Annotated in this window: 49 protein-coding genes (2 of these 49 only partly in view); 30 read left to right on the top strand and 19 right to left on the bottom strand. The window is 62.9% G+C overall.

The features are described 5' to 3' along the window. The 10 genes from M5G17_RS20500 to M5G17_RS20455 form a co-directional block, all read left to right on the top strand. Positions 1-9: the 3' portion of a metallophosphoesterase gene (locus M5G17_RS20500; RefSeq protein WP_273894727.1), read on the top strand. 966 nt of this gene lie to the left of the window's left edge; only the last 9 of its 975 coding nucleotides appear in the window; its start codon lies off the left edge, out of view; it ends in the stop codon at positions 7-9. Continuing rightward, positions 6-878: a rhomboid family intramembrane serine protease gene (locus M5G17_RS20495; RefSeq protein WP_273894726.1), complete on the top strand. Its 873-nt coding sequence runs from the start codon at positions 6-8 to the stop codon at positions 876-878. Before M5G17_RS20500 ends, M5G17_RS20495 begins: the two co-directional genes overlap by 4 nt. Before the next feature lie 14 nt (positions 879-892). Further along, on the top strand, positions 893-1,153 hold the full coding sequence (locus M5G17_RS20490) for a YeaC family protein (protein WP_273894725.1): 261 nt from the start codon (positions 893-895) through the stop codon (positions 1,151-1,153). Further along, positions 1,150-1,980, top strand: a complete 831-nt coding sequence (locus tag M5G17_RS20485) for a DUF2797 domain-containing protein (protein ID WP_273894724.1) — start codon at positions 1,150-1,152, stop codon at positions 1,978-1,980. Before M5G17_RS20490 ends, M5G17_RS20485 begins: the two co-directional genes overlap by 4 nt. Before the next feature lie 14 nt (positions 1,981-1,994). Further along, positions 1,995-4,652, top strand: a complete 2,658-nt coding sequence (gene pepN, locus M5G17_RS20480) for an aminopeptidase N (RefSeq protein ID WP_273894723.1) — start codon at positions 1,995-1,997, stop codon at positions 4,650-4,652. A gap of 247 nt (positions 4,653-4,899) precedes the next feature. Next, positions 4,900-5,946 (top strand): WD40/YVTN/BNR-like repeat-containing protein, encoded by a 1,047-nt coding sequence (locus M5G17_RS20475; protein ID WP_273894722.1) that lies wholly within the window; start codon positions 4,900-4,902, stop codon positions 5,944-5,946. A 20-nt stretch (positions 5,947-5,966) separates the two neighbouring features. After that, positions 5,967-8,348 carry an efflux RND transporter permease subunit gene (locus tag M5G17_RS20470; RefSeq protein WP_273894738.1) on the top strand — a complete coding sequence of 794 codons (2,382 nt, stop codon included), beginning with the start codon at positions 5,967-5,969 and terminating at the stop codon, positions 8,346-8,348. A 118-nt stretch (positions 8,349-8,466) separates the two neighbouring features. Further along, entirely contained in the window at positions 8,467-8,760 is a 294-nt protein-coding gene (locus M5G17_RS20465; RefSeq protein WP_273894721.1) for a DUF5629 family protein, read from the top strand. After that, positions 8,723-9,853 (top strand): lactonase family protein, encoded by a 1,131-nt coding sequence (locus M5G17_RS20460; RefSeq protein WP_273894720.1) that lies wholly within the window; start codon positions 8,723-8,725, stop codon positions 9,851-9,853. The genes M5G17_RS20465 and M5G17_RS20460 overlap by 38 nt, the downstream gene beginning before the upstream one ends. Before the next feature lie 121 nt (positions 9,854-9,974). Then, complete coding sequence (locus M5G17_RS20455; protein WP_130265599.1) at positions 9,975-10,154, top strand: hypothetical protein; 180 nt, start codon at positions 9,975-9,977, stop codon at positions 10,152-10,154. A gap of 229 nt (positions 10,155-10,383) precedes the next feature. Here the strand turns inward: M5G17_RS20455 and M5G17_RS20450 are convergent, their stop codons facing one another. The 13 genes from M5G17_RS20450 to M5G17_RS20390 all read right to left on the bottom strand — a co-directional run bounded on the left by M5G17_RS20450 (position 10,384) and on the right by M5G17_RS20390 (position 26,694). Further along, positions 10,384-10,977, bottom strand: a complete 594-nt coding sequence (locus tag M5G17_RS20450) for a glutathione S-transferase (protein ID WP_273894719.1) — start codon at positions 10,975-10,977, stop codon at positions 10,384-10,386. Beyond that, positions 10,974-14,621, bottom strand: coding sequence for an AAA family ATPase (locus tag M5G17_RS20445; protein ID WP_273894718.1), 3,648 nt, complete (start codon positions 14,619-14,621; stop codon positions 10,974-10,976). The genes M5G17_RS20450 and M5G17_RS20445 overlap by 4 nt, the downstream gene beginning before the upstream one ends. After that, a complete protein-coding gene (locus M5G17_RS20440) occupies positions 14,618-15,859 on the bottom strand; it encodes an exonuclease SbcCD subunit D C-terminal domain-containing protein (protein ID WP_273894717.1) in 1,242 nt (413 codons plus the stop codon). Before M5G17_RS20440 ends, M5G17_RS20445 begins: the two co-directional genes overlap by 4 nt. Positions 15,860-15,910: 51 nt before the next feature. Continuing rightward, positions 15,911-17,536 carry a BatD family protein gene (locus M5G17_RS20435; protein WP_273894716.1) on the bottom strand — a complete coding sequence of 542 codons (1,626 nt, stop codon included), beginning with the start codon at positions 17,534-17,536 and terminating at the stop codon, positions 15,911-15,913. Continuing rightward, positions 17,533-19,254 (bottom strand): VWA domain-containing protein, encoded by a 1,722-nt coding sequence (locus tag M5G17_RS20430; RefSeq protein ID WP_273894715.1) that lies wholly within the window; start codon positions 19,252-19,254, stop codon positions 17,533-17,535. Before M5G17_RS20430 ends, M5G17_RS20435 begins: the two co-directional genes overlap by 4 nt. Next, positions 19,251-20,327, bottom strand: coding sequence for a vWA domain-containing protein (locus tag M5G17_RS20425; RefSeq protein WP_273894714.1), 1,077 nt, complete (start codon positions 20,325-20,327; stop codon positions 19,251-19,253). Before M5G17_RS20425 ends, M5G17_RS20430 begins: the two co-directional genes overlap by 4 nt. Further along, positions 20,320-20,814, bottom strand: coding sequence for a DUF4381 domain-containing protein (locus M5G17_RS20420; RefSeq protein WP_273894713.1), 495 nt, complete (start codon positions 20,812-20,814; stop codon positions 20,320-20,322). Before M5G17_RS20420 ends, M5G17_RS20425 begins: the two co-directional genes overlap by 8 nt. Continuing rightward, positions 20,811-21,755: a DUF58 domain-containing protein gene (locus tag M5G17_RS20415; RefSeq protein ID WP_273894712.1), complete on the bottom strand. Its 945-nt coding sequence runs from the start codon at positions 21,753-21,755 to the stop codon at positions 20,811-20,813. The genes M5G17_RS20420 and M5G17_RS20415 overlap by 4 nt, the downstream gene beginning before the upstream one ends. Before the next feature lie 4 nt (positions 21,756-21,759). Next, a complete protein-coding gene (locus M5G17_RS20410; protein ID WP_130265590.1) occupies positions 21,760-22,719 on the bottom strand; it encodes an AAA family ATPase in 960 nt (319 codons plus the stop codon). 158 nt (positions 22,720-22,877) lie between these two features. Next, positions 22,878-24,206, bottom strand: coding sequence for an MFS transporter (locus tag M5G17_RS20405; RefSeq protein ID WP_273894711.1), 1,329 nt, complete (start codon positions 24,204-24,206; stop codon positions 22,878-22,880). Between the two features lie 46 nt (positions 24,207-24,252). Continuing rightward, positions 24,253-25,446, bottom strand: a complete 1,194-nt coding sequence (gene lhgO / locus M5G17_RS20400) for an L-2-hydroxyglutarate oxidase (RefSeq protein WP_273894710.1) — start codon at positions 25,444-25,446, stop codon at positions 24,253-24,255. Between the two features lie 109 nt (positions 25,447-25,555). After that, positions 25,556-26,266: a FadR/GntR family transcriptional regulator gene (locus M5G17_RS20395; protein ID WP_273894709.1), complete on the bottom strand. Its 711-nt coding sequence runs from the start codon at positions 26,264-26,266 to the stop codon at positions 25,556-25,558. Positions 26,267-26,340: 74 nt separating this feature from the next. Next, positions 26,341-26,694 carry a hypothetical protein gene (locus M5G17_RS20390; RefSeq protein WP_273894708.1) on the bottom strand — a complete coding sequence of 118 codons (354 nt, stop codon included), beginning with the start codon at positions 26,692-26,694 and terminating at the stop codon, positions 26,341-26,343. 346 nt (positions 26,695-27,040) lie between these two features. Here M5G17_RS20390 and M5G17_RS20385 point away from each other — a divergent pair, with 346 nt between their 5' ends. Further along, positions 27,041-31,906 (top strand): NAD-glutamate dehydrogenase, encoded by a 4,866-nt coding sequence (locus tag M5G17_RS20385; protein ID WP_273894707.1) that lies wholly within the window; start codon positions 27,041-27,043, stop codon positions 31,904-31,906. A gap of 129 nt (positions 31,907-32,035) precedes the next feature. Here M5G17_RS20385 and ppsR read toward each other — a convergent pair whose 3' ends face one another. Continuing rightward, on the bottom strand, positions 32,036-32,854 hold the full coding sequence (gene ppsR, locus M5G17_RS20380) for a posphoenolpyruvate synthetase regulatory kinase/phosphorylase PpsR (protein ID WP_130265584.1): 819 nt from the start codon (positions 32,852-32,854) through the stop codon (positions 32,036-32,038). Between the two features lie 176 nt (positions 32,855-33,030). Between ppsR and ppsA the strand changes: the two genes are divergently transcribed. The 8 genes from ppsA (at position 33,031) to M5G17_RS20340 (ending at position 41,109) form a co-directional block, all read left to right on the top strand. Continuing rightward, positions 33,031-35,406 carry a phosphoenolpyruvate synthase gene (ppsA, locus tag M5G17_RS20375; protein ID WP_273894706.1) on the top strand — a complete coding sequence of 792 codons (2,376 nt, stop codon included), beginning with the start codon at positions 33,031-33,033 and terminating at the stop codon, positions 35,404-35,406. 107 nt (positions 35,407-35,513) lie between these two features. Further along, a complete protein-coding gene (locus tag M5G17_RS20370; RefSeq protein WP_273894705.1) occupies positions 35,514-36,530 on the top strand; it encodes an alpha/beta fold hydrolase in 1,017 nt (338 codons plus the stop codon). Between the two features lie 68 nt (positions 36,531-36,598). Continuing rightward, positions 36,599-37,087, top strand: coding sequence for a ribonuclease E activity regulator RraA (gene rraA, locus M5G17_RS20365; RefSeq protein ID WP_130265581.1), 489 nt, complete (start codon positions 36,599-36,601; stop codon positions 37,085-37,087). Positions 37,088-37,115: 28 nt separating this feature from the next. Next, positions 37,116-38,111, top strand: a complete 996-nt coding sequence (locus M5G17_RS20360; RefSeq protein WP_273894704.1) for a zinc transporter ZntB — start codon at positions 37,116-37,118, stop codon at positions 38,109-38,111. Between the two features lie 93 nt (positions 38,112-38,204). Next, on the top strand, positions 38,205-38,459 hold the full coding sequence (locus M5G17_RS20355; RefSeq protein ID WP_371128640.1) for a CrfX protein: 255 nt from the start codon (positions 38,205-38,207) through the stop codon (positions 38,457-38,459). 2 nt (positions 38,460-38,461) lie between these two features. Next, a complete protein-coding gene (locus M5G17_RS20350; RefSeq protein WP_038994250.1) occupies positions 38,462-39,286 on the top strand; it encodes a mechanosensitive ion channel family protein in 825 nt (274 codons plus the stop codon). Positions 39,287-39,400: 114 nt separating this feature from the next. Continuing rightward, positions 39,401-39,967 (top strand): RNA polymerase sigma factor SigX, encoded by a 567-nt coding sequence (gene sigX, locus M5G17_RS20345; RefSeq protein ID WP_420793375.1) that lies wholly within the window; start codon positions 39,401-39,403, stop codon positions 39,965-39,967. Between the two features lie 110 nt (positions 39,968-40,077). Continuing rightward, on the top strand, positions 40,078-41,109 hold the full coding sequence (locus tag M5G17_RS20340; RefSeq protein WP_273894702.1) for an OmpA family protein: 1,032 nt from the start codon (positions 40,078-40,080) through the stop codon (positions 41,107-41,109). A gap of 57 nt (positions 41,110-41,166) precedes the next feature. On the opposite strand, the gene cobA is transcribed toward M5G17_RS20340, so the two are convergent. The 5 genes from cobA to M5G17_RS20315 all read right to left on the bottom strand — a co-directional run bounded on the left by cobA (position 41,167) and on the right by M5G17_RS20315 (position 46,771). Next, complete coding sequence (cobA, locus tag M5G17_RS20335; protein ID WP_273894701.1) at positions 41,167-41,904, bottom strand: uroporphyrinogen-III C-methyltransferase; 738 nt, start codon at positions 41,902-41,904, stop codon at positions 41,167-41,169. Positions 41,905-41,932: 28 nt separating this feature from the next. Beyond that, complete coding sequence (locus M5G17_RS20330) at positions 41,933-43,603, bottom strand: bifunctional protein-serine/threonine kinase/phosphatase (RefSeq protein ID WP_273894700.1); 1,671 nt, start codon at positions 43,601-43,603, stop codon at positions 41,933-41,935. Between the two features lie 10 nt (positions 43,604-43,613). After that, positions 43,614-44,825, bottom strand: coding sequence for a nitrate/nitrite transporter (locus M5G17_RS20325; protein ID WP_273894699.1), 1,212 nt, complete (start codon positions 44,823-44,825; stop codon positions 43,614-43,616). Positions 44,826-44,975: 150 nt separating this feature from the next. Then, a complete protein-coding gene (locus M5G17_RS20320; protein ID WP_130265573.1) occupies positions 44,976-45,551 on the bottom strand; it encodes an ANTAR domain-containing response regulator in 576 nt (191 codons plus the stop codon). A gap of 14 nt (positions 45,552-45,565) precedes the next feature. Further along, positions 45,566-46,771, bottom strand: a complete 1,206-nt coding sequence (locus M5G17_RS20315) for a CmpA/NrtA family ABC transporter substrate-binding protein (protein ID WP_273894698.1) — start codon at positions 46,769-46,771, stop codon at positions 45,566-45,568. Positions 46,772-46,921: 150 nt separating this feature from the next. Here M5G17_RS20315 and M5G17_RS20310 point away from each other — a divergent pair, with 150 nt between their 5' ends. The 11 genes in view from M5G17_RS20310 to sctT are tightly spaced (at most 14 nt apart) and all read left to right on the top strand, a layout consistent with a single transcriptional unit that may run on beyond the window. Further along, complete coding sequence (locus M5G17_RS20310) at positions 46,922-47,638, top strand: helix-turn-helix domain-containing protein (RefSeq protein WP_273894697.1); 717 nt, start codon at positions 46,922-46,924, stop codon at positions 47,636-47,638. Further along, positions 47,638-49,269 carry a type III secretion system outer membrane ring subunit SctC gene (sctC, locus tag M5G17_RS20305; protein ID WP_273894696.1) on the top strand — a complete coding sequence of 544 codons (1,632 nt, stop codon included), beginning with the start codon at positions 47,638-47,640 and terminating at the stop codon, positions 49,267-49,269. Before M5G17_RS20310 ends, sctC begins: the two co-directional genes overlap by 1 nt. Then, positions 49,266-50,366 (top strand): type III secretion system gatekeeper subunit SctW, encoded by a 1,101-nt coding sequence (gene sctW / locus M5G17_RS20300; RefSeq protein ID WP_273894695.1) that lies wholly within the window; start codon positions 49,266-49,268, stop codon positions 50,364-50,366. Before sctC ends, sctW begins: the two co-directional genes overlap by 4 nt. Positions 50,367-50,370: 4 nt before the next feature. Next, positions 50,371-52,428, top strand: coding sequence for an EscV/YscV/HrcV family type III secretion system export apparatus protein (locus M5G17_RS20295; protein ID WP_420793376.1), 2,058 nt, complete (start codon positions 50,371-50,373; stop codon positions 52,426-52,428). A 14-nt stretch (positions 52,429-52,442) separates the two neighbouring features. Further along, complete coding sequence (sctN, locus tag M5G17_RS20290; protein WP_273894694.1) at positions 52,443-53,732, top strand: type III secretion system ATPase SctN; 1,290 nt, start codon at positions 52,443-52,445, stop codon at positions 53,730-53,732. Then, positions 53,716-54,177, top strand: coding sequence for a hypothetical protein (locus M5G17_RS20285; protein WP_273894693.1), 462 nt, complete (start codon positions 53,716-53,718; stop codon positions 54,175-54,177). The genes sctN and M5G17_RS20285 overlap by 17 nt, the downstream gene beginning before the upstream one ends. After that, on the top strand, positions 54,165-54,962 hold the full coding sequence (locus M5G17_RS20280) for a hypothetical protein (RefSeq protein WP_273894692.1): 798 nt from the start codon (positions 54,165-54,167) through the stop codon (positions 54,960-54,962). Before M5G17_RS20285 ends, M5G17_RS20280 begins: the two co-directional genes overlap by 13 nt. Then, a complete protein-coding gene (locus M5G17_RS20275) occupies positions 54,950-55,840 on the top strand; it encodes a hypothetical protein (protein WP_273894691.1) in 891 nt (296 codons plus the stop codon). The genes M5G17_RS20280 and M5G17_RS20275 overlap by 13 nt, the downstream gene beginning before the upstream one ends. Continuing rightward, on the top strand, positions 55,833-56,489 hold the full coding sequence (locus M5G17_RS20270; RefSeq protein ID WP_273894690.1) for an EscR/YscR/HrcR family type III secretion system export apparatus protein: 657 nt from the start codon (positions 55,833-55,835) through the stop codon (positions 56,487-56,489). Before M5G17_RS20275 ends, M5G17_RS20270 begins: the two co-directional genes overlap by 8 nt. A 6-nt stretch (positions 56,490-56,495) precedes the next feature. After that, positions 56,496-56,750, top strand: a complete 255-nt coding sequence (locus M5G17_RS20265; RefSeq protein WP_130265563.1) for an EscS/YscS/HrcS family type III secretion system export apparatus protein — start codon at positions 56,496-56,498, stop codon at positions 56,748-56,750. Further along, a protein-coding gene (gene sctT, locus M5G17_RS20260; RefSeq protein ID WP_273894689.1) for a type III secretion system export apparatus subunit SctT crosses the window boundary here: on the top strand, positions 56,750-57,443 show its 5' portion. Its footprint extends 80 nt past the window's final position; the window shows 694 of its 774 coding nt (coding positions 1-694); it begins with the start codon at positions 56,750-56,752; the stop codon falls past the right edge of the window. The genes M5G17_RS20265 and sctT overlap by 1 nt, the downstream gene beginning before the upstream one ends.

Here is a 57,443-nt window from a genome sequence, read left to right as displayed (position 1 = left end):
AGCCAATGAGTGCAGTGGTGGTATTACGCATGCCGTTGAGTACGGACCTGAGCGGCTTTGTCGGCCTGTTGCGGCGCCTGCAGGTACCGCACCGGGTCAGCGAGGAGGGCGGCGACCAGGTGTTGTGGGTGGCCGAGAACCTTGCCGAAGACGTGCGCCAGCTGTACCAGCGCTTTCCCGAAGGCAATGCCGAGTTCGAACTGCCGGCCGACACCGCTCTGGCCGCACCGGCGCGGCCGAGCATCGGCGAACAGGTGCGCGCCAGCAAGGCCACTGCGGCGATCCTGCTGCTGTGCCTGATTGTCGCCGGGCTCACGGGCCTGGGCGACAACTTCGCCACCCTGAGCTGGCTGACCTTCCTCGATTTTCGCGTGCAGGGCGACTACCTGTACTTCACCCCGCTGGCCGCAAGCCTTGCCGATGGCCAGTGGTGGCGCCTGTTCACGCCGATGCTGGTGCATTTCGGCATCCTCCACCTGGCCATGAACGGCCTCTGGTACTGGGAACTGGGCCGGCGCATCGAGCTGCGCCAGGGGCCGTGGAACCTGCTCGGCCTGACCCTGTTGTTCAGCCTGGTGTCCAACGCCGCCCAGTACCTGTTTGGCGGCCCGAGCCTGTTCGGCGGCCTGTCGGGCGTGCTCTACGGTTTGCTCGGGCATGTCTGGCTGTACCAGTGGCTGGCGCCCAACCCGGTATATCGCATGCCCCGTGGCGTGCTGGTAATGATGCTGGTCTGGCTGCTGCTGTGCCTGTCCGGTTTGATCAGCCTGCTCGGCTTCGGCCAGATTGCCAACGCCGCCCATGTCGGCGGGCTGTTGGTCGGTTGCCTTAGCGGGCTCTTGGGCGGGGCGTTGGCCCGGCGTAAACTGACTGCTTGATTTTGGGAGACGCTATGTCCACTTTTGCGCAAATGATTGAAAACATCACCCCGGAGATCTACGAGAGCCTGAAACTGGCCGTAGAACTGGGCAAATGGGCAGACGGGCGCAAGCTCACCACCGAGCAGAAAGAGCTGTCGCTGCAGGCGGTGATCGCCTGGGAGCTGCAGAACCTGCCCGAGGACCAGCGTACCGGCTACATGGGCCCGCAAGAATGCGCCTCGAAGTCGGAACCGGTGCCGAACCTGCTGTTCAAGTCGGACGCGATCCATTGATCGAACTTGGCCGCGGCTCCATCAGTAAAATGTCGGCGCGTCTCGATGCGCCGGTGGTGCAGTACGCTTTTCGTTTGGGCGAGCAGGAAGTACCGGTCAATCCCTTGATCGGCAAGACCCTGCGCCTGGAATACCTGGGTGCCATCCATTGCAGCCATTGCGGGCGCAAGACCAAGACCAGCTTCAGCCAGGGGTATTGCTACCCGTGCATGACCAAGCTTGCACAGTGCGACGTGTGCATCATGGCCCCGGAAAAATGCCACTACGATCAGGGCACCTGCCGCGACCCCTCGTGGGGCGAGCAGTTCTGCATGACCGATCATGTGGTGTACCTGGCCAACTCCTCGGGCATCAAGGTCGGCATCACCCGCGCCAGCCAGTTGCCGACCCGCTGGCTCGACCAGGGCGCCAGCCAAGCGCTGCCGATCGTGCGGGTTGCCACCCGCCAGCAATCGGGCCTGGTCGAAGACCTGTTCCGCAGCCAGGTGGCGGACCGCACCAACTGGCGCGCCTTGCTCAAGGGCGATGCCGAGGCGGTTGACCTGCTTGCCGTGCGCGAGCAACTGTTCGACAGCTGCGCCGAAGGTTTCAGTGCCTTGCAGGCGCGCTTCGGCCTGCAGGCGATCCAGTTGCTCAGCGATGCCCAGGTGCTGGAGATCCGTTACCCGGTCGAGGCCTACCCGAGCAAGATCGTCAGCTTCAACCTGGACAAGAATCCCGTGGCTGAAGGCACGCTGCTGGGCATCAAGGGCCAGTACCTGATCTTTGACACCGGCGTGATCAACATTCGTAAATACACGGCGTACCAGCTCGCCGTGCATCAGTAAAAAAGGACCGCCACATGCGTACCGAACAGCCGCAAGTGATCTACCTCAAGGACTATCAGGCCCCCGAGTACCTGATTGACGAGACCCACCTGACCTTCGAACTGTTCGAGGACCACAGCCTGGTCCACGCGCAACTGGTCATGCGCCGCAACCCGGCCCGTGGTGCCGGCCTGCCTCCGCTGGTGCTCGACGGTCAGCAACTGGAGCTGATCAGCGTGGCCCTGAACGACCAGGTTCTGGGCGCTGGCGACTACCAGCAGGACGACAGTCACCTGACCGTACAGCCGACAGCTGCGACCTTCACCCTCGACACCAGCGTGAAGATCCACCCCGAGAGCAACACCGCCCTCGAAGGCCTGTACAAGTCCGGCAGCATGTTCTGCACCCAGTGCGAGGCCGAAGGTTTTCGCAAGATCACCTACTACCTTGACCGCCCGGATGTGATGAGTACGTTCACCACCACGGTGATCGCCGAGCAGCATCGCTATCCGGTGCTGCTGTCCAACGGCAACCCGATCGGCAGCGGCCCGCAAGATGACGGCCGGCACTGGGCGACCTGGGAAGACCCGTTCATGAAGCCGGCCTACCTGTTTGCGCTGGTTGCCGGTGACCTGTGGTGCGTCGAAGATAAATTCACCCGTCAGTCCGGCCGTGACGTGACCCTGCGCATTTATGTCGAGCCGGAAAACATCGACAAGTGCCAGCACGCCATGAGCAGCCTGAAGAAGTCCATGCGCTGGGACGAGGAAGTCTATGGCCGTGAGTACGACCTGGACATCTTCATGATTGTCGCGGTCAACGACTTCAACATGGGCGCCATGGAAAACAAGGGCCTGAACATCTTCAACTCCAGCTGTGTGCTGGCCCGCGCCGAAACCGCCACCGACGCTGCTCACCAGCGGGTCGAGGCAGTGGTCGCCCATGAGTACTTCCACAACTGGTCGGGCAACCGCGTGACCTGCCGCGACTGGTTCCAGTTGTCGCTCAAGGAAGGCTTCACGGTGTTCCGTGATTCGGAGTTCAGCGCCGACATGAACTCGCGCACGGTCAAGCGCATCGAGGACGTCGCCTACCTGCGCACCCACCAGTTCGCCGAAGACGCCGGGCCCATGGCCCACGCCGTACGCCCTGACAGCTTCATCGAGATCTCCAACTTCTACACCCTGACCGTGTATGAGAAAGGCTCGGAAGTGGTGCGCATGGTCCGTACCCTGCTGGGCGCCGAGGGTTTCCGCAAAGGCAGCGACCTGTACTTTGAACGCCATGATGGCCAGGCCGTGACCTGCGACGATTTCATCAAGGCCATGGAAGATGCCAACGGTGTCGACCTGACCCAGTTCAAGCGCTGGTACAGCCAGGCGGGTACACCACGCCTGGCGGTCAGCGAGCACTACGACAGTGCTGCCCAGACCTACAGCCTGACCTTGCGCCAGAGCTGCCCGGCCACCCCGGACAAGGTCGAGAAAAAGCCCTTCGTGATCCCGGTGGAACTTGGCCTGCTCGATGCCCAGGGCAACGACATCGCCCTGCGCCTGCAAGGCGAAACGGCTGCCGCCGGCACCTCGCGGGTGCTGTCGGTGACCGAAGCCGAGCAGACTTTTACCTTCGTCGATGTCGCCGCCAAGCCGCTACCCTCGTTGCTGCGTGGTTTCAGCGCGCCGGTCAAGCTGAGCTTCCCCTATGACCGCGACCAGTTGATGTTCCTCATGCAGCACGACAGCGATGGCTTCAACCGCTGGGAAGCGGGCCAGCAACTGTCGGTGCAGGTGCTGCAGGAACTGATCGGCCAGCATCAGCGTGGCGAGGCGCTGGTGCTCGACCAGCGCCTGATCACCGCCCTGGGCACCGTGCTGGGCAACGAGGCGCTGGACCCGGCCATGGTTGCCGAGATGCTCTCGCTGCCGGGCGAGGCCTACCTCACCGAAATCAGCGAAGTGGCCGATGTCGATGCCATCCATGCTGCCCGCGAGTTCGCCCGTCAGCAGATCGCCGATCAGCTGTTCGACGCGCTGCTGGCCCGTTACACGGCCAACCGCGAGGCATCGCGCACCACCGCCTACGTGGCCGAAGCCGAGCACTTCGCCCGCCGCAGCCTGCAGAACATTGCCTTGTCGTACCTGATGCAAAGCGGCAAGCAGCAGGTGCTCGACGCGACCCTGGAACAGTTCGACGCCTGCGATAACATGACCGAGCGTCTCACCGCCCTGGCAGTGCTGGTCAACTCGCCGTTCGAGGCCGAGCGGGCCACGGCCCTGGAGAGCTTTGCCGAGCACTTCAAGGACAACCCGCTGGTCATGGACCAGTGGTTCAGCGTGCAGGCTGCCAGCACCCTGCCGGGCGGTCTGGCACGGGTCAAGGCGTTGATGCAGCACCCGGCGTTCACAATGAAGAACCCGAACAAGGTACGCGCCCTGATCGGTGCTTTTGCCGGGCAGAACCTGGTCAACTTCCACGCCGCCGATGGTTCGGGCTATCGCTTCCTGGCGGACCTGGTGATCGAGCTCAACGCGCTCAACCCGCAGATCGCCTCGCGCCAACTGGCGCCGCTGACCCGCTGGCGTAAATACGACAGCGCCCGTCAGGCGTTGATGAAGGGCGAGCTGGAGCGGATTCTGGCGTCGGGTTCGCTGTCCAGTGATGTCTATGAAGTCGTAAGCAAAAGTCTGGCTTGATGGCCCCATCGCCGGCAAGGCCGGCTCCCACAGGGAACTGCATGCACTGACCCTGTGGGAGCTGGCTTGCCAGCGATTGCTTCCCCGAAAATTCCTCTGCTTAACAAAACATAACGTCGCGTTCGTTGTCAGCCGTTTGCAATCCCCGATAGGATGGCCTTAGCTATTGCGGGGCTCTGGAACACGGTTTTTGGCAGTACCTGCATATAGATTGACCCAAATAACAAGATAAACGGGGGACAGATCTATGACCGAGCCTTACGTGGCAGGTAGTGGCGGCGCAGCGCGCGCGCGCCCATGGGCATTGGCCGCCAGCGGATTGCTGGTGCTGGCGATGGGGTTGTGGGCTGGCACGGTCGAGGCCGCAGCAACTGAAGCCGAGGTCTACTCCAGCGAATCGTCCAAGGCAGAAAAAAGCCTGCTGCTGGACGTCACCAAGGCGGGTGCACGCCTGGTCATCGTCGGTGATCGCGGCCATATCCTGTTTTCCGATGACCAGGGCAAGACCTGGACCCAGGCCAAGGTACCGACCCGGCAACTGCTCACGGCCGTTTACTTCGTCGATGACAAGCACGGCTGGGCCGTCGGTCACGACGCGCAGATCCTCGCAAGCAGCGACGGTGGCGCCACCTGGAGCAAGCAGTTCGAAGACCTTTCGCGCGAAGCGCCGTTGCTCGATGTCTGGTTCAAGGACAACCAGCATGGCTTCGCTGTGGGCGCTTATGGCGCATTGTTGGAAACCACCGATGGTGGCCAGCGTTGGAAGGATGTCGGCGAGCGGCTGGACAATGAAGATCAACTGCACCTCAACGGTATCGCCGCAGTGAAAGACGCTGGCCTGTTCATCGTTGGCGAGCAGGGCAGCATGTTCCGCTCAAGCGATGACGGCCAGAGCTGGGAAAAGCTCGAAGGCCCTTATGAAGGCTCGCTGTTCGGTGTCACCGGCACCGCTCAGCCACGCACCTTGCTGGCCTACGGCTTGCGCGGCAACCTCTACCGCTCGACCGATTTTGGCGATAGCTGGCAACAGATCGAATTGAAAGCTGCGCGCGGCGCCCTCGAATTTGGTCTGGCAAGCGCTACGCTTCTCGATGATGGCAACCTGGTACTCGTGGGCAATGGTGGTAGCGTGCTGCGCAGCAGCGATGACGGCCAGACCTTCAGCGTGTACAACCGCGCTGACCGCATCGCCTTGGCGGGTGTCAGCGGTCGTAACGGTGAAGGCCTGATCCTGGTCGGCCAGGGTGGCGTGCACCTGGCTTCGGCCCAGGGCGCCGAAGGAGTGCAGCCATGACCCGTCAGGAGCAGTTCAACATGAATCAGCAGCAACACCATCAGGATAAGGCGACCTTGCTTGAACGCCTGATCTTCAACAACCGCCCGGTGGTGATACTTATCTGCCTGCTGGTCAGTGTGTTCCTGTTCTGGCAGGCCACGCAGATTCGCCCGTCCACCAGCTTTGAAAAGATGATCCCGCTTGATCACCCCTTCATCGAGAAGATGCTCGAGCATCGCAATGACCTGGCCAACCTTGGCAACACCGTGCGCATTTCGGTGGAGGCCACCGATGGCGACATCTTCAGCAAGGAGTACATGGAAACCCTGCGTCAGGTGCATGACGAGGTGTTCTATATTCCCGGCGTCGACCGTTCCGGCTTGAAATCGCTGTGGAGCCCCAGCGTGCGCTGGACCGAAGTGACCGAGGAGGGCTTTGCCGGGGGTGAAGTCATCCCGCAGACCTACGACGGTTCGGCCGACAGCCTCGACCAGTTGCGCAACAACGTGCTCAAGTCCGGGCAGGTCGGGCGCCTGGTGGCCAACAACTTCAAGTCGAGCATCATCGACATCCCGCTGCTGGAGTCCTACCCGGACCCGCAGGACCAGGGCAAGCAGATCAAGCTCGACTACCAGCAGTTCTCCCATCAGCTGGAAGAGAAGATCCGCGACAAGTTCCAGGCTCAGAACCCCAACGTGAAGGTGCACATCGTCGGCTTCGCCAAGAAGGTCGGCGACCTGATCGATGGCCTGATGATGGTGGCAATGTTCTTCGGGATCGCCCTGGTGATCACCTGGGTGCTGCTGTACTGGTTCACCTGGTGCATCCGCAGCACTATCGCCGTGCTGATCACCACCCTGGTGGCGGTGGTCTGGCAGTTGGGGCTGATGCACGCGGTAGGTTTTGGCCTTGACCCGTACTCGATGCTGGTGCCGTTCTTGATTTTCGCCATCGGCATCTCCCACGGGGTGCAGAAGATCAACGGTATCGCCTTGCAGTCCAGTGATGCCGACAACGCCCTGACCGCTGCGCGGCGAACCTTCCGGCAATTGTTCCTGCCGGGGATGATCGCCATCCTGGCCGACGCCGTAGGCTTCATCACCCTGTTGATCATCGACATCGGCGTGATCCGCGAACTGGCCATTGGCGCGTCGATCGGTGTGGCCGTGATCGTCTTTACCAACCTGATCCTGCTGCCGGTGGCGATTTCCTATGTCGGCATCAGCAAGAAGGCTATCGAGCGCAGCAAGAAGGACGCGACCCGCGAGCATCCGTTCTGGCGCCTGCTGTCCAATTTTGCCAGCGCCAAGGTGGCGCCAGTGTCCATCGTCCTGGCCTTGCTGGCCTTTGGTGGCGGCCTCTGGTACAGCCAGAACCTGAAGATCGGCGACCTCGACCAGGGCGCGCCGGAGCTGCGTCCGGACTCGCGCTACAACCAGGACAACGCCTTCATCATCAACAACTACTCGACCAGCTCCGACGTACTGGTGGTCATGGTCAAGACCCCGACCGAAGGCTGCTCGGTGTATTCGACCATGGCGCCGATCGACGAACTGATGTGGAAGATGGAAAACACCCCGGGGGTGCAGTCGGCGATTTCCCTGGTGACCGTGTCCAAGCAGATGATCAAGGGCATGAACGAAGGCAACCTGAAATGGGAAAGCCTGTCGCGCAACCCGGACGTGCTCAACAGCTCGATCTCCCGTGCAGACGGCCTGTACAACGCCGACTGCTCGCTGGCGCCGGTGCTGATCTTCCTCAACGACCACAAGGCCGAGACCCTCGATCGTGCGGTCAAGGCGGTGCAGGAGTTTGCCGACACCCACAACAAGGAAGGCCTGGAGTTCCTGCTCGCGGCTGGTAACGCCGGTATCGAGGCAGCCACCAACGAAGTGATCAAGTCGGCCGAGCTGACCATTCTGATCCTGGTGTACATCTGCGTGGCGGTGATGTGCATGATCACCTTCCGCTCCTTTGCCGCGACCCTGTGCATTGTCCTGCCGCTGGTGCTGACCTCGGTGCTGGGCAACGCCCTGATGGCCTTCATGGGCATTGGCGTCAAGGTCGCGACCCTGCCGGTGGTGGCGTTGGGCGTGGGCATAGGCGTGGACTACGGCATCTATATCTACAGCCGCCTGGAGAGCTTCCTGCGCGCCGGGCTGCCGCTGCAGGAAGCCTACTACCAGACCCTCAAGTCCACCGGCAAGGCCGTGCTGTTCACTGGCCTGTGCCTGGCCATTGGCGTGTGCACCTGGATCTTCTCGGCGATCAAGTTCCAGGCCGACATGGGCCTGATGCTGACCTTCATGCTGCTGTGGAACATGTTCGGCGCGCTGTGGCTGCTGCCGGCGCTGGCGCGGTTCCTGATCAAGCCAGAGAAAATGGCAGGCAAGGAGGGTGGTTCGATTTTCGCGCATTAAGTTTGCCTTGCTGCAATCGCGGGGCAAGCCCGCTCCCACAATGTAGGCCTGTGGGAGCGGGCTTGCCCCGCGATGCTTTCAGGTATCATGGGGTTTTTCCGCCAGTGATACTCCTGCAATGACAACCCTCTCCCAAGCCCTCGCATCCTGCGACATGCTCCTGATCGACGGCCTGCACGCCTTTGACTTCACGTTCGACGAAACCGGCCTGCACATCGAGTTGATGGACGGCCGCGCCTTTAAAAAATGGTTTTTCACCCCTGAGCAGATCGGCGCTGCCAAGCTGGACGGTGCCGACTGGCTGATCGCGGCCGACACTGGCGAGCATCGGCTAGTCTGTATGAGTGCCTTTAGTGCCAGCGAAGAGGAAGACCATGACGCGCTTGCTGAAGAGCCTGCTGATCGCCAGTAGCATGAGCCTGACTCTCTGCGCCCAGGCCCACGACCTGCTGGTCGGCAGCTACACCGCAGGTAGCAGCGAAGGGATCTACCGCTATCGCTTCAACAGCGACAGCGGCCAGATCGAGCCCACGCCGCTGCAGGTACTCAAGAGCGAAAATCCTTCCTGGCTGACCCTGTCGGTGGACAGGCGCCTGCTGTTCGCGGTCAATGAGAACGGTGGCGGCAATGGCCAGGTCAGCAGCTTTGCCATCGCCAAGGATGGCAGCCTCAAGGCGCTGAACCAGGTGCCAAGCCAGGGCGATGAGCCGACCCACTCCAGCCTCAGTCATGACCAGCGCTACTTGTTTGTCGCCAACTATGGCGCGCAGCCCGCGCCGGGTGGCAGCCTGAGTGTATTGCCGGTGGACCGGCAAGGGCGTCTGCAGGCCTCGGTGCAGCAGTACCGGCACGCGCCCAGCGGCGTCGATCCGCAGCGCCAGACCGGGCCTCACGTGCATTCGGTGGTGTCATCCGACAATGGCAAGTATGTGTTTGCCAGCGACCTGGGCGCCGACAAGGTATTTGTCTACCGCTATGACGGCGCCAGCCCCAGCCAACCACTGACTGCGGTCGAACCGGTGAGCCTGCCGCCGGGCAGCGGGCCGCGCCATCTGCTATTTGACCGTGACGGCAAGCATGCCTACCTGACCCTGGAAATGAGCGCGCAGGTGGTGGCTTTCGATTATCGCAATGGCACGCTGCTGGAGCTGCAGCGCCTGCCACTGACCGAGCAGACCGACGCTTCGGCCAAAGCTGCGGGTGCCTTGCACCTGTCGGCTGACGGACGCTTTCTGTATGTCAGCAACCGCGGTACGGCCAATGAGTTGTTGGTGTTTGCCGTTGATGACAAATCCGGCAAGCTGATGCAGGTGCAGCGGCGTAGCGTCGAGGGTGATCATCCACGGGAGTTTACCCTCGACCCCACCGGCAGGTTTCTGCTGGTGGCCAATCAGAAGAGCAACCAGATCGTGGTATTGCGTCGCGATCCACGCACCGGCCTGTTGGGCGATACCGTGCAGAAGTTGGCCCAGGATGCGCCGTCGGACCTGAAGTTCGTCAACTGACTATCAATGGCCTTGATGTTGGCTACTGCTGCAATGAATTTCTGTGCGCCGCGTCAGCGGCGTAAGTTTGAACCACGGCCCCAAGCGGCCATTTCAAACCACAGACTTCGAGGTCAGCGCCATGAACTTCAATCTTTTTTCGGTCATCGCCGCTTCCGCCATTTCCGCTTCGGTGGTGCTGCCGGCCAGCGCTCATGTCGAGCTCAGCGAACGTAAATCGTCGACCCAGAGCTATACCCAGAAATACCTGCAACAAAGTGCCAACTTCTACGCCGCGCTGGACCATAAGTCTGCGCACTGAGCCTGTAGATTTTTCTGGCAATAGCATATAGCCATGTGTTTGAATTTTACGCTAATTTATTGACGTCAGTGGATGCACACATGAAATGGCGAATTCTGGCGGTATTGCTGTTCCTCTATTCTTCGCCGATTCTGGCGCTGTAACGTCTGGCCTCATCGCTGGCAAGCCAGCTCCCACAAAGGCCCTGCATGCATAGGCCCCTGTGGGAGCTGGCTTGCCAGCGATTGGTTCAACGCATCATGATCGCCTTGAACAGCGCCGACTCCAGCCAGCCCTGCAACCATGCCCGCAAGTGCGGGTAGGGCGCTTGGGCGAACCACTGTGGCTCCACCCCGGCAAACTGGCGCATCAACGGCAACAATGCCGCGTCAGCCATGCTGGCATGATCAGCGAATAGGTACGCCTGCTGCGCCAGACGCTCATCCAGCTCTGCCAGCCAGGTTTCAGCTTGTTCCCGGTACTCTTCTCGTGAGTGCTGCGGGTAGCGCTCAGCATATTTGTACAGATTGACCTGCGCCTTGAACTCGCGATCATTGCGCTCGATCAGCGCATCGGCAGCCTGCGCCGCCTGCGGGTCGGCCACCAGTTGCCAGTCCTGCGGGTCATGCCGGGCCAGGGCCCAGCGCATGATCTCCAGGCTCTCCTCCAGCACCTGCTCACCAGCACTCAACACCGGCACTGTGCCTTTGGGCGACAGGGCCAGCAGTTCGGCCGGCTTGGCCTTGAGGCTGACTTCGCGGATCTCCACCGGACATTCGGCATAGCGCAGCGCCAGCCGCGCGCGCATGGCCCAGGGGCAGCGGCGGAACGAGTAGAGGATCATCCGCTGACCTCCACGGTGCTCAGGCCATTGCCCTGGCGGCGAACCTGGATCTGCACCGGGATGCGCTCGTGCATCTCCTGCACGTGGGAGATCACCGCGACCTTGCGGCCCTGGGCTTGCAGGCCGTCGAGGGCGTCCATGGCCAGTTGCAGCGATTCCGGATCAAGGCTGCCGAAGCCTTCGTCGATAAACAGCGATTCGATGCGCAGGGTGCTCGAAGCCATCGACGCCAGGCCCAGAGCCAAGGCCAGGGACACCAGGAAGGTTTCACCGCCCGACAGCGAGTGCACCGAGCGCAGCTCGTCGCCCATTTCGGTGTCCAGCACCAGCAGGCCGAGCAGGCTGCCACCGCGCTTGAGCCGGTAGCGCCGGGCCAGCTGGCGCAACTGGGCGTTGGCATGGTGCACCAGCAGGTCGAGGTTGTAGCCCTGGGCAATCTTGCGGAAGGTGTCGCCGGTGGCCGAGCCGATCAGGGCATTGAGCCGTGCCCAGCGCTGCCATTCGTTGTAGGCGCTGGCGATTTGCTCGGCCAGGGCCTGGTGCGCCAGTTGCCGGCGCTGGTCTTCGGCCTGGGCGGCGCGCAGTTCGGCGCAGGTCTGTTCGCTGGCCGCCAGTTGCAGTTGCAGGCTGTCGACGGCCTGTTCCAGTGCGTCGCGGGTGAGTTCGGCATTGCCCTGGACCTGGTGCTGGTCCAGGCGCTGCTGGCGCTCCTTGTGCAGGGTGCGGGCTTGTTCGATGGCCTTTTCGCTGTCCTGCAGCCCTTGGCGCAAATGCGCTACGGCGTCGTCGTCGAAGGCCAGCAGTTGCTCCAGGCCGCTGTCGTCCAGCTCCGGGTGGCCCTGGCGCCACTGTTCGATCTGGGTGCGAACCTCGTTGTGTTCATGCTCCAGGGCGTTCAGCCGTTCCTCCTTGGCCTTGAGCTCGGCGGCCAGTTCGATCAACTGCGCTTGGGTCTCTTGCAGCTGTTGAAGTGCTTGTGCTTCAGTCTGGCGCGCGTGCTCCACGGCCTGTTCCAGATGCTCCTGCCAGTGTTCGGCGCTGGCCTGGACGCCGAGCAGGGCGGCAAGGCTGTCGTGGCTGAGCTGATGCTGACGCTCCAGCTCGCTGAACTGCTGGTGCGATTCTTCGTGCTTGTGCACCCGGGCCTGTTGCTGCAGTTGGGCTTTGTCCAGGGTCTGCTGGCGCTCGGTGTGCTCCTGTTGTTCGTCCTTTTGCCGTTGCAGCAGGTCCTGGCGCAAGGTCATTTGCTGGTCCAGGCGCATAAAGGTGGCGGCCGGCTCCTGGCGCAGGTCGTTGAGGATATCGCCAGGCAGCAGGGCGGCGAAACTGGCCAGTTCCTGGTCCAGGCGCTCTTGGTCGCTGGCCAGCGCGGTGTGCTGCTGGCTCAGGTGCTGGTTGGCCTGCTGGCCGGCTTCCTGGGCTGCCTGCACCTGTTGTTGCAGGCGACTGGCGTCGGTTTGCAGGGTCAGCAGGGCATTCTGGCGCTGTTCGTCACGACTGATATCGTGGTTCAGGTTGCGCGCCTGCAATTCCAACCAGGGGCTGCGCTGGCTGCTGTCCTGGTCGGCCAGCGCGGGGTACAGCGGATGCGCTTCGAGATTCGGCAGCAGCGCTTGCTGCTGGTTGCCCAGTTGCTCCTGCTGGTGCAGGTATTCCTTGATCTGGCCATTGACGCCACCCAGTTGGGTACGCAGTTCATCGAGCTGTTTCTTCAGCGCGTCGACCACCTGCTGGGCGTTGGCCTCTTCATCCTGGTCATGGCGTCCGAGGCTTTGCAGCAGGGCTTCGGGCTGATGGTATGGGTGGTCCTGGCTACCGCAGACTGGGCAGGGCTGATCGTCCTGCAATTGCGCGCGCAGCTCTTCGACGCTCTGGCTTCGGGCCAGGCGCTGGCGTTCGAGCAACTGGCGGGTGACGTTCAGCGCCTGTTCGGCGGCGCTCAGCTGGTTCTTGCCATTGAGCCCTTCGCTGATCAGCTGTTCGCGCTGCTGCAAGGCTGCTTGCTGGCGATCGCGCAGGGCTTGCAGACGCTGTTCGAGGTCTTGCTGGTTGCTCCACAGCCGGCTTAGCTCTTCGACCTGGCGCTGCTGCTGGCGGTTTTTCTGCAGCAGCTCGCCCAGCAGGCCGATCTGTTCGGCCAGGGCCTGCGGTTCTGCCTCGGCTTCACGGTAGAGCAGGGCCAGGGCGGTGCGCTGTTCTTCAAGTTGGGCACTGGCCTGGCTGGCACGTTGCTCAAGGCCTGGCAGCTCGGCGCGGCCCTGGTTGAGGCGGTTGCCCAATTGCATCAGTTGCTGCAGACGGTCGCGATAGGCACTCCAGGCTTCACTTAATCCTGCCAGCGACGCGCTTTGTGCGAGCTGGTCGCTGATCTGCTGCAATCGTTGTTCGCTCAGGCCTTGTTGTTCAGTGAGGCTGAGCAGCTGTTGCTGGCCTTCGGCACTGGCCTGTTCGGTCTGTTGCTTGAGCGTCCCGCTGTTGGCCAGTTCCTGTTGCAGGCGGGCCAGGGTGTTCTGTTCGGCAAAGGCCTGGCGCACCGCTGGCGCGCTGTCGCTTTGTTGTGCCAGGGCCTGGGCGAGGGCTGCGCGGGCCTTGCCCAGTTCGTCCTGCAACTGCAACTGACGGCTGTGCAACTGATCATGTTGCTGGCGCTGGGCCTTGATACTCTCGGTCAGCGGGCTGAGCTGGGCATTGAGCGTCTGTTGGCGGGCGAACTGGTGACGTTGCGGTGCCAGCTGTTCCAGGCGCGCCAGTTTCAGCCGCTCGCCGTCGAGGCTGTCGTTATGCTGCTGGGCGCTGTGCAGTTGTGCGCTGCTGGCTTGCACCTGCTCTTGCAGTTGCAGCAGCTCGACTAGCCAGCTGCGCTGCTGCTCGAGCTGGCGCAGTTGCGCCTGTTCGGCCTTGAAGCGATCGAGCGCCCCGCCGTAGCGCAGGTCGAGTTCGGCGCGCTCATCCAAGGCCTTGGGCAGGACGCCGCTGGCCTGATCCTGCAGGGCTTTGTGCGCCTCTTCGGCTTCTTTGCTCTTGCTGTAGGCGCGGCGGCCCAGCTGGCTGTAGATGGCGGTGTTGGTGAGCTTTTCCAGCAGCTCGCTGCGCTCTTTGTCATCAGCCTTGAGGAAGGCGCTGAACTCGCTCTGGGCCAGCATCACCGCGCGGGTGAACTGTTCGAAGTTCAGGCCCAGGCGCGATTCGATCAGTTGCTTGTATTCGGCCTTGCTCTGGTTGCTCAGCAGTTGCTCGCTGTCCAGGTCATGCAGGCTTTGGCGGCTGCCTTGCAGCTTGCCGTTGGCCTTGTCGCGGGCGCGGTTGGTCTCCCAGCGGGCGCGGTAGCGGCGGCCGTCGATGCCGACGAAATCCACCTCGGCAAAACCGCTGCCCGAACCCCGGCGCAGCAGGGTACGCGGATCGCTGGTGAGGATGTCGCTGTCGATTTCCGGCAGTTTGGTCTCGCGGCCAATGTTGTTCAACCGTGGGACGGCACCGAACAACGCCAGGCACAGGGCATCAAGCAGGGTGCTCTTGCCGGCGCCGGTGGGCCCGGTGATGGCGAACAGGCCGGCGCTGGCCAGCGGCTCGGCGGTGAAGTCGATTTCGATCGGGCCTTCCAGGGAGGCGAGGTTCTTCAGGCGGATGGCGAGAATCTTCATGGCTGTTCCTGCTCCTGCTGGACGTCCTGCAGCAACAGCGCAAAGTCGGCCTGGGTCTGTTCGTCGACGGCGTTGCCATAAGCCTGTTCCCAGGCTCGGCTGAACAGCTCGTGCGGAGTCAATTGGCCGAGTTCCAGCAGGTTGGCGCTGCTGTCGTCTTCGCTGCGACCGTTGCCGGCATACTCGGCAGCGATGCGCACCAGACGCACCGCTTTGCCCTGCAGAGCGCCTTCAAGTTGTGCGCGCAGGTCGGGCAGGGGTTCGTCCAGACGTACGCGAATCTCCAGCCAGGGTTGGCGCTGCGGGTCGTCGAGCAGGTCGACCACCGGCAGTTCAGCCAGTTGTTCGAGCACTTCAGCCAGTGGCGCCGGGCCCAAGCGTTGCAGGTGCACGGCGCGCGGCACCAGGCGCGACTCGACACTGGCCAGTTGGGCGCCGTCCAGTTCGATTTCAAGGATCTGGTGCTGATAGCCGATTTCCGAGAACGACAGCGGAATGGGCGAGCCGCTGTAACGGATGCGCTCTTCGCGGTTGACCTTTTGCGGCTTGTGCAGGTGGCCGAGGGCGACATAGCTGATTTCTGGGGCAAACAGGCGCGCTGGCAGGGCTTCGGCGTTGCCGATGATCAGGCTGCGCTCGGAGTCTTCCGAGATCGAACCACCGGCCATGTGCGCATGGCTCACGGCAATCAGCGCCTGGCCGGTCTTGCGTTGCTGCAGGGCGGCGGCGATGAGTTTTTCGTGGACTTGGGCAATGCCGCGCAGGTAGTCGTCGCCCAGGTGCGCGCCGGTTACCTCGGCCGGGCGCAGGAAGGGCAGTGCCAGGCACCAGGCGGCAACCTTGCCCTTGGCGTTGGTCAGTGGAATCAGCAGGCGCTCGCTGTCCAGTTCACCCTCATCCAGCCACTGCACCCGGCCTATGGCGTGGGTGCGTAGGCGGCGCATCAGCGGCGCCGGCAGTTCAATGCGCGAGCCGGAATCGTGGTTGCCGGCGATCATCACGATGTTCAGCTTGGGCTGCTGTTCGTGGGCCTGGACGATGAAGTCGTAGAGCCGTTCCTGGGCTTTGACCGGCGGGTTGACGGTGTCGAAGATGTCGCCGGCAATCAGCAGGGCATCGGGCTGGCGCAGCTTGAGCTGGCCGAGCAGCCAGTCGAGAAAGCAGGCGTGTTCAAAATCGCGTTCCTGGCCGTGCAGGGTCTGACCCAGGTGCCAGTCGGAGGTGTGAAACAGACGCATGAAGGGTTCCGCAGTGTGCCGGCGTGGCGCCTGGGGCGCCATGCCTTGGGGTTATTTGGGGTACAGCGGCGGCAAACTGCCGTTCTCGCTCTGTGCCGGCTGGACCTGCTCGGCGGCCGGGATGGTGCCGATGGCCCGCCACAATTCTTCACCTTGCCAATACTGCCCGCTTTCGCTGTACAGCGCGCCGTTGAGGCCATCAAGGGCATCGGACAGCGGCACGAAGCGCGCGGCCATCTCGGCCAGGGTTTCCGGTTGCTGACGGGCCCAGGCATCCAGGGCCTGGCGCGTCGCCTGCGGGTCGTTGGCCTGGCATGCGCGCTTGAGGTCATCGAGCAGGGTGCGCGGGCTTGGCCCGGTTTGTGCGGCGCGCAGCACCGCTGGTTGCGAGCGCGCCCGCCACCACAGGGCAAAGCCCAGCAGGGTGGTCAGGGCCAGCACCAGGGTGCTCAGTTGCCAGGGCCAGAGCAGGTAGGATTGCACTGTGACCGGGTCGACGCTGGCTGGCTTGTCGGCGCTCAACGCCGGGTTGTCCTCGATCTGCAGGCTGCGCGCCGGCAAATTGCTGCGCTCCAGATGATCTTCACGGGTGTTCCACCAGACCACTTCCTGGCTCGGCAGTTCCAGCTTGCCGGCGTGGGTGGGTACCAGCGCCTCGCGCTCTTCACGCACGCCGAGCAGGCCGCGGTCGTTGACCTGGTTGCGCAGTTGCGGCTGGTCCGGGTAGCGGCGCAGTCCGGTGACCTCGGTGCCGGGCAGCGGTGGCAACTGGGCGCTGGACAAGCCTTCGGCCTGAAGGATCAGGGTGCGGGTCAGCGAGTCGCCGATCTGCGTCTGCTGCTGCGCCGGGTCCGGGCTCCAGTGTTCTTCCAGGGTCAGGCTGTTGGCCGGCAGCCACGCCGCATTGGCCGGGTAGTCGGCCGGGATCGGGTCGACGGTCAACACCAGCGGCGTGGAGCTGACCTGCACCTGCTTGCCGGCGCGCGGGGTGTTGAGTTCCTGCTCGGCGTCGTTCTGCGCGGCGGTGGCGCTGAAGGTCAGGGTGGGGATTTTCAGGTCGCCGCTTTGCTGGGGGTAGATCGCATAGCGCATCTCGATCACGCCATGGCGCACGCCGTCGATGAGTTTCTCGAAGGTGCGGGTCTCGCCCAGCGGTTCGACCTTGGCGTTGTCCAGTTGCAGCGGGCTGAGGCTGCTGTCGTCGTACAGCGGCACCGAATGATAGATGCTCACGGTCAGCACCGCCTGGGCCTGGACGTAGATCTCCGGCTGGTCGAGGCTGGCGTCGATGAATACCGGGCCGTGGTTTTCGCTGCTGACCTGGTTGGCCTGGATCTGCAGGCTGATGGGCTGGCTGCGCACCTCACCCAATTGCAGGGCGGGGATCTCTATGCTGCCGCTCTGGCGCGGCAGCAGGGTGACAATCCAGCGGGTGTTGGCGTTTTTTTCGTCAAGGCTGTTGAGGCTGTTGACCTGGCGCGTGCCGCGTACCTCGAAGTTGGCCTCCAGCGGCGACAGGTCGGGTTTGCCGAACTGGGTCACGTCCTGGGTCTCAAGGGTCAGCTCAAGGGTTTCGCCTGCATTCAGGCGTGTACGGTCGACGCTGGCGAGCAGCGCCGCCGCCTGCACCTGCAGGGCGAGAAAGAGGCTGAAGACCAGGGCGCAAGCGCGACTCATTGATGGGGTTCCTGATGTTGTTGCTGTTCATACCAGAATTTACGCCGCAACAGCTCGGAAGGGTTGTCCGGAATCTGCCGCAGCCATTGTTCCAGCGCCTGGCGCTGCTCGGCATCGAGGCTGCCCTCGGTCGGGCGCTGGGGCGGCCGGGTGGTGTCTTCGTCGTCAGCGCCGCTTTCGCTGTTCTGCGCCTGGTCATCGCTGCTGTCCTCAGGCTTGGCCGCGTCGTGCGGATCCTGTACAGGTTTTGCCGCGGCCTGGTCCTGGGCGTTCTGCGCGCTGCTGGCGTTGTCGCTGTTGCTGTTGGGGTCGCTCTGTTGATTATCTTCTGGCGGCTGCTCGGGCACTTGTTCGGCCTGGCGTTGTTGCAGCAACTGTTCGACCAAGGCCTTGTTGGCCAGTGCCGGTTGCAGTTCCGGCTGGCGCTCCAGGGCCTGTTCATAGGCGTCCAGCGCAGCCTCCAGCTCACCGCTGCGGGCCAGCGCATTGCCGCGATTGTAATGGTCGGCGGCGCTGTTGCCCCGGGCGAACTGGCGCGCGGCACCGTTGAAGTCTCCGGCTTCATACAGCGCCAGGCCTTTCCACTGCGGGTCTTCGAAGCGCCGCGCGGCGTCGGCCGGACGCTGCTGTTCGAGCAGGTGCTGGCCCTGCTGGTCGGGGCGTAGCCACAGGTCGTTGAACTCGAAGGCGTAGCTTGGCTGCGGCAGTGCCAGCAGCAGGGGCAGGCAGAACAGCCAGCCGCGGCGCCCGGCGCAGGCGGCCAGCAACAACAAGGGCAGCAGCAGCCAGTAACCCTGGTCGGCCCAACTGTCGAGCTGCACGGTCTGACCATCGTCGTGCAGGCTGCGTGGGTTGTCGAACAGGCGCAGGCCGCGCAGGTCGAGGTCGTCGATGCGGGCGCTGCGGTAGCGCCCGCCCGTGCTGTTGATAAAAGCCTTGAGGCTACTGCTGTCCAGGCGCGGCAAGAGAATCCCGCCCTGATCGTCCTTGATGAACTCGCCGTTGGCCTGTTTGACCGGCGCACCTTCAGCGCTGCCGACACCCAGCATCAGCAAGCTTGGGCCCTGGCGGCCGAGGGCCTGGACGATGCCCTGGCGTTCCTCGGTATCGAGCGAGGAGCCGATCAGCAGCAGCCGGCCCTGGCCAAGCCCGGCCTGGGCGAGCAGGGCCAGGCCCTTGCGCACGGCAAGGTCGGCGCGTTGCCCGGCTTGCGGCATGATCGCAGGGTCCAGGGCTTCGAGCAGGTTGCGGCTGGTGGCCAGGTCATCGGACAGCGGCACCAGGGTGTGGGCGCTGCCAGCGTAGACGATGATTGCCGTCTGGCTGTCACGGCGGTGTTCGAGCAGGTCGAGGATCTTGCGCCGGGCCTGTTCCAGACGGCTTGGCGCGGCGTCGTCGGCACGCATCTGCGGGGTCAGCTCGAGCAGGATCACCAGCGGGTCGGCGGGGCGCTGGCGGGGGTCTTCCAGGCGTTGCCAGCTTGGGCCCACCAGCGCCAGCACGGTCAACAGCCAGGCCAGGCCGAGGGCAATCCACGGCAGCTTACTGTCGCGGCCGTTGCCGCCACCGAGCAGCACGGCATGAAAGGCCGCTGGCAGGATCATCTGCCAGCGGCCGGCGCGTTTCTGCCGGTGCCAGAGCTTCCAGAGCAGCCAGGCCAGCAGTGGCAGGATGACCAGCCAGAGTGGGCGCAGCCATTGTGGCCACCATTCGCTCATCGCCGTCTCCTCAGGCGCAGCCGTTGCAGGCGCTGGCGCCAGTGCGGGTGCGGCTGCAAAAAGCGCGGTCGGCGCAGCAGCCGCTGCAGCAGGTTATCCGGCCATTGCTGGGCAATCACCAACAGCAGGCTCAGCACCAAGGCCAGGGCCAGAGGCCAGCTGTAAAGCGGCTGGGCGGTGCGCGCCTGGGTCGGTTGCTGGGCCACCGGTTCCAGGCGATCGAGCGCTTCACCAATGGCGCTCAGTTCCTGGCCGTTGTGGGCGCGGAAGTAGCTGCCACCGGTCAGTTCAGCGATTTCCTTGAGCGAGGCTTCGTCCAGGTCCAGGCTCGGGTTGATCCCCAGCAGCCCGGCAGTGCCGGTTTGCTCCGGGTCGGCGCCGATGCCGATGGTGTAGATGCGCACGTTTTCCTGGGCGGCCAGGCGAGCGGCAGTCAGTGGATGGATCTGCCCGCCGTTGTTGGCGCCGTCGGTCACCAGGACCAGCACGCGGCTCTGCGCCGGGCGTTGGCGCAGGCGCTTGAGGGCCAGGCCAATGGCGTCGCCGATGGCGGTATTCTTGCCGGCGATGCCAATCTGCGCTTCGTCGAGGAAGGTGCGTACGGTGCGCCGGTCAAAGGTCAAAGGCGCTTGCAGGTAAGCCTGGCTGCCGAACAGGATCAGGCCGACCCGGTCGCCCTGGCGTTCTTCGAGAAAGTCGCCGAGCAGGGCCTTGACCAGGTTCAGGCGGCTGATGTCCTCGCCCTGCCATTGCATGTCGGGGAAATCCATGGAGCCGGAAACGTCCACCGCCACCAGCAGGTCGCGGCCACTGGCGGCCACCGGCAGTGGCTCGCCAAGCCATTGTGGGCGGGCGGCGGCAAACAGCAGCAGCAACCAGACCAGCACGAAGGGCGCCTGCTGGCGCCAGGTCGGCAGGTTCAGGCGTGCCCGGCGCCCGGCCAGGCCTTCGAGTTCGTCGAGAAAACTGACCTTGAGCACCGGCTCGCCACTGTCGGCGGCGGGCAGCAGCAGGCGTGCGAGCCAGGGCAGCGGCAGCAGCACGAAGATCCACGGCCAGGCCAGTTCAAACATGTTTGCGGATCCAGGTTTCGACCGACTGATTGAGGCCATTGATGGCTTTGTCGTCGAGTTTGCATTCGGGCTTGTAGGCGCCTTCGACCAGCACCATCCAGCGGGTCAGGCCGGCGGCCGGGCAGCGGTTATCCAGAAACGCCAGCCATTGGCGGCCGTTGAGGGTGTGGCTGTGGCTGCCCGGGTAATGGGTACGGCACAGGCGCTTGAGCAGGGCGTTGATCTGCTGCAGCCAGGCCCCGGCCGGGGCGCCGTCGTAGGGTTTGGGCAGGCGCGCAAGTTCGGCCAGGGCCTCGATGCGCACCGGGTCCAGCGGCAGTTCGGCGCGCACGATGGTTTTTTTGCCCGGACGCCAATGGCGCAGGCGCCACAGGCCCCAGCCGAGCAGCGGCAGCAGCAACAACAGCGCCCACCAACCCGGGGCCAGCGGCCACAGGCCGATGGCGGGTGGGGCAATCAATGGCTGCAACTGATCGAGCGGGTTCACGAGGTTTTCCCCGGTCGCTGGGCGTTGAGGTACTCGCGCAACTGCTCGATCATCTCGCTCTGGGTGCTCAAGGGCATCAGCACTACCCGCAGCTTTTGCGCCAGCAGTTCCCAGCGCTCGATGCGTGCTTCGCTTTGCTGGCGGTAGCTTTTGCGCAGGGTCGGGTCGAGGGTGTCGAGTTCCAGCTGGGCGCCGTGCTGGGCAAAACGCAGCAGTCCGGCGGCGGGCAGGGCATGGTCGAGCGGGTCGGACAGCGGTAGCAGCAGCAGGTCGCAATGGCGCGAGAGCAGGCTCAATTGCTGCTCGACCGCAGGCGTCAGCGCACGCTCGTCGCAGATTATGATTGCCAGGCTGCCCGGGCGCAGCACTTCGCGGGCGCGGCGCAGGGCAATGCCGAGGCTGTCGGCTTGGGGCGCGGCTTCGGTGTGCAGCGACTGGTTGACCCGCGCCAGGCGGTTGAGGAGTTGCAGCAAGCTCTGCTTGCTGCGCCGCGGCTTGATCTCATAGTGCTCGTTGTCGCCGAACACCAGGCCGCCAATGCGATCGTTGTGGCCCAGCGCCGCCCAGCCGATCAGCGCTGCGGCCTGGGCGGCGAGCACCGACTTGAACATCAGCCCGGAGCCGAAGAACAACCGCTGGCTTTGTTCGACCAGAATGAAGATCGGTCGCTCGCGCTCCTCATGGAACAGCTTGGTGTGCGGCTCCTGGGTGCGCGCGGTCACTCGCCAGTCGATGTTGCGCACATCGTCGCCGGCCTGGTAGACCCGCACCTGGTCGAAGTCGACCCCGCGACCGCGCAGTTTCGAGTGGTGCAGGCCCACCAGCGGGCTGCGTTGACCGGGCCGGGAGAACAGCTGCACTTCGCGCACGCGATGACGCATCTCGATCAGCTCGGCGAGGCTGATACGGATTCCGGGCGCGGCCAGCAGGCGATTGGGCATGGGTTCAGGCGACGGCGACGACGTCGAGGATGCGCTGGATCACCCGGTCCTGGTCAATCCCTGCCGCCTCGGCCTCGAAGGAAAGAATGATGCGGTGGCGCAGCACGTCGAACAGCACCGCCTGGATGTCTTCGGGGCTGACAAAGTCGCGCCCGGCCAACCAGGCGTGGGCCCGAGCACAGCGGTCCAGGGCAATCGAGCCACGCGGGCTGGCGCCGTAGGCGATCCAGTCGGCCAGTTCCAGGTCAAACTTGGCTGGGGTGCGGGTGGCCATGACCAGCTGCACCAGGTACTCCTCCACCGCATCGGCCATGTACAGGCCGAGGATTTCCTTGCGCGCGGCAAAGATGGCCTGCTGGCTGACCCGACGCTCCGGTTTGGTCTCACCATTGAGCGCCTCGCCCCTGGCCTGCTGGAGGATGCGCCGTTCGACGGTGGCATCCGGGAAGCCGATCTTGACGTGCATGAGGAAGCGGTCGAGCTGGGCTTCGGGCAGCGGGTAGGTGCCTTCCTGCTCGATCGGGTTCTGTGTGGCCATCACCAGGAACAGCGGCGACAGCTCGTAGGTGCTGCGGCCGACGCTGACCTGGCGTTCGGCCATGGCTTCAAGCAGCGCCGACTGGACCTTGGCCGGGGCGCGGTTGATCTCGTCGGCCAGCACCAGGTTGTGGAAGATTGGGCCCTGCTGGAACACGAAGCTGCCGGTTTCCGGGCGATAGATCTCGGTGCCGGTGATATCGGCCGGGAGCAGGTCGGGGGTGAACTGGATACGATGGAACTCGGCCTCGACACCTTCGGCCAGTTCCTTGATGGCCTTGGTCTTGGCCAGGCCCGGGGCGCCTTCGACGAGCATGTGACCGTCGGCGAGAAGCACGATGAGCAAGCGCTCGACGAGTTTTTCCTGGCCCAGGATCTGGGTTGAAAGAAAGGTGCGCAGCGCGATCAGCGCCTCACGGTGTTCCATCGTTGAAGGTTCCTGGAAAAAAGCCAGGGCGTGCAGCGTAAAAGCGCCCGGGCGGGGGCTGATACTTTAATCCATCCGGGGTCGAAAAGCATCGCGGGGCAAGCCCGCTCCCACTGGTGATCTCGGAGGGAGCGGGCTTGCCCGGCGATAAGGATCACTCAGTTCTTGAAATTGGAATGCTTGCGCCCCTGGTCACACAGGGCAAACACCACCACAAACACCGCCGCCACCACCAGGATCAGCGCCACGCCGTCGGTGGAGTGGGTCGCCGAGCTTGCCACCAGTGCCAGGCCGCCCAGCGGCGCCAGGCCACCGGCCACGGCCGTGCCGATCTCGCGCCCGGTACCAAAGCCCGAGGAGCGGGTCTGGGTCGGGAACTGGCGGCTGAGGAACGAGCCCTGAGGGGCGAACATCATCGGTGCGAGGATGCCGGTACCGATGGCAATTGCCAGGTAGATCATCATCGGCTCGCCGGTATTGAGCAGGCTCAGGAACGGGTAGGCGAACAGCACCGAGAACATCCCGCCGAGCATCAGTACGGTCTTGCTGCTCCATTTGTCGCACAGCCAGCCGAAGCACGGCACGGCGATGATTGCCACCAGGCTGGCGATGGTCACCGATAGCGAGGTGACGTGGGCTTCGACGCCCTTGTACTGGGTCAGGTAGGCCAGCGAGAAGGTCTTGAAGATGTAGCTCAGGGCGTTGTAGCCGATGGCCACGAAGAACACCACGGCCAGGCCCTTGAGGTCGTTGCGAAACAGCAGCTTGAGCGGCGACTCCTGGCGCTGGGCCGGGGTTTTGTCCAGTTCCTTGAAGTCCGGGGTTTCCGGGATGCTTTTACGCACCCACAAGCCAACGCCGACCAGCACGATGCTGCAGATGAACGGGATGCGCCAGCCGCCGGCAAGCAGGAATTCGTTGCCGTTCATGGTCAGCAGGTACACGGTCAGCGACGACAGCAGCAGGCCCAGGTTCAAGCCCAGCGCCGGCCACGCGCCCTGGCTGCCGCGCTTGCCTTCGCTGGCGTGCTCGTAGGAGGTCACCGCCGCGCCAGAGAGCTCGGCGCCGGCGCCCAGGCCCTGAATGATGCGCACCAGCACGAGGATGATCGGCGCCCAGATACCGATCGAGGCATAGCTGGGGATCAGGCCGATCAGGGCGGTGCACACGCCCATCATGCAGAAGGTGATGACCAGCACCTGCTTGCGCCCGAAGCGGTCGCCCAGGTAGCCGAACAGCACGCCGCCGAAGGGGCGGGCGATAAAGCCGATGGCGAAGGTGGAAAACGCCAGCAGCGATGCAACCGCCGGATTACTCGGGTCGAAGAAGATCTTCGAGAAGACGATCGCCGCCATGGTTGCGTACAGGTAGAAGTCGTACCACTCCAGCATCGAGCCGAAGATGGTCGCGGCGGCGACCTTGCGCAGGCGCTTGCGTTTCTGTTCCGGGGTTTCGCTCGCGGCCGCAGCCGCCTCATGTACCGACATCAGTGAGTTCCTTTTTGTCTTTGTAGTTATGGTGTGCAGCAGGGTTTCAGCGGGCTTTGAGGATTTTCTCGGCGATCATCTGGCCGATCGGGATAGCCGAGGTGGCTGCCGGTGACGGCGCATTGCAGACGTGCACCATGCGCGGGGTCTCGGCGAACAGGAAGTCGTGCACCAAGGTGCCGTCGCGCATCACCGCCTGGGCGCGAATACCGGCTTCGTAGGGCTGCAGATCCTCGACGCTCAGCGATGGGCAATATTTGCGGCATTGCTCCAGGTAGCCGCTTTTGAACAGCGAGTTCTTCATCTCGGCGGTGCCGGAGCCCAGGTTGTTCCAGATGGTTTTCCAGAACCCCGGAAAGCTTGCGTACTCGGCCACATCGCGCCAGTTCACCGAGAACTTCTTGTAGTTCTCCCGGCCCAGGCCCAGTACGGCGTTGGGCCCGACCGTCACGCTGCCGTCGATCATCCGCGTCAGGTGCACGCCAAGAAACGGCAGTTCCGGATCGGGGATCGGGTAGATCAGGTGGTTGACGATGTCGTTCTTGGCTGCTGGCAGGCGGAAGTATTCACCGCGAAAGGGGATGATCTGGTGGTCGATCTTGACCCCGGCCAGGCTTGCCAGGCGGTCGGATTGCAGGCCGGCACAGGCCACCAGTTGGCGGGCGCTCCAGGCCTTGTCGTCGCTGCTGATGGTGACCTTGTCGGTGGTTTCGACGATGGACCGCACGGTGGTCTGCAGTTGCACTTCGCCGCCAAATCGCTGGATGACCCGGGCCATGGCGTCACAGACCTGCTTGTAGTCGACGATACCGGTGGCATCGAGGAACAGGCCGCCGAGACCGACGATGTTTGGCTCGCGCCGTTGCAGTTCCTGGGCATCCAGTTGCTCGACCTTCAGGCCGTTCTGCTGCGAGCGCTCGTACAGAGCGTGCATGCGCTCGACTTCCAGCGGCGTGGACGCCACCAGCAGCTTGCCGCAGACCTCGAACTTGATCTGGTGCTCAGTGCAGAAATCCTTGGTGGCCTGAGCGCCACGCTTGCACAGGTCGGCCTTGAGGCTACCCGGGGCGTAGTAGATCCCTGCGTGGATCACCCCGCTGTTGTGGCCCGTCTGGTGCTTGCCCAGGCTGCTTTCCTTTTCCAGGATCAGCAGCGAGGCGCCGGGCTGGCGTTCGAGCAGGGCCATGGCGGTGGCGAGGCCGACGATGCCGCCGCCGATGATGCAATAGTCGTAGATCATGCAGGTGTCACCTTGGTTTGTTCTTATCAGAGCGTCTGCTTATCAGGTTGTCAGACTAGGTAGGGCAAATAAATGGGCGCCATGCAGCAGCGCCTACTAAACAGGGGTTTCAGTCGATATTCGGCAAGTCCAGTTTCAGGCGTTTGGCCGAGGCCCGCAGGTGTGCTTCGGCGCAGGCAGCCGCGGCGACCCGGTCGCCATCGGCGATGGCCTGGTACAGCGCCTGGTGTTCGCGGTGGGCATCGGCCGAGCCGCCTACCGAATGCACCGCCGAGTTTTCCCAGGCGGTTTTACGCGCAGCGGCCAGCTGGCCGCGGAGAAAATCATGGAAGGCGACGAAGTAATCGTTCTTGCTGGCTTCGGCGATGGCGCGGTGGAATTCGACATCGGCAGCGGCGGCCACGGCAAAGTCGCAGCGTTTATCGAGCATCTCTTGCAGGGCCTTGCTCATCCGCGCAAGGTCGGCGGCGTCGCGGCGCTGGGCCGCCACCGAGGCAGCCTGGGTCTCGATCCACAGGCGCACTTCGAACATCTGTACCAGGTCCGGGCTGCGACCCTGGGCTGACGGGAAGCGGAACACCGTGCCGGTCGGGGTTTGCGAAATATACGAACCCAGGCCGCGACGGGCGATCAGCACGCCATCTGCCTTGAGCTGGGCCACAGCCTCGCGCACCACCGAGCGGCTGACGTTCAATTGCTCAGCCAGTTGCTGTTCGGTAGGCAGGCGCGATTCGGCCGCCAGGCGACCAGAATCGATTTCGGCGCGGATGGCACCGACAACCCGTTCGACCAGGGTGTCGGGGCGCTGAAGCTCAAGCATGAAGGACGCTCATTAATCAGGTTGTCAGACAATGCCTTTTGCAGCGGTTCCTTGTCAAGAAACCGCGTAGGCGATTACAGCTCGCTGACGTAGGTGCCTGTGCCCTTGAGAATGTTCTGCAGGGTTTGTTCTACTTCGGCAAGGTCTGTGCCTTTCGAGGTCAGGATGATTTCCAGATGGTCGTCACCACCGAGGGCGTCGGCATCCAGCGGTGCAACTTCGATCAGTAACCTCTGGGCACTGAACGTGACCTTCAAACCGTCGACGGGTGCGTAATGCTCGTCGAGGGTGATGTCCACTCGCTCTTCGTCCGGGTAGCGGGTCATGAGGAACATCTGGCCCTTGTCGCTGTGGCAGCACAGGGTGGCCATGTTGTCCTCTTCATCATCGCAGGGGGTGGCAAAGAGCAGGGCGGTTGTCAGTTGCATGAGCGGCTCGATCAATAAGTTGAAGGCCGATTCTGCCAGTCTTCGGCCTGTGGATAAACGTGCGCTTGCACCTCAATGACCGAATATGTCGCAGCATCGCAAGCAGGGGCGGGCGGGCACTCGTTAAGCTTTGCTGTCGATGGACACCCGTAAAGACACAGCCCGTTCGGCAGTCGTTTTTGCAGATGCCCATCCGTGGAGCGGAAGATGTGACTCGCAGGTCACCTTGAGCGCCTGTTTCTATGGTTTTACCGTCCTCCTGCTACGGGTTGGCTATCGTTGATCCGTAAACGGCGGACGCGCGCGACGCTTCACTCAATAATAAAGCCCAAGCGGAGTACCACAGATGGCGTTTTTCACCGCAGCCAGCAAAGCCGACTTCCAGCATCAACTGCAGGCGGCCCTGGCGCAGCACATCAGCGAACAGGCACTGCCACAAGTGGCGCTGTTCGCCGAGCAGTTCTTCGGCATCATCTCTCTGGATGAACTCACCCAGCGCCGTATGTCGGACCTGGCCGGTTGCACCCTCTCTGCCTGGCGCATCATCGAGCGTTTCGATCACACCCAGCCTCAGGTTCGCGTCTACAACCCCGATTACGAGCGCCATGGCTGGCAGTCGACCCACACTGCGGTCGAAGTCCTGCACCATGACCTGCCTTTCCTGGTCGACTCGGTACGTACCGAGCTCAACCGCCGCGGCTACAGCATCCACACCCTGCAGACCACCGTACTGAGCGTGCGTCGCGGGCCAAAAGGCGAACTGCTGGAAATCCTGCCCAAAGGCACCCAGGGCGAAGGCGTCCTGCAAGAATCGCTGATGTACCTGGAGATCGACCGCTGCGCCAACACCGCCGAGCTCAACCTGCTGACCCGCGAGCTTGAGCAGGTCCTGGCTGAAGTGCGCGTCGCTGTCGCCGATTTCGAGCCGATGAAGGCCAAGCTGCGCGAGGTCGTGGCGCTGGTCGAGCAGACCGCCTACGCCCCGGCGCAAAACGAAAAGGCCGAGGTCAAGGCCTTCCTCGAATGGTTGCTGGGCAACCATTTCACCTTCCTCGGTTACGAGGAATTCGTCGTTCATGGCGACGCCCAGGGCGGCCAGCTGCAATACGACGAGCAGTCGTTCCTCGGCCTGACCCGCATGTTGCGCGTCGGCCTCACCGCCGAAGACCTGCGTATCGAAGACTACGCCGTCAATTACCTGCACGAGCCGCTGCTGCTGTCCTTCGCCAAGGCCGCGCACCCAAGCCGCGTGCACCGTCCGGCCTACCCGGACTACGTGTCGATCCGCCAACTGGATGCCGATGGCAAGGTCATCAAGGAATGCCGCTTCATGGGTCTGTACACCTCTTCGGTGTATGGCGAAAGCGTGCGGGCGATCCCGTACATTCGTGGCAAGGTCGCTGAAGTCGAGCGCCGCTCGCATTTTGACCCCAAAGCCCACCTGGGCAAGGAACTGGCTCAGGTTCTGGAAGTGCTGCCCCGTGACGACCTGTTCCAGACCCCGGTCGACGAGCTGTTCAGCACCGTCATGTCGATCGTGCAGATCCAGGAGCGCAACAAGATCCGTGTGTTCTTGCGCAAAGACCCGTACGGCCGCTTCTGCTACTGCCTGGCCTACGTGCCGCGCGATATCTACTCCACCGAAGTGCGGCAGAAGATCCAGCAGGTACTGATGGAGCGCCTCAAGGCCAGCGACTGTGAGTTCTGGACCTTCTTCTCCGAGTCGGTGCTGGCGCGCGTGCAACTGATTCTGCGTGTCGACCCGAAAAACCGCATCGACATCGACCCGCAGCAACTGGAAAACGAAGTGATCCAGGCCTGCCGTTCGTGGCAGGACGACTACGCCAGCCTGACCGTCGAAAGCTTCGGCGAAGCCCAGGGCACCAACGTCCTAGCGGACTTCCCGAAAGGCTTCCCGGCCGGTTACCGCGAGCGTTTCGCCGCCCATTCGGCAGTGGTCGACATGCAGCACCTGCTGACCCTGTCCGAGCGCAAACCGCTGGTGATGAGCTTCTACCAGCCGCTGACCCAGGCCGGCAAACAGCAACTGCACTGCAAGCTGTACCACGCCGATACGCCGCTGGCGTTGTCGGATGTCCTGCCGATCCTGGAAAACCTTGGCCTGCGCGTGCTGGGCGAGTTCCCGTACCGCTTGCGCCATGCCAATGGCCGCGAGTACTGGATTCATGACTTCGCCTTCACCGCCGCCGAAGGCCTGAACCTCGACATCCAGCAGCTCAACGACACCCTGCAGGATGCCTTCGTGCACATCGTCAATGGCGATGCCGAGAACGACGCCTTCAACCGCCTGGTGCTGACCGCCGGCCTGCCGTGGCGCGACGTGGCGCTGCTGCGTGCCTACGCTCGCTACCTCAAGCAGATCCGCCTGGGCTTCGATCTGGGCTACATCGCCAGCACCCTGAACAACCACACCGACATCGCCCGCGAGCTGACCCGGTTGTTCAAGACCCGTTTCTACCTGGCACGCAAGCTCACCAGCGAAGACCTCGACGACAAGCAGCAGCGTCTGGAACAGGCCATTCTGACGGCCCTGGACGAGGTCCAAGTGCTCAACGAAGACCGCATTCTGCGTCGCTACCTGGATCTGATCAAGGCCACCCTGCGCACCAACTTCTACCAGACCGATGCTCAGGGCCACAACAAGTCGTACTTCAGCTTCAAGTTCAACCCCAAGCTGATTCCCGAACTGCCCAAGCCGGTGCCGAAGTTCGAAATCTTCGTCTACTCGCCACGGGTCGAAGGCGTGCATCTGCGCTTTGGCAACGTTGCCCGCGGCGGCCTGCGCTGGTCGGACCGCGAGGAAGACTTCCGCACCGAAGTGCTGGGCCTGGTAAAAGCCCAGCAGGTGAAAAACTCGGTGATCGTCCCGGTTGGCGCCAAGGGCGGCTTCCTGCCGCGCCGCCTGCCGCTGGGCGGCAACCGTGATGATATCCAGGCCGAAGGCATCGCCTGCTACCGGATCTTCATTTCCGGCCTGCTGGACATCACCGACAACCTCAAGGACGGCGCTCTGGTGCCGCCGGCCAACGTCGTGCGCCATGACGACGATGATCCGTACCTGGTGGTGGCTGCCGACAAAGGCACCGCGACCTTCTCCGATATCGCCAACGGCATCGCCATCGACTACGGCTTCTGGCTGGGCGATGCGTTCGCCTCCGGTGGCTCGGCCGGTTACGACCACAAGAAAATGGGCATTACCGCCCGTGGCGCCTGGGTTGGCGTGCAGCGTCACTTCCGTGAGCGCGGCATCAACGTCCAGGAAGACCCGATCACCGTGGTCGGTGTCGGCGACATGGCTGGCGACGTGTTCGGCAACGGCCTGCTGATGTCCGACAAGCTGCAACTGGTGGCGGCGTTCAACCACCTGCATATCTTCATCGATCCGAATCCCGAGCCTGCCAGCAGCTTCGCCGAGCGCCAGCGCCTGTTCGACCTGCCGCGTTCGGCCTGGAGTGACTACGACACCAGCATCATGTCCGAAGGCGGCGGGATCTTCCCGCGTAGCGCGAAAAGCATCGCGATCACCGCGCAGATGAAAGAGCGCTTCGCCATCGAAGCCGACAAGCTGACCCCGACCGAGTTGCTCAACGCGCTGCTCAAGGCCCCGGTCGACTTGCTGTGGAACGGCGGTATCGGCACCTACGTCAAGTCCAGTGAAGAAAGCCACGCCGACGTCGGCGACAAGGCCAACGACGCCCTGCGCGTCGATGGCAACGAGCTGCGCTGCAAAGTGGTGGGCGAGGGCGGCAACCTCGGCATGACCCAGTTGGGCCGCGTCGAGTTCGGCTTGAACGGAGGCGCCACCAACACCGACTTCATCGACAACGCCGGTGGCGTGGACTGCTCCGACCACGAGGTCAACATCAAGATCCTGCTCAACGAAGTGGTGCAGGCCGGTGATATGACTGAGAAGCAGCGCAACCAGCTGCTGGGCAGCATGACCGAAGAAGTGGGCGGCCTGGTGCTGGGCAACAACTACAAGCAGACCCAGGCACTGTCGCTGGCGGCACGCCGGGCCAAGGAACGCATCGCCGAGTACAAGCGGCTGATGGCTGACCTCGAGAGCCGTGGCAAGCTGGACCGCGCCATCGAGTTTCTGCCCACCGAAGAGCAACTGGCCGAGCGCCTGGCGGCTGGCCAGGGCCTGACCCGTGCCGAGCTGTCGGTGCTGATCTCCTACAGCAAGATCGACCTCAAGGAACAGTTGCTCAAGTCGCTGGTGCCAGACGACGACTACCTGACCCGCGACATGGAAACCGCTTTCCCGCCGTCGCTGGTGAGCAAGTTCGCCGAGGCCATGCGCCGTCATCGCCTCAAGCGCGAGATCGTCAGTACCCAGATCGCCAACGATCTGGTCAACAACATGGGCATCACTTTCGTTCAGCGCCTCAAAGAGTCCACCGGCATGAGCCCGGCGAACGTCGCCGGTGCCTACGTGATCGTGCGTGACATCTTCCACCTGCCACACTGGTTCCGTCAGATCGAGGCCCTGGACTATCAGGTCCCGGCTGAAATCCAGCTGACCCTGATGGACGAGCTGATGCGTCTGGGCCGCCGCGCGACCCGCTGGTTCCTGCGCAGCCGGCGCAACGAGCAGGACGCAGGCCGTGACGTGGCCCACTTCGGGCCGAAGATCGCGGCACTGGGCCTGAAACTCGATGAACTGCTGGAGGGGCCGACCCGCGAGCGCTGGATGACCCGTTACCAAGGCTTCGTCGACGCTGGCGTGCCGGAGCTGCTGGCGCGCATGGTGGCCGGTACCACGCACCTGTACACCCTGTTGCCGATCATTGAAGCCTCCGATGTCACTGGCCAGGACCCGGCCGAAGTGGCCAAGGCGTTCTTTGCCGTTGGCAGTGCTCTGGACCTGACCTGGTACCTGCAGGAAATCAGCAACCTGCCAGTGGAAAACAACTGGCAGGCCCTGGCCCGCGAAGCCTTCCGTGATGATATCGACCTGCAGCAGCGGGCGATCACCATCTCGGTGCTGCAGATGGTCGATGCGCCTGAGGACATGGATGCCCGGGTGGCCCTGTGGCTGGATCAGCACCGGGTCATGGTCGAGCGCTGGCGTGCCATGCTCGACGAGCTGCGTGCCGCTACCGGTACCGACTACGCCATGTACGCGGTCGCCAACCGCGAACTGGTGGACCTGGCCTTGAGTGGCCAGGCAACGGTGATGCCGTCCTGAGCGTGAGCTGAAATGAAAAAGCCCCGGCAACTGCCGGGGCTTTTTTGTCTGTACCGGCCTCATCGCTGGCAAGCCAGCTCCCACAGGGTCTTGTGGGAGCTGGCTTGCCAGCGATGAGGCCGTTGAACCTTACTTGAAGCGGCGTTCCACGCCTTTTTCTACCAGAATCTTCGCCGCAATCTCCTCCACGGAAAAATGCGTGGAGTTGATGTGCGCGATGTTTTCGCGGCGAAACAGGTTTTCCACTTCACGCACCTCGAACTCGCACTGGGCAAAGCTTGCGTAGCGGCTATTGGGCTTGCGCTCGTGGCGGATGGCGGTCAGGCGGTCGGGGTCGATGGTCAGGCCAAACAGTTTGTGCTGGTGATTTTTCAGCGCCTGGGGCAGTTGCAGGCGCTCCATGTCGTCTTCGGTCAACGGGTAGTTGGCTGCGCGGATGCCGAATTGCATGGCCATGTACAGACAGGTCGGGGTCTTGCCGCAGCGCGACACACCCACCAGGATCAGGTCGGCCTTGTCGTAATAGTGGGTGCGCGCGCCGTCGTCGTTGTCGAGGGCGAAGTTGACCGCCTCGATCCGTTCCATGTAGTTGGAATTGCCACCGATCGAGTGGGATTTACCCACCGAATACGAGGAGTGGGCGGTCAATTCCTGCTCCAGCGGGGCCAGGAAGGTCGAGAAAATGTCGATCATGAAACCATTGGAGGTGGCGAGGATCTCGCGGATATCCTGATTGACGATGGTGTCGAAGATGATCGGACGGACACCATCCTTCTCAGCGGCGCTATTGATTTGTTGTACCATCACCCGCGCTTTTTCCACGCTGTCGATGTACGGACGCGTGAATTTATTGAACGGAATGGTATCGAACTGCGCCAGAAGACTTTGTCCCAGCGTCTCGGCGGTAATGCCGGTGCCATCGGAGATAAAGAAAGCAGATCGTTTCATTTGCGCCTTGGGCCTTAAGCTGGTGACGAATCTTGGATATGATAGGTTCGGTTTACCGAACACTGCGTTCGGCATTCTCACTTATTTTCCAGGTCCAGGCCACAAGCGCCCGGCCAAGCCAGAGCTGGCAGGCGGGCGACCTGAGCTTTTCCAACACAGTTAGTGGAGAGATCACCTTGGTAGAGTACGTAGTTTCCCTCGATAAGCTCGGCGTCCATGATGTAGAGCACGTGGGGGGCAAGAACGCATCCCTCGGCGAGATGATCAGTAACCTCGCGGGCGCCGGTGTCTCGGTCCCCGGCGGCTTTGCCACTACGGCTCAGGCGTATCGTGACTTTCTCGAACAGAGCGGCCTGAACGCCCAGATCCATGCGGCCCTCGACGCGCTGGACGTTGACGACGTCAACGCCCTGGCCAAGACCGGTGCGCAGATCCGCCAGTGGATCATGGACGCCGAGTTCCCCGAGCGCCTGAACGCTGAAATCCGCAGCGCCTTCGCCGTCATGTCCGAGGGCAACCCGAACATGGCCGTGGCCGTGCGCTCCTCGGCCACCGCCGAAGACCTGCCGGACGCCTCGTTCGCCGGCCAGCAGGAAACCTTCCTGAACATCCGCGGCGTCGACAATGTCATTCGCGCGGCCAAGGAAGTGTTCGCCTCGCTGTTCAACGACCGCGCCATTTCCTACCGCGTGCACCAGGGTTTTGACCACAAGCTGGTGGCCCTGTCGGCCGGCGTGCAGCGCATGGTCCGCTCCGAAACCGGCACCGCCGGGGTGATGTTCACCCTCGACACCGAGTCGGGCTTTCGTGACGTGGTGTTCATCACCGGCGCCTACGGCCTGGGTGAAACCGTGGTGCAGGGTGCGGTCAACCCAGATGAATTCTACGTGCACAAAGGTACGCTGCAGGCCGGCCGCCCGGCGATCCTGCGCCGCAACCTGGGCAGCAAGGCGATCAAGATGGTCTATGGCGAAGAAGCCAAGGCCGGTCGCTCGGTCAAGACCGTCGATGTCGACAAGGCTGAGCGCACCCGTTTCTGCCTGAGCGACGCCGAAGTCAGCGAGCTGGCCAAGCAGGCGATGATCATCGAGAAGCACTACAAGTGCCCGATGGACATCGAATGGGCCAAAGACGGCGACGATGGCAAGCTGTACATCGTTCAGGCCCGCCCTGAAACCGTGAAGAGCCGCGCCCAGGCTAACGTCATGGAACGTTACCTGCTCAAAGAGACCGGCACCGTGCTGGTCGAAGGCCGTGCCATTGGCCAGCGCATCGGCGCCGGCAAGGTGCGGATCATCAAGGACGTCTCGGAGATGGACAAGGTCCAGCCGGGCGACGTGCTGGTCTCGGACATGACTGACCCGGATTGGGAACCGGTGATGAAGCGCGCCAGCGCCATCGTTACCAACCGTGGTGGGCGCACCTGTCACGCGGCGATCATCGCCCGTGAACTGGGGATCCCGGCTGTGGTCGGTTGCGGCAATGCCACCCAGTTGCTCAAGGATGGCCAGGGCGTCACCGTCTCCTGCGCCGAAGGCGATACCGGTTTCATCTTCGAAGGTGAGCTGGGCTTCGATGTGCGCAAGAACTCCGTCGACGCCATGCCGGAGCTGCCGTTCAAGATCATGATGAACGTCGGCAACCCGGATCGTGCCTTTGATTTTGCCCAGTTGCCCAACGCCGGTGTCGGCCTGGCGCGTCTGGAATTCATCATCAACCGCATGATCGGCGTGCACCCTAAAGCGCTGCTCAACTACGCCGGCCTGCCTGCCGAGCTCAAAGAGAGCGTTGACAAGCGCATTGCCGGCTACAACGATCCGGTGGGCTTCTATGTCGAGAAGCTGGTTGAAGGCATCAGCACCCTGGCTGCGGCGTTCTGGCCGAAGAAGGTCATCGTGCGCCTGTCGGACTTCAAGTCCAACGAATACGCCAACCTGATCGGCGGCAAGCTCTACGAGCCGGAAGAAGAAAACCCGATGCTGGGCTTTCGCGGTGCTTCGCGTTACATCAGTGAAGCCTTCCGTGACTGCTTCGAGCTCGAGTGCCGCGCCCTCAAGCGCGTGCGCAACGAGATGGGCCTGACCAACGTCGAGATCATGGTGCCATTCGTGCGCACCCTGGGTGAAGCCAGCCAGGTTGTCGATCTGCTTGCCGAGAATGGCCTGGCCCGTGGCGACAACGGTCTGCGCGTGATCATGATGTGCGAACTGCCGTCCAACGCCATCCTCGCCGAAGAGTTCCTCGAGTTCTTCGACGGCTTCTCCATCGGTTCCAACGATCTGACCCAGCTGACCCTGGGCCTGGACCGCGATTCGGGGATCATCGCCCACCTGTTCGATGAGCGAAATCCTGCGGTGAAGAAGCTGCTGGCCAATGCTATCCAGGCCTGTAACAAGGCGGGCAAGTACATCGGCATCTGCGGCCAGGGCCCATCCGATCACCCGGACCTGGCCAAGTGGCTGATGGAACAGGGCATTGAAAGCGTCTCGCTGAACCCGGACTCGGTCCTGGAGACCTGGTTCTTCCTGGCCGAAGGCCAAGCCGCGAACTGATGCGCTGAACCGGAGCCTCCACCCGGCCTGCCTGGCGGTGGAGGTTTCGACCGTATTCCAGGGCGTGTTCCAGTGATGGACCTCGCCCTTTTTTGTGCAAGAACCCTATGCAAAGCAGCAGCACCCTTTTTCCCGTGGCCTTGCTCAGTGCCGAGCGCCGTGGTGACCTGAGCGAAGACGTGTACCGGATCAAAGCCGGTAACAGCCCGGATCGCACCGTGGAGCTGGCGCTCACCCGCCTGGGCATGGCCGATCAGACCGAGGTGCGCGGCACCCCGGTCGTTTTGCTGCACGGCAGCTTTTCCAACCGGCGTTTCTGGTACTCGCCCCGGGGCATTGGCCTGGGTGCGTACCTTGCGCGCGCAGGTTTTGATGTGTGGATCCCGGAGATGCGCGGCCACGGCCTGTCGCCGCGGAATAATAACTATCGGCACAATCGCGTGGCCGACTACGTCCGTTACGATCTACCGGTGATTGCCGCGTTCGTCTGTGAGCAGGCTGGGCAGCCGGCCCACTGGATTGGCCATTCCCTGGGCGGCACGACCCTGGCGGCAGCGCTGGGCGGTCAATACCTGGGGCCTGAGCAGGTGGCCAGTGCGGCGTTTTTCGGTACCCAGGTAAGCCGTACCTACTGGCCGCTGAAACTGCCGCCGGTGGAGTGGGGCGGACGCTTGTTGCTCAAGCGTTTTGCGCAGATCTCCGGCTCGCGGCTCAAGCGTGGCCCGGAAGACGAGCCCATTGGTCTGGCGCTGGAAAGCATGCGCTGGTTCGGCCTGTTTGGCCGCTTTGGTGACAAGGACCGCGACTGGTGGGCGGGCCTCACGGAGGTGCAGGTGCCGGTGCTGGTCGTGGCGGGCGCAGGTGATCATCAGGACCCGGTCTGGGCCTGTCGCAAGCTGTACGAGCAACTGGGCAGCGAGCACAAGCAGTTTGTTCGCCTGGGGCGTGAGGAGGGCTTCGACAACTTCGGGCACGTCGACATGCTGGTCAGTAAACCGGCGCAGGCGCAGGTCTGGCCGTTGGTTGAGCGCTGGTTGCGTGACCCTTTGGCCAGTTTTCCGGGCGAAGCCGCACAGCAGGTGACCGGATCGGCGCCGACGTGTAGCCTTGAGCCTAAAGCCTGATCATCGGGCCTCGTTAATTGATTGATACCGCGACATCCCATTGTCTTTGCAACTGACAGGAGTTTGCCATGCATTACATCACCCCCGATCTGTGCGACGCCTACCCCGAACTGGTGCAGGTGCTGGAGCCGATGTTCAGCAATTTTGGCGGCCGCGACTCCTTCGGGGGCGAGATCGTCACCATTAAGTGCTTCGAAGACAACTCGCGGGTCAAGGAGCAGGTCGAACTCGATGGCACCGGCAAGGTGCTGGTGGTCGACGGTGGCGGTTCGTTGCGCCATGCCTTGCTGGGCGACATGCTGGCCGAAAAGGCGGCGAAGAATCACTGGCAAGGCCTGGTGATCTACGGTTGCGTGCGTGATGTCGATGTCCTGGCGCAGACCGACGTCGGCGTGCAGGCCCTGGCTAGCCACCCAATGAAGTCCGTGCGGCGCGGCGTTGGCGACCTCAATGTACCCGTTACCTTTGCCGGCGTGACCTTCCGTCCGGGCGAATACATTTACGCTGATAACAACGGTGTGATCGTATCGCCAAGCCCGTTGAAAATGCCTGAGTAATGCTCTGAATCCGGTCAGTGGGGTAGGGATGTTCGAGGAAGAAAACGCGCAATGGGGGCTGGTGCATGCCCTGGTGCTGGATGGAAGCGGTGGTGCGCGTTCGATCGCCCGAACTGAACTGGACGCCCTTGAACTGCAGCCCCAGGAGAGCCTGTGGCTGCACTGGGACCGCAGTCATCCGCAAACCCGCACCTGGTTGCGCCACGACAGCGGCCTGAATGAGTTCGCCTGCGACCTGCTGCTTGAAGAAAACACCCGCCCACGCCTGTTGCCCCTGCCAGATGCGCAGATGCTGCTGTTCTTGCGCGGGGTTAACCTCAATCCTGGCGCCGAGCCCGAAGACATGGTCTCGGTGCGCATCTTCGCCCAAGCTCAGCGAGTGATCTCGCTGCGTCTGCGGCCGTTGCGCGCCAGCGACGAGCTGTTGCAGCAACTGTCTGAAGGCCGCGGGCCGAAAACCGCCTCCGAGTTGCTGCTGAGCATGGCGCAACTGTTGACCGAAAAGGTCCAGGCGCTGATCAGCGACCTGTCGGAAGTGGTTGACAGCGAAGAAGAGAAGCTCGAAGCCGACAAACGGTATGCTCCGGATCAGGGCAGCTTGCAGCAGATCCGCCGGCGTGCGGCCGGATTGCGACGCTTTCTCAACCCGCAGCGGGAAATCTATGCGCAACTGGCGCGCAACAAGTGGAGCTGGTTCGCCGCCGACGACGCCGACTACTGGAACGAGCTCAACAACAGCCTGACCCGCTACCTCGAAGAGCTGGAGCTGACCCGCGAACGGGCTGCCCTGGTGCTTGAGAGCGAAGACCGGCGGCGCAGCGAGCGGATGAACCGGACCATGTACCGCTTCGGTATCATCACCTGCATCTTCTTGCCCATGAGTTTCGTCACCGGGCTGTTGGGCATCAACGTCGGCGGTATTCCCGGCTCCGACAGCCCGTACGGGTTTCTCTTCGCCAGCTTGCTGGTGCTGGCCCTGGCGATGGGGCAGTGGTGGCTGTTTCGCCGCCTGCGCTGGGTGTGATGATGAAATCTGTGAACAAGCAGTCACAAACTGCCTGGCCAGTTCATGTGACCCGTGGTGCGGCGACCTCGTCTTTGACAGATATTGCGCGAGGTGCCTATGCACGATCCGTTTGAAGAATCCCTGCGAGACCTGCTCAAGGCATCGCCGTCCGGCCAGGACCGCGACGACGACGCCTGCCTGGGCCGGGTCCTGAAAACCGCCAACCGCCAGGTCGGCGCGGGTGATCTGTTCAGCTTGCTGGGCCGCTGGAGCCAGGCGCTGATGATTGCCGTGAACAATGGCTCGGCGCATGTCGCGCCGGTGCGCCGTAACGCTACCGCCCGTAAAGCTGATAAGGCCGATTGAATATGGAACTTGATCTCTGGACCCAGAGCCTGGTCACCGCGATGACCGCGTTGTGGACCAAAGTGGCGAACTTCATCCCCAACCTGTTTGGCGCCCTGGTGGTGGTGCTGCTCGGTTTCGTGGTGGCCAAGCTGCTCGATACCCTGCTGTCGAAATTGCTGGCCAAGCTCGGCCTGGATCGCCTGATGGGCGGCACCGGCCTGACCAAGATGCTCAGCCGGGTCGGCATTCAGGTGCCGATTTCGACCCTGATCGGCAAGATCGTCTACTGGTTCGTCCTGTTGATTTTCCTCGTCTCGGCCGCTGAATCCCTTGGCCTTGAGCGTGTCTCGGCCACCCTCGACATGCTTGCCCTGTACCTGCCGAAGGTGTTTGGTGCTGCACTGGTATTGCTGGCGGGCGTATTGCTGGCGCAACTGGTCAATGGCCTGGTGCGCGGCGCCGCCGAAGGCATCGGCCTGGAGTATGCCGCGGGCGTTGGGCGCATCGCCCAGGGCTTGGTAATCATCATCAGTATTTCAGTGGCAATCAGCCAGCTCGAGGTCAAGACCGACCTGCTCAACCACGTGATCGTCATCGGTTTGATTACCGTTGGTCTGGCCGTGGCACTGGCCATGGGCCTGGGCAGCCGGGAAATTGCCGGGCAGATTCTGGCTGGAATCTATGTGCGTGAACTGTATCAAGTGGGCCAACAAGTACGGATTGGCGAGGTCGAAGGGCAGATCGAGGAGATCGGTACGGTCAAGACGACCCTGCTGACCGACGACGGTGAGCTGGTCTCGCTGTCCAACCGGATTCTGCTCGAGCAGCGAGTCAATAGCCGCTAACCGGGCAAATCCTGCTAATGTATGCCGCCGCAAAAATGCCCCAGGCAGGGGTGTGCGGCGACAATGACCTGACTGTCGGCCAGATCCGTTTTGAATAAAGTTCACTCGCTGCCCATGCGTTACGATCCCCGCGAGCTCACTGATGAGGAGTTGGTGGCGCGTTCGCATGACGAGCTGTTTCATGTTACTCGCGCGTATGAGGAGCTCATGCGCCGCTACCAACGGACCCTTTTTAACGTCTGTGCGCGTTATTTAGGGAACGATCGGGACGCTGACGATGTCTGTCAGGAGGTGATGCTAAAGGTGCTCTATGGGCTGAAGAACTTCGAGGGCAAATCGAAGTTCAAAACATGGCTCTACAGCATCACCTACAACGAATGCATCACCCAGTACCGCAAGGAGCGGCGCAAGCGTCGACTGATGGATGCCTTGAGTCTTGATCCACTCGAGGAGGCCTCGGAAGAGAAGGCGCCCAAGCCTGAAGAGAAAGGCGGGCTGGATAAATGGCTCGTGCATGTCAATCCGATTGACCGCGAAATTCTGGTGCTACGATTTGTCGCAGAACTGGAATTCCAGGAAATCGCCGATATCATGCACATGGGTCTGAGCGCAACGAAAATGCGTTACAAGCGTGCGCTAGACAAGCTACGTGAGAAATTTGCGGGCCTTGCTGAAACTTAGTGGCGCGCAAATATCTCTAACGTACCGGCAAGTTCTGCTAGACTTGCCGTCGAGTTGTCCCCCGGATGTTGGTGGGACTGCTTAACTATCACCAGATGGGGATTTAACGGATGAAATTGAAAAACACCTTGGGCTTGGCCATTGGTACTCTCGTTGCCGCTACTTCGCTCGGCGCTCTGGCACAAGGCCAAGGCGCGGTCGAACTCGAAGGTGGCGTGCAGAAGCGCTACTACGATAGCGAGCGTAATTTCGATAACACTGGTACCAACCCGTACTTTCAGGGTAGCTACTTCCTGACCGACGACGTTGCACTGGGCCTGCGCTACAACGAAGTGCACAACGCCCGTGGCAACAGCGGCAAGAACATCAGGGGCCAGAACATCGGCCTTGACGCTACCTACCACTTCAACAACCCAGGCGATCTGGTTCGTCCGTACGTTTCCGCTGGTTTCTCCAACGAGAGCATCAGCCAGAACCTGCGTAGCGGTCGTGACCACTCCACCTTCGCCAACCTGGGCGCCGGTGCCAAGGTCTACTTCACCGAAAACTTCTTCGCCCGTGCTGGCGTTGAAGCCAACTACAACATCGACAGCGGCAACACCGAGTGGGGCCCGATGCTGGGTGTCGGCCTGAACTTCGGCGGCGGCAAGAAAGCCGAGCCAGCTCCAGCGCCAGTTGCTGAAGTCTGCTCCGACAGCGACAACGATGGCGTCTGCGACAACGTCGACAAGTGCCCTGACACCCCAGCCAACGTTACCGTTGACGCTGATGGCTGCCCAGCTGTTGCTGAAGTCGTCCGTGTTGAGCTGGACGTCAAGTTCGACTTCGACAAGTCGGTCGTCAAGCCAAACAGCTACGGCGACATCAAGAACCTGGCTGACTTCATGAAGCAGTACCCACAGACCACCACCACTGTTGAAGGTCACACTGACTCCGTCGGTCCTGACGCTTACAACCAGAAACTGTCCGAGCGTCGCGCAAGCGCCGTTAAACAGGTTCTGACCAACCAGTACGGTGTTGAGTCGAACCGCGTTGAGTCGGTTGGCTACGGTGAAACCCGTCCGGTTGCTGACAACGCCACCGACGCTGGTCGCGCTGTTAACCGTCGCGTAGAAGCGCAAGTAGAAGCCCAAGCCAAGTAATTGGTCCAAGCCCTACTGAAAAGCCCGGCCTAGGCCGGGCTTTTCTTTGCCTGCGATTCAAGCTGTCAGTTGCAGCAGCGCCGCACTGTCCACTGCGGCCACCTCGCCGATGACCACAATCGCCGGGCTGCGCAGCTTGAAGCTAGCCGCATCCAGGCACATCCGCGCCAGGCTGCTGCGTTGCTCGCGCTGCTGAGGCAGCGAGGCGTTCTCGATCATCGCCACTGGCGTGCGTGCCGCCAAGCCGCCTGCCAGCAAGCCCTGCTGCACTTCCTCCAGTTTGCTGACGCCCATGTACACTACCAGGGTGGTGCCGCTTTGGGCCAGCGCCTGCCAGTTCAACGGGCTGTCATCCTGAGTATGGGCGGTCACCAGGGTCACGCCGCGGCTGACGCCGCGCAAGGTCAGGGAGATGCCACATTGGCTGGCGCCAGCCAGGCCTGCGGTAATGCCATTGACCAGTTCGGTTTCGATGCCACGGGCCTGCAGCCAGGCGGCCTCTTCGCCGCCGCGGCCAAAGATGCACGGGTCACCGCCCTTGAGCCGGGCCACGCAGCGGCCCTGGCGGGCATGGCGCAGCATCAGGCGTTGAATGAAGGCTTGCGGGGTGGAGCGGCAGCCACCGCGTTTACCCACGGCAACCACCCGAGCCTGCGGACAGTGTTCAAGGATCTGCGGGTTGACCAGGTCGTCGATCAGTACCACCTCGGCTTCAGCCAGGGCACGTACCGCCTTGAGGGTCAGCAGCTCCGGATCACCGGGGCCTGCACCAATCAGCCAGACTTTCGCATGCATAGGGTTTTCCTCATCGGCAAAGGGGCTGTCAGCCTTTTAGCAGGCAGATCAGCAGGATCAGGTTAAGCAGCAAGGACAGCAGTGCCAGGCTGCGCCAGACTTTCAGCGGTTCGCGCTCAAGCAGCGGGCGCGGGCGCGCGCTTAACTGCTGGCGGTCGCCTTGCTCAAGCAGCAACAGCCATTGCTCTGCGGTTTCAAAACGTTGCTGGGGATCGGCGCGCAGCGCCTGGGCAAGGTTGTGTTCAAGCCAGTCGGGCAGGTCCGGGCGATAGCGCGAGGCGCTGATCGCCTGGGTGAAGCGTGGGTGCTGGAAGGCTTCGATTTCGCCATAGGGGTAGTGTCCGGTGAGCAGGTAGAACAGCGCTACTGCAACGCTGTAAAGGTCCTGCTGGGGGCTGGGCGGCTCGCCCTCGAATGCTTCCGGGGCGATGAACGACGGCGTGCCCGGCAGTTCATGGGCGCGGTCTTCGCTGAGCCCGGGGCAGAACGCCAGGCCGAAATCCAGCAGGCGCAGTTGGCCGTCTTCACCCAGGTGCAGGTTGTCGGGCTTGATGTCGCGGTGAAGGATATTGCGCCGGTGCAGCGCGCCCACCGCCTGCAACAGTTGCTGGGCCAGTGACTGCCATTGTGCCAACGGCAAGGGGCCGTTGTGGGCGAACAATTGCGCCAGGGTCTGGCCGGGGTATTCGCGCATCAGATAGTACAGGTGCTGGCGCTTGCCGGCCGGGTGCACTTCGGGGAAATAGCGTCCAGCCACCCGACGCAGGAACCATTCTTCGAGCAGCAAGCCCTGTTGCGCGCCCGGTTCGTCCTTGCGTTCGGCAGGCAGGGTTTTCAGCAGCCACGGCTGTTGCTGTTGGTCGCGCACGCGGTACAGCACGGATTGACGGCTGTGGCCCAGCGTTTGCTCGATATGCCAGCCATCAATGATCTGCCCGCTGCGCAGGGCGCTCGGCAACGGCCACTGCTGCAATTGCGCCAGGGAGTCGCCCAGGTTGCTCGCACCCAGTTGCTCGATGCGCACCAGCAGCGCACTGGCGTTGTCCTGGCTGCCGCTCAGATGGGCCGAGCTGACCAGGGTCTGGGCGGCATCCTGCAGGTCGATCTGCTCACGCAACACAGCCCTGATCTGCGCTTCGCTGAGGCTCGCCCAGACGCCGTCGCTGAGCAGCACGAAACACTCGCCGGCCTGCAGCTCGCCCTCCAGATAGTCGACCTGCAGGTGCTGGTCCAGGCCCAGGGCGCGCTTGAGCACATGCTGCATGCCCGGTTGGTCCCAGACGTGATCTTCGCTGATGCGTTGCAGTTGCCCGGCGGCCCAGCGGTAGATCCGGCAGTCGCCGACATGTGCCAAGGTAAAGCGCCGCCCGCGCAGGACCAGGGCGCTGAGGGTGGTGAGCAGCGGCTGGCCGCCGCCATTGGCGCGCAACCAGCGGTTCTGCGCCAGCAGCAGGCGGTCCAGGGCCTGGGCCACGCCCCAGGTGGCCGGGGTGGCGTAGTAGTCCAGGGCCAGCGCCTGCAGGCTGGCGCGCGCCGCCAGGCCGCCATCGGCGCACTGGCTGACACCGTCGGCGAGGGCGAAGAGGAAGCCTTTGCTGGCAGCCAGCTCCGGGTTGGGGGTGACCAGGCGCAGGGCGTCCTGGTTTTCCTCTCGGGGGCCGCTGGCACTGGCCTGGGCAAAGCTCAGTTGCAAGGTCATCGGCTAACCCTCAGACCCGCGCCGCAGTCACTGCCGCCGAGCCCCAGGTGGTGCGCCAGCGCTGCTTGACGCCGTGCAGGCCGAACCAGGCAAGAATGCCTAGGCTTGCGAACAACCACAGCCCCAGCTGATAGTCACCGCTGTGTTGCTTGATCGCCCCCAGGCCTGCGGCGAGCAGGAAACCACCGATGCCGCCGGCCATGCCGATCAGCCCGGTCATCACGCCGATTTCCTGGCGAAAGCGCTGCGGCACCAGTTGGAATACAGCGCCGTTGCCGGCACCCAGGCCGAGCATGGCGCTGACGAACAGAGCCAGTGCAGCCACTGAACTGGGCAGGTTGAAGCCCACGGCGGCAATGCACAGGGCGGCGACGCTGTACATCGCCAGCAGCGTGCGGATGCCGCCGAAACGGTCGGCCAGGGCGCCGCCCAGCGGGCGCATCAGGCTGCCGGCAAAGACGCAGGCGGCGGTGTAGTAACCGGCCGTCACCGGGCTCAGGCCGTACTGGTCGTTGAAGTAGCCGGGCAGGGCGCTGGCCAGGCCGATGAAACCGCCGAAGGTGACGCTGTAGAAGAACATGAACCACCAACTGTCGCGATCGCCCAGGGCCTTGAGGTAGTCGGCCATGGCTTTGGGCTTGGGCCGCTGGGGCGCGTTACGTGCCAGCAGGCCGAACAGGGCCAGGGTCAGCAGCAGCGGGATCACGGCAAATCCGAACACGTTGTTCCAGCCAAAGCCTGCGGCCAGGGCCGGGGCCAGCAGGGCGGCAAACACGGTTCCGGAGTTGCCGGCGCCAGCGATGCCCATGGCCTTGCCCTGGTGCTGCGCCGGGTACCACTGCGAGGCCAGCGGCAGCGACACGGCAAACGAGGCCCCGGCAACGCCGAGGAACACCCCGAGCAGCAAGGCCTGTTCATAGCTGTGGATGCCCAGGCGCCAGGCACAGAACAGTGCAACGATGACGATCACCTGGCCGATCAGCCCGGCGGTCTTGGGTGAGAGCCGGTCCACCAGCAGGCCCATGACAAAGCGCAGGATCGCCCCGGCCAGGATTGGGGTGGCCACCATCAACCCACGTTGTTGGGTGGTCAATTGCAGATCGGCGGCGATTTGCACCGCCATTGGGCCGAGCAGGTACCAGACCATGAAACTCAGGTCGAAATACAAAAAGGCGGCGAACAGGGTGGGGACATGCCCGGACTTCCAGAAACTCGTATTCATCGAACACCTCGTTGAACAGGGACGGAAACGAAAAAGACGTCGCCACCCGACCCGCTGGCGCGGATGGGGGTGCGACGTCTTTGTCGTGAAGGGGCAACCGCCGTTGGCTACCTGTCCTATGGGGATAGCAAGAGCCGGGCCAGAACCCTCTCAACCAAGCAAGTCACTCATGGCAATGATCTGCTCGGCCACCTGGATCAGCTTCTGTTGCTTGCTCATGGCCTGGCGGCGCATCAGGGTGTAGGCCTGCTCTTCGTTGCAGTCCTTCATTTTCATCAACAGGCCCTTGGCCAGTTCCACCCGCTTGCGCTCCGCCAGCTGCTGGTCACGGGCCTGCAACTGGGCCTTGAGCGCCTGGTCGCTTTCAAAACGGGCCATGGCCACGTCAAGAATCGGCTGCAATCGCCCGGCATGAATGCCTTCGACGATGTAGGCGCTGACACCCGCGCGAATGGCCTGGCGCATCACCCCCGGGTCGTGTTCGTCGGTGAACATGACGATGGGTCGCGGCCGGTCGCGGCTGACCAGCACCACTTGCTCCATGACATCGCGGCCCGGTGACTCGGTATCGATCAGCACCACATCCGGATGCACCGTTTCGACGCGTGCCGGCAGGTCAATGGTCAGGCCCGATTCTTCGATGACCTCGAAACCGGCCTGGACCAGCGCGGCTTTGAGCCGCCCGACTTTTTTCGCCGTGTCGTCGATCAACAGGATTCGCAGCATGTTTGCGTCTCCTTTCAGGGGCGTGCGAATGCGGCTGGCGTTTCTGCCAGGGCATGCAAAGGAAAACTGCGGGCATAGCCGTATGGGTCGCTACCGTCCCAGCGGCTGCCATCGATCAGCTGGCTGCTGCGCATATCCGTTGCCGCGCACGCTACGCCCACGGCCGTTGCCGCGTCGCGGTACAGGGCCAATTGCTGGACCTGGCGGGCTACGGCGAGGTAGTCGGGGTCCTCGCGCAGCAAGCCCCAGCGGCGGAACTGGGTCATGAACCACATGCCATCGGACAGGTAGGGCAGGTTGGCACGCCCGGCATCATGCAGGCGCAAGGCGCAGGGATCCTGCCACTGGTTGCCCAGGCCATCCTGGTACTGGCCGAGCAGGCGCGGCTCGATACAAGGCAGCGGCGCATCCAGGTAAGCCGCGGCGCTGAGCAGTTGCGCGGTACTGCGGCGGTTCTCGGTACTCTGTTCGATGAACCGGCTGGCGGCCAGCACTGCCATCACCAGAGCCCGCGCGGTGTTCGGATACTGCTCGGCAAACGCCCGGGTGCAACCCAGGACTTTCTCCGGATGGTCCGGCCATATCGACTGGCTGGTAGCCAGGGTAAAGCCCTGACCCTGCTCCAGGGCGCTCGCAGACCAGGGTTCACCGACACAGAATCCGTCGATGCGCCCCGCCTGCAGGTGCGCGAGCATCTGTACCGGTGGCACCACCACGCTGTCGACGTCGTGCAGCGGGTGGATGCCGTGGCTGGCCAGCCAGTAGTACAGCCACATGGCATGGGTGCCACTGGGGAAGGTCTGGGCAAAGGTAAGTTTTGTCCTGCTTTGGTGCACAAAATGCTGGAGTGCCTCGGGACTGGTCACGCCCTGGCGTTGCAGTGCAGCGGACAGGTTGATGGCCTGGCCATTCTGGTTCAGCCCCATCAGCACGGCCATGTCCGTGGCGCTGCTGCCGCCGATACCCAACTGCAGCGCATAGATCATGCCGTAGAGGCTGTGGGCGGCATCCAGTTCGCCATTGAGCAGTTTGTCGCGCAGGCCTGCCCAGGAGCTCTGGCGTCTGAGGTTGAGGCTCAGGCCGTAGGCTTGGGCAAAGCCCTGGGTGGCGGCGACCACCAGCGGTGCGCAGTCGGTGAGTGCCATGAAGCCCAGTTCCAGCAGCGGTTTCTCCGGTGCGTCGCTGCCATGCACCCAGGCCAGCGGATCGGTGCTCGGCATCTGTGAAGTTCTCCTGTGTCGATACAACGCTGTGGAGCAAGGCCTGTGCCAAGGTCCATCAGCTTTCCATCAGGATTGCCGCGCAGGGCTCGTGCAAGCTGGCCCTCTTTATCGATTATTGCCTTATCGATTATTGCCCGAGGATCCCCGGTGTCCGAACCGCTGCCAAACCTTGCACTGTCCGAGCATCTGGCCGAGGGGGTCTGGCATGTGACTATTGGCAGTCGCCCGTTACGTTGGTATGCGCAAGGTCGGCCGCAGTGTTTGCCAGCCGATTGGCAAGGGTTGCTGGTGGTCGCCGATGGTTGGCAATGGGAGGGGGAACCCGCCGATTTTTGTGCCATCAGCTGTCAGGTCCTGGTCAAGTTGCAGGTGTTCATCGATGAGGGTGTACCGGGGCTTGCCAGTGCGTCGAGCGTGCCGGTTTGCTTGCCCTTGGACATGCCCGTTGCTCGCTGTGCGCAAACGCTTGAGCGCTGGTATGTCCAGCAGGCATTTCGCGCTAGCGCCGACTATGAGCGCTTTGCCCAGGCGTTGCGCAGTGGCGAGGAGTACTGGTTGGTGCGCTATCTGCTCGACCAAGGCCGTGGCCAGGACAGCCTGCAGGCCCTGGCGCGGCGCTATGGGGTATCGGTGTCGCACTTTCGTAGGCTTTGCCGCCAAGCGCTGGGCGGTGCGACCAAACCGGCGCTGCGCAGTTGGCGGGTGGCACGGGCGCTGTTGGAAGTCATTGACGAAGGGCGCTCGTTGACCGAAGTGGCGCAGAACCAGGGGTACTGCTCGTCCTCGCATTTTTCCCGGGATGTTCGTGAGCTGCTGGGCGTACCACCCAGCCGCCTCGGCGATATCGTCGGAGCCTTGCGCTGATGATCCGCTTCGATGGCCGTGGGCTGATCTGGTGCTGCACCCTGGTGTTGTGCCTGTTGCACAGTGCAACGACTCAGGCCGATAACTACCGTGCCCGGGAAGAAAGCTTGCGCAGTTTCTTTGTGGCGCTGTCGGAGCCCTTGGGCAAGCCGATCATCGTCAGCAAGGCGGCGGCCGGCAAACGCATTTCCGGTGACTTCGCCATGACCTCGGCGCAGCAGGTGTTCGACCGGGTCGTGAGGCAGATGGGCCTGATCTGGTACAGCGACGGCCAGGCAATCTATCTCTATGACAGCGCCGAACTCAAGAGCGCCATGGTTTCGTTGCACAACACCAGTGTCGATACCTTGCGCGCCTTTCTGCGGCGCTCCGGCCTGCTCGATCCGCGCTACCCGCTGCGTGGCGATGGCCGGCGCACCTTCTATGTGTCCGGGCCGCCGATCTATGTCGACCTGGTCCAGCGTTCGGCGGCCATGGTCGATCAGGAGCCTTCGCAGATCCTGCTGGGGCGCCAGCAGGTCGGGGTCATTCACCTGCTCAATACCTTCGTCGGCGACCGGCGTTATGAGCTGCGTGAGCAAACGGTCAATATTGCCGGGATCGCCAGCGTGATCGAGTCGTTGTTGCAGGGCGAAAAAGCCCGTGTCGACCTACGCGACTCCCTGGGCCAGGAGCAGCCCAACTCGGCACTCATGCTCTCGGCACTGGACGACAACCTGATCGAACAAGCGTGGGAGGGTCAGCGATTGGCGCCGGAGCAAATGGCTGCGGCGAACATTCGTGTGGTGGCCTATCCGGACACCAACAGCCTGCTGGTCAAGGGGCTTCCGGAGCAGGTGCGCTTCATCGAAAACCTGGTCGAGGCTCTGGATACGCCCAAGCGCCATGTCGAGCTGTCACTGTGGATCATCGACCTGCAGAAGGAGGCGCTGGAGCAGTTGGGTGTGGATTGGCAGGGCCAGGTCAATATCGGCTCGCAGTTTTCAATCTCGCTCAACGGCGGATCGTCCACCACCCTCGATGGTCTGTCTTTTATCGCCCGGGTATCGGCCCTGGCCCGCAGCGATCTGGCCAATGTGGTGGCGCGCCCGGTGATCCTGACCCAAGAGAATGTTCCGGCGATCTTCGACAACAACCGCACCTTTTATGCCCCGCTGCTGGGGGAGCGCAGCGTCGACCTGCAGCATGTCACCTATGGCACCCTGGTCAGCGTGCTGCCGCGCTTTGCCCGTGGCGATGAAATCGAGATGTCGCTGAACATCGAAGATGGCAACGAGGTGGAGCCGCGTAGTGCCGAGCAACCCACGGTGCTACCCACCGTCGGGCGCACCCGGATCAGCACGGTCGCCCGGGTGCCGCAGGGCAAAAGCCTGCTGGTTGGCGGTTTCAGTCGCGACGAGAGCGCTGAGCAGGTCAGCCGAGTGCCGGTGCTCGGAGCGTTGCCGTGGATCGGCCGAGTGTTCAGTTATCGTCAGCAACGTTCGGCCAACACAGTGCGGGTGTTTCTGATTCAGCCGCGGGAAATCGGTGATGCGCTGGCCTTTGACCCCCAGAGCCTGAAGCAGGAGCTGTTCGAAGCGGATCAGCACGAGCGCCTGCGCCAGGCCTTCATGCGTGCGGTGAGCTTGTGATTCCCGTACTGACCGGCTTGGGCGGGCGTGCGGCGCAAGCACGGCTGAGCCGCGAGCAGGCGGCGCAGAGCCAGGCGCAAACCCTCGATAACCAGGACGACGCCCAGGATCCGCTCGCTGATCACCTGCAGCGCGCGGTACAGAGCAGCGATGACCTGGCGCAGGTCATGGCGCAGTTCCGTCGGCGTCAGTTCGAGCTGAAAAGCGAATCGGCCAGCGAGTTGTTCGAACGGGTGCTGGACGATGATGCACCGCCCAAGGCGCGTCAGTTGCTGGCCCTGGCTGCGGATCGGCAATTGCCCTGGGCGCTGCTGCTACAAGAGGCGAGCGGGTTGTTCACCGATGACAGTGACCTGGCATTGATCCTCAGCCTGCTGTTGCGCCAAGCCGATCTGGCCGCTGACACGCGCAAGCGGCTGCAGCAATTGGAGCAGGCATTGCGTGAACGCGGCTGCCCGCGACGGGTCCAGGCCGGTATCAATGCTGCGCTCAAGGCCCGTTTGTATGGCCGACGCATGGCGGTGCGGGCGGCGGCGCTGCGGGAAAACTACCGCGACTTTCTTGAGTCCGAAGACAGTGCGGCCGAGCATTACGAGCAATGGATCGGCTTGTATGGCCCAGAGCACCGCCACAGCGTCCTGAGCTTTCTCGAAGAAAGCCTGTTGACCGATATCCAGGGGCAGGCCCCCAGTTGCAGCCTGCATGAATATGGGCCGGTACTGGTATTGCTCGGGCAACTGAAGCAATTGCGTTCTGCCGACCGGCTGTTCCTGGCAGCGTTGCGCGATCCTCTGCCGCTCAGCGAACTGGATGGTCTGGTCTTGCTCCTGGGTGTGTTGCGTAGCCCGCATGCACTGGATGAACTGCTGCAGGAGGTGCTTGGCCCGCTGATGTTGACGGCCGATGTGCAGGCACGCGCCCGATGGCTGCAGTGCCTGCGCCGGGCCTGCCTGGCCTTGCCCGGGCCACTGTTCAATGAAGATCACGCCGTGTTGTATCTGGCCGAGCGTTTCGAGCAACTGGCCGACAGTACCCTGTTTGCCGAGGTCCTCTACCTGCGCCGGCAGCATGGCCTGCACTGGGCGGTGCGGGGATGACGCAATGACCCTGGTGAACCTCTGGCTGGCACGCCTGGCGGCGCGCCCGGAGCTGTTGATCCTGGCGCTGATGGTGATGATCATCGCCATGTTGATCATTCCCTTGCCGACCTTGCTGGTGGATTTTCTGATCGGCGTGAACATCGTTCTGTCGTTGCTGATCTTCATGGGCTCGTTCTATATCGAGCGGATCCTCAGCTACTCGACCTTCCCGGCCTTGCTGTTGCTAACCACGTTGTTTCGCCTGGCCTTGTCGATCAGTACCAGCCGCCTGATCCTGACCCAGGCCGATGCCGGCGAGATCATTGCCTCCTTCGGCGAGTTTGTCATCGGCGAAAACCTGGTGGTGGGTTTTGTGATCTTCTCGATCGTTACCATTGTCCAGTTCATCGTCATCACCAAGGGCTCCGAGCGCGTCGCCGAGGTTGCCGCGCGATTCTCCCTTGATGGCATGCCGGGCAAACAGATGAGCATCGACGGCGACCTCAAGGCCGGCGCCATCGATGCCGCTCAGGCCCGGGCCAAGCGCAGCGAGCTTGAGCGCGAAAGCCAGCTGTACGGCTCCTTCGATGGGGCGATGAAGTTCATCAAGGGCGATGCCATCGCCGGCATCGTGATCATCTTCGTCAACTTCATCGGCGGCATGGCTATCGGTGTCGGGCAACTGGGCATGGACCTGTCCACTGCACTGACGACCTACACCTTGCTGACCATCGGCGACGGCCTGGTGGCCCAGATACCGGCGCTGCTGATCGCCATTGGCGCCGGCTTCATCGTCACCCGGGTCAATGGTGATGATCAGAACCTGGGCCGCAACATGCTCAGCCAGGTCTCGGGCAACCCCTTCGTCCTGGGCGTCAGTGCCGTGCTGGCCCTGGGTGTGGGTTTGCTGCCAGGTTTCCCGTTGGCGGTGTTCGTGTTCATTGCGTTCACCCTGGTTGCGCTGCTCTGGCGGCGCCACCGCCGGGCACAGGCCGGGCAGTCGACGGCCGCTGGCGAGGGCGGCGGCCTGGCGCCTGGCACCGGCCACGCAGGCGCGCAAGCGCCGCTGGATATCGACAGGCTCAATACCGAAACCCTGGCGTTGCTCTTGCTGGTGCCACCGCCACGGCTGGACGAGTTGCAGCAGGCGCGTTTTGCCGAGCACCTGCGCAGCCAGTTCTTTCTCGATTACGGCCTGCGCATCGCCCAGCCGCACCTGCGGGCAGCGCCGACCTTGCCGGAGCATCAGGTGACCATCCTCATCAATGAAGTGCGTGCCGATCAGTTCGACCTGTTTTTCGACCATCATCGCTTGCTCGATTTTGGCGAACAGTTGCAGGACTCGGGGTTCGAAATCAAGCATGGGCAGGACAGCAACAAGGCTCAGAGCCTGTGGGTTGCTCACAGCCACAGCCAGGCCGTTGCCGCGTTGGGGTACCCGCTGCGCGATGCACACCAGGAGCTGTATCACAGCCTGGCGGTGGTACTGGCGCGCAATATTCAGGAGTTTTTCGGTGTGCAGGAAACCAAGAGCCTGCTCGATGAACTGGAGCGCCAGTACCCCGATCTGCTCAAGGAAGTCTATCGCTATGTCACCGTGCAGAAGATCAGCGAAGTGCTGCAGCGCCTGATCAGCGAGCGGATCTCGGTGCGCAACATGAAGCTGGTGATGGAAACCCTGGCGCATTGGGCTTCGCGCGAGAAGGACACGCTTGCCCTGGTCGAGCATGTGCGCGCCGCGCTGGCCCGTTACATCAGCAATAAGTTTGCCCGCCAGGATGTGCTCAATGTGCTGTTGCTCGGCGCCGAGTTCGAAGAGGTGGTGCGCTCGGCGGTGCGCCAGACCTCTGCCGGCAATTTCGTCAACCTCGAACCTGCCCAGGTCGAGGACCTGCTCGACCGGGTCGGCGCCGGGCTCGTCGATCTGTACATCCCGCACAAGGACCTAGTGGTGCTGTGTTCGGTGGATGTCCGTCGCTACATCAAAAAGCTGATCGACAACCGTTTCCGCGAACTGGACGTGATGTCGTTCGCGGAAGTCGCCGAGAACATTTCGGTCAATGTGATCAAGACACTCTAGGGACTGGCGGGCACATGAAGCTTGAACAATTGACCCGCCAGGGCGCGCACCCGCGGCGATGCGTGGGGCCATTGCTGGAGGTGGCCCTGCCGGCAGTGGCGATCGGCGAGCTGTGCGAGGTCTATGCGCATTGGGGCGATGCACAGCCACGGGCCTGGGCCCAGGTCATTGGCTTTAATGCCGACGTGGCCTTGTTGAGCCTGCTGGGTGAGCCGCAAGGGTTATCCCGGCAGTCGCTGGTGATGGCAACCGGAGCCCCCCTGCAGTTGCACTGTGGTGATGACCTGCTGGGAACGGTGCTGGATGCGCGAGGGCAGGTGGTCGAACGCCTGGCGCCGGCTGCGGATCAGCCGGTCTATCGCTATGGCCTGGACAACCCGCCGCCGCACTACAGCCAGCGGCGCGCGGTGAGCGAGCGACTGGATACGGCGATTCGCGTTATCGACTGCCTGTTGACCTGCGGCATCGGCCAGCGCGTGGGCATTTTTGCCGCCGCCGGCACCGGCAAGACATCGTTGCTCGACAGCCTGGTGGAACACACCGATGCCGAGGTTTTCGTCATCGGCCTGATCGGTGAGCGTGGCCGTGAAGTGGCCGAGTTCATCCAGCGCTTGCGCAGCTCGCCACGCTGCGGGCGCAGCGTGGTGGTTCAGGCCAGCTCCGATTGCGCGGCGGTCGACCGCTGCAATGCCGCGCTGGTTGCCACCAGCGTCGCCGAGTATTTTCGGGATCGCGGGCAACGTGTGGTGTTGTTGATCGACTCCTTGAGCCGCTACGCCCGGGCACGTCGCGACCTGGCCCTGGCCGCAGGGGAGGCGCCTGCGCGGCGAGGCTATCCGGCCTCGGTGTTCGAAGCCTTGCCGCGCCTGCTGGAGCGCCCCGGGGGGACGGCCACAGGGAGCATTACTGCGTTCTATACGGTGTTGCTGGAAAGCGATGACGAGCCGGACCCGCTGGCCGAGGAAATCCGTTCGATCCTCGATGGGCACATTTACTTGAGTCGCGAGCTGGCGGGCAAAGGTCATTTCCCTGCCATCGATGTGCTGCGCAGTACCAGCCGGGTTGCCCAGCAGGTGTGCAATGCCGCGAGTCTGGCCTTGGCCAGCCAGGCTCGGGAGCGGTTGGCCCGGCTCGAGGGCATGCGCCTGCTGCTGGAGTTGGGTGAGTACCGTGCCGGCAGCGACCCACTCAATGACCAGGCGCTGCACAGCCGTGATGCCTTGCAGGCGTGGTTGCGTCAGCCCGCCGACTTGGCGGTCGATGCTGCACTTGCGGAGCAAAGCCTGCATGCGCTGCTCAGCTGACTGGCAGGCCTGGCTGCGGCTCGCCGAAGGCCGCCTGCAGGCCCTGCAGCACAGCCTTTTGGGCACGACCCGGCAGTTGCAGGCTCTGCATGATCAACGTAGCGGCTTGCTTGAACAGCTTGAAGTGTTGCGGCAACTGCGCATCGAAGAGCAGGGGCAACACCTTAGTTATGCGCAGTTGCGTGATTTGCTGCGGCGTCAGGCCCTGCTGCGGCGTCAAGCCCAGGTCATGACCCTGGACCTTGCGCAGATCAGCCAGCGGCAAGAGCAATTGCAGCGCACCCAGGCAGAACAACAACTGCAACTGCGCGCGGCCCAGCGCCGGCATGACAAGTATCGCCACCATTTGCGGCAGTTGCAGCGTCAGCGGCAACTGCAGGAGCAACGTCGCGAAGACAACGAACTGGAAGAACAAGGCGCCAGGAGCTTGCTATGGAACGATTGATCAATACCGACTACCGGCGGCCGCTGGATGTTTTGGACTACGACGAAGCGTGTCTGGACGAATGTGTTGCGCAGGTCGAGCCGCTGCAACTGACTGAGGGATTGCTGCAGTCTTTGTCGGTGTTGATGGTGCAAGCGCCATTGAGTCTGACACCGGGGCAGCAGACAGAGGTAAAGAGCCAATCGGGTGCACGGCCCAACTCAGAAGGTCGACTGCCCCATAGACCGTCGGGCACCCTCGAAGTTGCGGTGCTACCGGCGCTAGCGATCGCCCAGCCCATGTTGGCACCGCACACTCAAGCGCCAATACCGGTTGTGGCCAATGCAGTGCCTGAGCCACCTGTTGAACATGTCAGTGCGCCAATGCCTGTACTGGTCGGTACTCGGGGGGAGCCCGAACTGAACCCGCACGTTCCATTGGCTGGGCCTTTGCCAGCGGCACGTCCAGTCTCTGTACCGATACCAATCTCGGCTCCCGTTCCAGGGGCACCGCCAGCTCCAGCAGCAATGACCTTGTTGGTGCCGGCAAGCAAGGCGGGTGAGGGGTTGCAGGTGCCCTTCAACAATGGCCGGGTCAGTGGCATGTTGCAGGTCACTCTCGCCGAAGGCCACCAGGGCCTGCTGGTTACTCCGGGTCATCCCGCCCTGTTGGAGCCATTGCGCGAGCCATTCGCCCGCCTGGATCACCAGGCCTGGCGCTTGGCTGAAGAGGGCGACGAACGCCGGCAGGGTGAATCACGGGCGCGCCCGGACGAAGACGATGACGACGCGCAATGCTCGCGTTGAAACCCTTCGCGTTGCGCCATCTCCACGGGCAATCCAGCGTGCAGCGCCGGCTCCTGCGCCACCAGCCGCAACTGCGGCTTGAAGCGCCACCCCAGGACCGCGCTTGCCTGCAGTTCAGCGCCGAGTCGGTGTTGGGGCGCTGGTCTGGCCTGGTCGTTGCTCACGATTGGCTTGCCTTGCGTATGCCCAAGCTACCCGGGCTGTTGTCGCGCCCCTGTAGCGAGCAGCAGGTATTGCAGCTGTTCGAGGCATTGGCGCAACCGGTGCCGCCACCGTTACCGGCGCTGGTTTACGAGCGAATGGACAGCGTCCGTTTGTTACCGGGTAGTGAATGCACGCCCTGGCCGTTGCTGATGAGCGACACGGCCGTCGGAAGGCTTTGGCTGAGCGAAGTCCCGGCCGCGTTGCTGCCGCCTGATCCTGCCAGTGCGCAAGCGGCAGTACTGCCGACCGGCCTTGAACTGCTTCTGGGGCTCAGCCAGTGGCAACCGGCCGCTGAGCCGCAGGTGGGTGATCTGCTGCGTATCCTCGACTTTACCCCGCACTGGCGCCTGCATGGTCGCTTTGGCGGCCCCTTTGGCTTTATTGATCAAGGTATCCAGATGACCACTGTTGATAGTTGCAACGCTGAACACACCGGGCAAAGCCCCTTGTTGGCGACGCTGCCGGTCACGCTTGAATTTTCCCTGCCGGCCGTCAATCTGAGCTTTGCCGAGCTGGCCCGTTGCCTTGAGGCAGGTTTGCTCAACCTTGATCCACAAGCACTGCAACAGGTACGGGCCAACGGGCAGTGGCTGGGTTGCGGCGAGTTGGTGTATGTGGGCGAGCAAATAGCGCTGGAACTGCAGCAGGTGCGCGGCGGGGGCGAGCATGAATGATGTCTCGCTGATTGCCCTGCTGGCCGTCGCTTCGTTGTTGCCCTTCGTGGTCGCGGCCGGCACCTGCTACCTGAAGTTTTCCATCGTTTTTGTCATCGTGCGCAACGCCCTGGGCTTGCAGCAGGTGCCCTCGAACATGAGCCTCAATGCCATTGCGTTGATGCTGGCAATTTTTGTCATGACGCCTGTGGTTGAGCAGGGCTACAGCTACTACAAGGACAACCGGGTTGCTTTTACCGATATCGAGGCAGTGGTCGATTTTGCCGAGAACGGTCTGGGCAGCTACAAAGCCTATTTGCGCCAGTACACCGACCCTGAGCTGGCGCAGTTTTTCGAACGAGCCCAGCACAGCGGCCGCCAGCAGCCTGATGACTGGCATGACGAAGCGCTTGAGCCGTCATTGTTCGCGCTGTTACCGGCCTATGCCTTAAGCGAAATCAAGAGCGCGTTCAAGATCGGCTTCTACCTGTACCTGCCGTTTGTCATTGTCGATCTGGTGATCTCCAGCCTGTTGCTGGCCCTGGGCATGATGATGATGAGTCCGGTGATTATTTCGGTGCCGATCAAGCTGGTGCTGTTTGTCGCCCTCGATGGCTGGGCCCTGCTGTCCACCGGGCTGGTCGAGCAGTACCTGGCCGTGCGCTGGTAGCGGCCCATGGACGAACTGGTGTATGCCGGCAACAAGACCTTGTACCTGATCCTGCTGATGGTCGCCTGGCCGGTGGTGGTGGCGACCGTGGTGGGGCTTTTGGTGGGGTTGTTCCAGACCGTCACGCAACTGCAGGAGCAGACCTTGCCCTTTGGCTTCAAGTTGCTGGCGGTGTCGTTGTGCCTGTTCCTGCTGTCGGGCTGGTACGGTGAAACCCTGCTGGGTTTTAGTCGCGAAGTCCTGCACCTGGCCTTGCGTTGATGGGTGCCCTGCTGTTTTTCGAGTTGTACAACCTGTTCGCCCTGGCGTTGCTGGGGGTGGCGCGGCTGGCGCCGTTGTTTTTCATGTTGCCGTTTCTCAACAGTGGGGTGTTGACCGCCGCGCCGCGCCAGGCGGTGATGGTCTTGCTGGCGTTGGCCTTGACGCCGCTGATAGGTGAACAGTTACCGGCACTCGATAGCCTGGCGTTTTTCGCCCTGATGTTGCGCGAGGCCGGTGTTGGCATCGTCCTGGGGTGCCTATTGTGCTGGCCGTTCTGGGTGCTGCATGCCATGGGCAACCTGCTCGACAACCAGCGCGGGGCGATGATCAGTAACGTTATTGACCCGGCCAACGGTGTCGATAACTCGGAGCTGGCCAGTTTTCTGCAACTGTTTGCCGCCGTCATCTACCTGCAGGGTGGCGGCTTGTTGCTGATGCTTGAAGCTATCGAACTCAGTTATCGCGTGTGCGATCCGGGCCGCACCTGCGCGTTTTCCTTGCAGGCGATCGCAAGCTTTCTCGATGCCGTGCTGGCCCGGACCCTGGCCCTCAGTGCGCCCGTGGTGGCGGCACTGCTGATCAGTGAAGCACTGCTCGGCTTGCTGTCGCGCTATGCCCAGCAAATGAATGCCTTTTCGGTATCGCTGACGGTCAAGACGGTGGTGGCCCTGGTGGTGCTGTTGCTGTACTTCG

Origin of the sequence: Pseudomonas rubra (assembly GCF_028656935.1) — a bacterium.
GTDB lineage: Bacteria > Pseudomonadota > Gammaproteobacteria > Pseudomonadales > Pseudomonadaceae > Aquipseudomonas > Aquipseudomonas rubra.
The sequence above is the reverse complement of the archived record's forward strand: the minus strand, read 5'-3'. Positions and strand labels throughout refer to the sequence as shown.

What these genes read in the sequence shown, in the direction of transcription:
- M5G17_RS20280 (WP_273894692.1), top strand. Translation starts at nt 54,165, where the DNA reads ATGGAACGATTGATCAATACCGACTACCGGCGGCCGCTGGATGTTTTG.
- M5G17_RS20320 (WP_130265573.1), bottom strand. Translation starts at nt 45,551, where the DNA reads ATGCTGCGAATCCTGTTGATCGACGACACGGCGAAAAAAGTCGGGCGG.
- M5G17_RS20275 (WP_273894691.1), top strand. Translation starts at nt 54,950, where the DNA reads ATGCTCGCGTTGAAACCCTTCGCGTTGCGCCATCTCCACGGGCAATCC.
- M5G17_RS20445 (WP_273894718.1), bottom strand. Translation starts at nt 14,621, where the DNA reads ATGAAGATTCTCGCCATCCGCCTGAAGAACCTCGCCTCCCTGGAAGGC.
- M5G17_RS20460 (WP_273894720.1), top strand. Translation starts at nt 8,723, where the DNA reads ATGACGCGCTTGCTGAAGAGCCTGCTGATCGCCAGTAGCATGAGCCTG.
- M5G17_RS20350 (WP_038994250.1), top strand. Translation starts at nt 38,462, where the DNA reads ATGGAACTTGATCTCTGGACCCAGAGCCTGGTCACCGCGATGACCGCG.
- ppsR (WP_130265584.1), bottom strand. Translation starts at nt 32,854, where the DNA reads ATGAAACGATCTGCTTTCTTTATCTCCGATGGCACCGGCATTACCGCC.
- M5G17_RS20270 (WP_273894690.1), top strand. Translation starts at nt 55,833, where the DNA reads ATGAATGATGTCTCGCTGATTGCCCTGCTGGCCGTCGCTTCGTTGTTG.
- M5G17_RS20330 (WP_273894700.1), bottom strand. Translation starts at nt 43,603, where the DNA reads ATGACCTTGCAACTGAGCTTTGCCCAGGCCAGTGCCAGCGGCCCCCGA.
- pepN (WP_273894723.1), top strand. Translation starts at nt 1,995, where the DNA reads ATGCGTACCGAACAGCCGCAAGTGATCTACCTCAAGGACTATCAGGCC.
- sigX (WP_420793375.1), top strand. Translation starts at nt 39,401, where the DNA reads ATGCGTTACGATCCCCGCGAGCTCACTGATGAGGAGTTGGTGGCGCGT.
- M5G17_RS20395 (WP_273894709.1), bottom strand. Translation starts at nt 26,266, where the DNA reads ATGCTTGAGCTTCAGCGCCCCGACACCCTGGTCGAACGGGTTGTCGGT.
- rraA (WP_130265581.1), top strand. Translation starts at nt 36,599, where the DNA reads ATGCATTACATCACCCCCGATCTGTGCGACGCCTACCCCGAACTGGTG.
- M5G17_RS20340 (WP_273894702.1), top strand. Translation starts at nt 40,078, where the DNA reads ATGAAATTGAAAAACACCTTGGGCTTGGCCATTGGTACTCTCGTTGCC.
- M5G17_RS20370 (WP_273894705.1), top strand. Translation starts at nt 35,514, where the DNA reads ATGCAAAGCAGCAGCACCCTTTTTCCCGTGGCCTTGCTCAGTGCCGAG.
- M5G17_RS20475 (WP_273894722.1), top strand. Translation starts at nt 4,900, where the DNA reads ATGACCGAGCCTTACGTGGCAGGTAGTGGCGGCGCAGCGCGCGCGCGC.
- M5G17_RS20495 (WP_273894726.1), top strand. Translation starts at nt 6, where the DNA reads ATGAGTGCAGTGGTGGTATTACGCATGCCGTTGAGTACGGACCTGAGC.
- M5G17_RS20385 (WP_273894707.1), top strand. Translation starts at nt 27,041, where the DNA reads ATGGCGTTTTTCACCGCAGCCAGCAAAGCCGACTTCCAGCATCAACTG.
- M5G17_RS20405 (WP_273894711.1), bottom strand. Translation starts at nt 24,206, where the DNA reads ATGTCGGTACATGAGGCGGCTGCGGCCGCGAGCGAAACCCCGGAACAG.
- M5G17_RS20295 (WP_420793376.1), top strand. Translation starts at nt 50,371, where the DNA reads ATGACCCTGGTGAACCTCTGGCTGGCACGCCTGGCGGCGCGCCCGGAG.
- M5G17_RS20455 (WP_130265599.1), top strand. Translation starts at nt 9,975, where the DNA reads ATGAACTTCAATCTTTTTTCGGTCATCGCCGCTTCCGCCATTTCCGCT.
- M5G17_RS20390 (WP_273894708.1), bottom strand. Translation starts at nt 26,694, where the DNA reads ATGCAACTGACAACCGCCCTGCTCTTTGCCACCCCCTGCGATGATGAA.
- M5G17_RS20315 (WP_273894698.1), bottom strand. Translation starts at nt 46,771, where the DNA reads ATGCCGAGCACCGATCCGCTGGCCTGGGTGCATGGCAGCGACGCACCG.
- M5G17_RS20465 (WP_273894721.1), top strand. Translation starts at nt 8,467, where the DNA reads ATGACAACCCTCTCCCAAGCCCTCGCATCCTGCGACATGCTCCTGATC.
- M5G17_RS20470 (WP_273894738.1), top strand. Translation starts at nt 5,967, where the DNA reads ATGAATCAGCAGCAACACCATCAGGATAAGGCGACCTTGCTTGAACGC.
- M5G17_RS20440 (WP_273894717.1), bottom strand. Translation starts at nt 15,859, where the DNA reads ATGCGTCTGTTTCACACCTCCGACTGGCACCTGGGTCAGACCCTGCAC.
- M5G17_RS20410 (WP_130265590.1), bottom strand. Translation starts at nt 22,719, where the DNA reads ATGGAACACCGTGAGGCGCTGATCGCGCTGCGCACCTTTCTTTCAACC.
- M5G17_RS20435 (WP_273894716.1), bottom strand. Translation starts at nt 17,536, where the DNA reads ATGAGTCGCGCTTGCGCCCTGGTCTTCAGCCTCTTTCTCGCCCTGCAG.
- sctC (WP_273894696.1), top strand. Translation starts at nt 47,638, where the DNA reads ATGATCCGCTTCGATGGCCGTGGGCTGATCTGGTGCTGCACCCTGGTG.
- M5G17_RS20450 (WP_273894719.1), bottom strand. Translation starts at nt 10,977, where the DNA reads ATGATCCTCTACTCGTTCCGCCGCTGCCCCTGGGCCATGCGCGCGCGG.
- M5G17_RS20430 (WP_273894715.1), bottom strand. Translation starts at nt 19,254, where the DNA reads ATGAGCGAATGGTGGCCACAATGGCTGCGCCCACTCTGGCTGGTCATC.
- M5G17_RS20415 (WP_273894712.1), bottom strand. Translation starts at nt 21,755, where the DNA reads ATGCCCAATCGCCTGCTGGCCGCGCCCGGAATCCGTATCAGCCTCGCC.
- cobA (WP_273894701.1), bottom strand. Translation starts at nt 41,904, where the DNA reads ATGCATGCGAAAGTCTGGCTGATTGGTGCAGGCCCCGGTGATCCGGAG.
- M5G17_RS20425 (WP_273894714.1), bottom strand. Translation starts at nt 20,327, where the DNA reads ATGTTTGAACTGGCCTGGCCGTGGATCTTCGTGCTGCTGCCGCTGCCC.
- M5G17_RS20265 (WP_130265563.1), top strand. Translation starts at nt 56,496, where the DNA reads ATGGACGAACTGGTGTATGCCGGCAACAAGACCTTGTACCTGATCCTG.
- lhgO (WP_273894710.1), bottom strand. Translation starts at nt 25,446, where the DNA reads ATGATCTACGACTATTGCATCATCGGCGGCGGCATCGTCGGCCTCGCC.
- M5G17_RS20285 (WP_273894693.1), top strand. Translation starts at nt 53,716, where the DNA reads ATGCGCTGCTCAGCTGACTGGCAGGCCTGGCTGCGGCTCGCCGAAGGC.
- M5G17_RS20325 (WP_273894699.1), bottom strand. Translation starts at nt 44,825, where the DNA reads ATGAATACGAGTTTCTGGAAGTCCGGGCATGTCCCCACCCTGTTCGCC.
- M5G17_RS20490 (WP_273894725.1), top strand. Translation starts at nt 893, where the DNA reads ATGTCCACTTTTGCGCAAATGATTGAAAACATCACCCCGGAGATCTAC.
- M5G17_RS20360 (WP_273894704.1), top strand. Translation starts at nt 37,116, where the DNA reads ATGTTCGAGGAAGAAAACGCGCAATGGGGGCTGGTGCATGCCCTGGTG.
- sctN (WP_273894694.1), top strand. Translation starts at nt 52,443, where the DNA reads ATGAAGCTTGAACAATTGACCCGCCAGGGCGCGCACCCGCGGCGATGC.